The sequence below is a fragment of the Oceanobacillus jeddahensis genome, from assembly GCF_000750635.1.
Lineage (GTDB): Bacteria > Bacillota > Bacilli > Bacillales > Amphibacillaceae > Oceanobacillus > Oceanobacillus jeddahense.
Window position 1 is genome coordinate 288,357 of record NZ_CCDM010000004.1, and the last position, 57,671, is coordinate 346,027.

Genomic DNA, 57,671 nt, shown 5'->3' on the forward strand with positions numbered 1-57,671 from the left:
TATTTCGCAAACTATTTATATACACATTTAAGGAATTTGTTTGACCGCGATGACCTTCTACTCCCCAGACATGATTAATGATTTGCTCCCTTGATAAACGAATATTCATGTTATCGTACAAATAAAAGAATATCTTATTTTCGGTCTCACTTAATGGTATTTTCGTTCTTGTTACACTGTCTAAAATGACATGTGCCCGTTTATCAACTATGAGCTCATCTAAATAAACAAAATCTCCATACCTGTCCTTCAATAGATTTTTTAGTCTTGCAATAAGCTCTAAAGGTTCAAAGGGTTTAGGGATAAAATCATCACCTAATTCTAATCCTTTAATTTTATCATCAAGCTGGCTATGCGCCGTAAGAAAAACAACAGGCTTGTTAGGATAAATCGTTTTAATCCGTTTACAAACCTCATACCCACTATCAAATGGGATCTCAATGTCCAACAAAAAAATATCGATATTATCAAAATCGGAATAATTAAATCGATTATCTGTTTTCACCGTTACCTTATTAAAAAAATCACTCAAGAATAGGTTTAAAAAATGTGATATATCTGGATCATCTTCAAGCACAAAGATGTTTAATCTTTTAAGTGTATCTTCCATAAACTCGTTCCTTCTCTCTTTACAATTTCTTTTTATAAATTAACCTCAGATTGATCGTTAGCATCGTAGCGTTTATGAGAATTAGCAGACCTATACCTGTAATAGTTGCAGCTAACCCTCCTTCATAATAGTATCCATTATCAATAACTAATAGTCCGAGTCTATACCCAAATGCTGTAGGAATCAAAAAGGAAAAAGGTGCAGCCATTAGAATCATTGATAATAAAGAAACACCTATCCCAATCGATATACTTGCTACGATATTTTTTGTTAATTGGATAATAGCAGCAAACACGAATGTAATGGTTGTAACCACTATTACATGAAGAATGATATAAGATGCTGTTAAGCGAAGAATATTCGCTATGTTCCCATCTACAATAAAATAAAAAACAGACAAAACAATTAATTGCATCAAACAAATAGCTGACATAATGATTGTAGAGATAAACAGTTTTGAAAAAAGCAATTGAAAACGTGGAATAGGATACGTTATCCAATCTAAATACATTTTATTCTTAAATTCCATATAAAAGGTAAAAGAGATTAATACGCTGGAAATAATCGGCAGCATCATAAAATATTGATTGTAATAAGTGAAGTAAAAGCCGCTTTCTAAGCTAATATCTTTATTATTTATAGCAAAATTGGCGAAATTCATTAGTAAGGGAATCAGGCTGAGTATGACAATGACTAAGATTACCTTTTCACTCTTCAGTTTAATCCATTCATTTTTCATTAACTTAAACATAGCTTTTCATCTCCATCAAATCTGAAGACATCAACTTAATATATAAGTTTTCCAATGTTAGTTTTTCTACATCACGAAATACAAAATCATTCATAGCCTTCAGCTTATTGAAATGGCTTTCGCTTATAATGAAGTATGTCTCTTTTTTATTATCTTTCAATAAAGTAATATCTTTTTTAATATTTAGGTTATCAGGCATTTGTTGGACATTGCCAAAGAAATAGATATCTTCGGAATTATCCATTTCTAAGATTTTTTTACCGTCTCGCATAAATAAGAAAGTATCCGTAACCAACGAAACTTCATTTAAATTATGGCTGGAAATTACAATGGTTCTTTGTTTGCTTTTTAAGTTCTGGTCGATGAGATTTCGCATATCCTTCATGCCCATCGGGTCTAACCCATTAGTAGGCTCATCCAACAGTAACAATTTTGGATTTCCCATCAGCGCTTTTGCTACACCTAACCGCTGCTTCATTCCCATAGATAATGCTCTAAATTTTTTATGTTTCGCATCAGGTAAGCCGACTACGCTTAATAAATGATTTACGATGGAATCGCTGTACGCTATATCTGCGTACGAGGCATGCAGCTTCAGGTTTTCTGCACACGTTAAATTTGGGTAAGAGGCAGGATATTCGATTAACTTACCAATTGGCACATGGTTATCCTCTTTGCTGACTTCTCCCTTGTATTCTATTGTATTTAATAAAACTTTGAATAACGTGGTTTTTCCTGCTCCGTTAGGACCTAATAGGCCATATACTTTACCTCTTTTTAATTCCATATGGATGCCGGCTAAGATATTACTTTTACCCACTTTGAAACTAATATTTTTTAACGTAATCATCTTTTTCCTCCTCAATGGTTGTAGACAATTAAAAATGAAATTACACTAAAGATATAAACAACAAATAATAATATAGCTGGCTTGAAATTACTTCCTTTAAATCCGTTTTTAAAAATTTCTACTATAAATAATGAAACAGATAGCAGAAATGAAACAATTGCCAACATGATAAGCACTTTTTCCATACTTCCAACTCCTTGATTGATATTGTTGTTTATACTGTAATACATGATTATTAAAATAATATTAATTTTTTAATATCCATTTCATTTGTGACAATTTTGTAACCTTCGCACTTATAAGAAATACTATTTTGCACTCGATCGTAATTTTTCCTTCATTGTTATAGACATGGATAGCTTCATATTATATTTTTCTTTCCATCCACCATTCAAAATTTCCGCTTTCCTAACTGGAAATAGTATAATGGAATAAAAAGTTAGGAGCAGTATGTGATGATTAAAGAGAATGATAAGTTTGTTAGTGAAGAACAATTAAAAAAGTATGCAGAGCTTGCTGTACGGATGGGAGTAAATGTACAAAAGAACCAATTAGTGGTTATACATAGCGATATAGAATATGTTACGTTTGCACGTCTAATCCAAACAGCAGCCTATGATGCGGGAGCTTCCAATGTAGTTATGGATTGGACAGATGAACAGTCTACCAAAGAATTTTATTTACATGCGGCAGATGAAGCTATTGATCACTATCCCGACTGGGAGAATGTCCGTTTTAAGGAGTGGGACGATGCGGGGGCGGCTCACATCCATATTATTTCTGAAAAACCAGATTTTTTTAAAGAGGTTGCTCCAGAACGAATAAGCCGTTTTCAAAAGGCTTATCGTACCAAGTTGAAGGCTCATTATGCAAAAACCAGATCTTACGAGGTACGCTGGTGTTTACTGGTTGTCCCAAATGTTGTATGGGCAACCAAAGTATTTCCCCACCTAAGGAAAGAAGAAGCACTACAAGCATTATGGCAATTCATCTTACAAGGAGCCCGGGCAGATGGAAAAAATCCGATAAAAGACTGGGAAAATCATGACAGTGCCTTCGAGTCACGGAAAAAGTTTCTAAACAATAGTCAGTTTAAAGCCCTGCATTTTACAAATAGCCGTGGAACAGATTTATTCGTAGGCATGCCTGAAAATCATCTCTATCTCGGTGGAGGTGTTAAAGATAAAATGGGGATACCATTCTTTCCGAACATTCCCACGGAAGAAATATTTTCCGCTCCTCATAAATATAAAGTAAATGGAAAACTAGTAGCCACAAAACTGCTTATCTATGGAGGTAGTATCATCGATGATTTTTATTTAACCTTTAAAGATGGGCGAATTACGGACTATTATGCTGCCACGGGGCAAGAAGCATTGCAAAATCTTATCGAAACCGATGAAGGTGCCAGTTATCTAGGTGAAATTGCCTTAGTATCTAACAATTCTCCTCTTGCTCAGGCAGATACACTCTTTTACAACACTTTGTTTGATGAAAATACGGCCTGCCATATTGGAATCGGGAACGCTTCTCATTCTACCCTTCAAAATGGCAGCAGTCTGTCGGAGGAAGCGTTGCAAGAAGCAGGCCATAATACGTCACTTCTGTTAGTCAATGTGACTTTTGGTACCGAGGATATGAAAGTTGTGGGTATGAAAGAAAATGGTAATGACGTGCTGCTTATGGAGGTTGGGGAGTTTCAATTTTAATTTGATTGCCCCTTAAAAACAGAAGAAACTGATGATGGCTTATACTTAGTTCTTTTAAAATTAAACCTTTATAGCAGCAATGACATTAACTTAATATCGAAGAACAACTTAAGAAGATGATATACTCTATTTTTCGAACTGAGATATATGTTGGATAATAGGCTGGATATTAGTAAATGTTGTTATATAAGTTCTAGTAGGAGAATGGCTAATCACCATATTGTTGAATAACTCACTTAGCATGTATTCCGATGAATTGGAATACATGCTACTAGTCCATTTTAATAAGAACTCTCCTCATCCAGTTCTTAATAGGTATTTTAGAATCTTTCCAGGTGTAGCCCTACTTTTGTCATCTTTAACCAATCCTTTACTTGTTTAGCATAGATTTCATTAATAAATTTATTCGTAGATGTCAAACTCCTGCTATAACTTGTACCTGTTGGTTATCATTTTCTAATCCTTTAGCTATAATAGCTCCAAGAATCTAGAAACAAAAAAAGATATACTGTCGTATTTAAATCACATATCGTTTTAGAAATCTTCTAAGAAAGTTACATGCCCGTCCCAGGAAAAATGCAGGCTACGGGAATTTTCCAATAGCCTGTATATGAAAGATTTCCTCAACTAACTTAATTGCATCGTTGTAATACAAGTAAAATCATCCTCAAATGTGCTGATTTCTGATGTCACTTCTTTTCCATCCTGTTTAATTTCAACCGTATATGTTTCATTTCTAGGAAGCCATAGGTCAATAAAGCCGTTTTCCTCTGTCTGCATAGGTTCATCTATAACAACGTCTCCTTCTGCAGTTTCAATATAGACATCGAACGTTTCCTGAACCATTTCTCCCTGACACCCTGTTAAACTATGAATTTCACAAGGGTGTGTCTGCTGTTCAAACGGAGCAATCGAAACAAAAAATTCATCTTCTGGTAAATCATAAACCGCTTCTTCATTACCTTCATCGTCTGTAACAATTAGCTGTTCAGAAGTAATGGATGCATTTTCTTCATTGATATTCGCCGTACTATAATAGTGGACTAATTCTTTCATATCGTCCGTTTCATTTAGTACATTTTCTTTCTGGTTTTTATCCTCTTCATTGCAGGCTACTAATAAAACCAGCAATCCGAACAAGACAAGACTTATTTTTTTCTTCATGAAATTCACACTCCAAATAGGATTTCTTGTCTTGTATTATACTGAACTGCGGCAGCATTTCCTATATTCTCATGATAACTGACACAATATAGTTAACTTTATAAGAAATGGAGAAACTTTAATGAACAAAAAAGCTCAAACAGTGGACGAAATTGATTTTAAAGATAGACTTTTTCACAATCTCATCCGTTTTATTATTGATAACGATATTCATTCCCTCAAAAAGATGTCACCATGTTCAGAAAGTATGAAACATTTTATTTTTATAGCCCAGTTAAATTACCAATAGCTTTACCTTCCTTATTCTTATTTCATCCTATTTTCTGCAAAGTCCACGATTACCTTTTGAAACGCTGCAGAATTTTCAACATACGGATGATGGCCACTTTTTAACATTTGCACATCCATTTCCCTGAATTTAAAAGACTGATAATGTGCTGGTCCAACAGCATAATCATCTTTTCCTGAAATAACCAATACAGGTTTATCAATCTCCTTAGACAAAAGTGTAAAATCCTGAAAATATTCAGCAGATGAAAATACGAATCTCTGAAAGGCCGGGTCACTGTCTAAACCTTCCCTATCGATCGCATCCATCTCTTTCTTTTTATCTATATCAACAAATTGCAATTTAAAGTAGGCCTCTTGCTCTATTAATTTTGATAAAATACCGTAGTATGCCTCCATAAATTCTGGCAAACTGTCTGTATTTATATCTGTCCACTCTAACCCTAATATTTCAGACCCTACTTGCATTTGTTGTGTAAATGAAGCAAACATATTCAGGGTAGCATTAGCCAAAATTATCCCGGTTACTCTATTTGGAAACTGTACTGCATAATTTACTGCAGGTATCCCCCCAAAAGAATGTCCCATGATCAGCCATTCTTCAATTTCTAAATGGTTTCTCAGCTCTTCTATATCGTTTATTAATCGATTTAAAGAATATGATTCTTCCTCACTATGCTCCGATCTTCCGCAGCCACGCTGATCAAGATAAATCATTTGCAATTTATCTTTAAGAGGTCCGCTCATAAAGTGTTGAAAAGATTTACTCCAATAACCTGGTCCACCATGTAGGTAAAGGCAAGGGATTTTACCAGTACCGCTTACTTCATAATAGATTCTTAACCCATCACTTGTTTTAAAATACATAGATAGCCTCCCGTATCATACATCGCAGTAGTTTCATAAAAGTCACTTATTGTTTTCTATATACAAAAACACTAAAACAAATACTTATAATTAAATAATATATGCCCAGAATAGATAAAAAATCTGTTAATACGTCCCATATACTATTACTTTGGATAATAAATCTCCATAAGAAAAAACTAATAATAAAAATGACAGGGAATATTAAGAAGTATCCTAAAAAGTATAATCTTTCTTTTTTCACCATAATCCTCCTCAGTTGATGCTATACAATATAAGTTTAGCTGAATAATAAGACAAGAATGCAGCTAAACCAACTTATATTGAAAACGAAATAAAAATTATAAATTTCACACATCCCTCCTTCAAAATACTTCAAATAGTTCACGTGGTTTTTTAAGCAGATTACTTTTCTAAAATCTTCATTTTAAATACTATTCAATTCTATATTAACATCATTTAATGTAATTGAATCCTGTTCGCTTATAAGTCACAACCACGTCAAAACCATTATTTTCAGAATTAAAGAAATTTATTTAAAATCCGATATAAAATAGAGAGAATATATACGATGGAAAGGGTGAATAACTTGCTTAAAATTACTCATGTTCAACAACCAATCAACAATTCTATCAAGACCGTTACCGATAAAAATATTCCAGATAACAACAAGTCTAACACCCCCGCAGCAACTGTAACAATAAGTGATCAATCTCAAAATAAATATATTCAATCGCTAAAGCTAAATAAAACAAATCAAGATGATATCCTGGGAATGCAATTCAAAAAATTCTATGAAGAATATAACAGTGCTGAAGCGATCGAACAAAGACGACTTGATCAATTAGAAAAAGAGCAATCCTACAATCGATTAGAGGATGAATTTAACCTAAAAGCTGTCCAATATGATTTTCCAGAAAACACTCGCCAGCATACCATTAAAGGGGCATTGGAAGGTAAAGTTGTCAACGCATCTATTTATGCTGCTGAATTGGGTTCAGCTATTCGCAGCTCCATTTCAATGCCTGATAAAAGTGCTGAAGAACGTGCTGCGTATCGGGAAATGGCACTAAAACAAGCAGAATACATTACTGAACATTATTTTGATGACGAACAAGAAGCTAAATCCTTCATGGATGAGATAAATAGATATTATGAAAACGATGTGTTGCGAGAAAAGGGATATGTTGCTATTGATAATAGTGGCATCGAACCGTTCAAAAAATATAGCAGCCCAATTTCAAATAATAATGAGGTCAGCTTTTATACACTCGCCAAGAACTATATGGAGGAAGACGATTTAGAGCAGTTTATTAATGGAAAAGGAGCTCCTGCAGAATCAGCAAAATTCCTGGATCAACTCCAAATGAATAAAGAAAAGTATAGTGAAGCGATCAGAAACGAATTTAAATTAAACGAACAGCAAATGGAAGAGCGAATTGCAGGAACAAAATCAATGCTTGAAACTTTTGCATGGGAAAATGGACGAGTTGCTGAAACTATGGCAGAACAACCTGATTATTTGGCTGAAATATTAAAGTGGAATGAAAGTATGTTGAATTTAATTAATTAGGCTATTAACTTGAAAATGCTTAGAAGTTTTAAATTTTAAGAGGTTCCAAAAATTAATTTTGGAGCCCCTTTTTTATTTGCAAGTTAGATGAATTTAATAATTCCAATCTCCTATCCGCCAAGCGTTTTGAAACATATAATAGAAGTAGCTTCAATCTTGTATAATGGTAATAATTACAAAACCATAACTAAGCTGAGGCATTACTTCTTATAGCCATGATACGACAACTTCTAAGAACTATTTGACATAGAATCTCATTCAAAAGGGAGTTTCTTCCCCACAAAAGTTTAAATAATCCTACTCCATGCTCTTCAGTGATTCAATCATATCAATTTTCTTCATCTTTCTTTTGAGCAGCAGGTTAGATAGGACAGTTAATACAAATGTCAGTAAGATTGTAATCCCGATTGTAATTAAATTTAGGTTTTCAGGAATCTGTTGATTCGAACTGGATAATGCTTGAACAACGAAACTATACGCAAGACCACTAATTGGTAAAGCAATAAGGACTGCAAGCAACGTCAAAATAATATTTTCAACAAAAATAATTCGGTTGATCTTATTCTTTTGATACCCCAACACTTTCAATGTAGCAAGTTCACGTGTTCGCTCGTAAATGTTAATGGAGGAGATGGTGTACATCGCTCCAAAAGATAATACAACCGCACAAAGAATGAATATAATAAACACTGGATTATTTTGTTCCATCATATTATCAATGGATTGTTCCATATCTCGCTTATCAGAAACCCTGTCAACAGCAGGATCCTGTTCAAAATCATTTTGAACACCGTCTATATCTGCACCATCATTCATTCGAACCAATAAGGAAGATGGATTGTAATCAACACCAAAACTGCTGAGATACTTCGGTGTAGTATAAAAAGACGGATTTGTATACTGTGTCGATATGTTGGCTACGTTCATATCGATTTCTTGTCCTTGATATTCAGGACCAATTAACTTCATTGTTATCGTGTCTCCTTCTGATATGTCATATATATCAGCAAAAGACTTTGGCACCATAACGCCTGTATCCTCTAATGCAATCTTGTTATGCTGATCATCGAAGAATTGAATTAAATTATTTTCTTTTTCCGTTATAATCAAGGATGCATTATTCTCATTCGTGAAGCCTGCAAACTCGACCGGAATAGTATCCGATACAAAATAATTATCAACATTTGGCGGCAAGTTTACCGTTTCAGGAGATATTTCTTCTTTATAATCCACTTTAATATCGTATTGATAAACCTTATTAACCTGGGAAGCAATTGTTTGCATGGAACTCTCAAAACCAAAAGCTGTCATTAATAGAATGACACAAACAATGACGCCAATAGAACTAGCGAAGGCTTTCTTTTTGTTCAGAAAGATATTTCGCAGAATCAATTTATTTCCATAGGACAATCTTTTCCATAGTCCAGGAATTCTTTCCACTAAAATCTTCTTCATTTTCCTTGGAGGTTTTGGCCTTAATGCCTGCGCTGTTCGTTCTTTTAATATACTTCTTCCACTTAGATAGCAGGCAATGATCCCGAAAACAACCGAAACAATAATTGATGGAAAAATTGTATAAAATGAGACGGATAAATTAAAATTCGGCAAGGAGTAGGTTTGTTCTATTACGGAATGAAGCACATTAACAAGTGTAAAGGCCGTTATTAACCAACCTGCAATCGAACCGATGACACCTGCCAAAATGGGATAACCCATATAATGCAGTAAAATCTTACTGTCTTTCATTCCCAAAGCTTTCATCATTCCAATTTGACTTCTTTGGGAGTCGATGAGTCTAGACATACTAAGAAAAATGATAACAGCAGCTACCATAAACAAGATGAGTGGAGCAACTGTACTCATCAGTCTGTTGTTATTAATCGTTACATTTATTGCAGAATAACTGACCGCTCTTTCTTTATTTACCAGGTACAGGTAAGGAAGCCCTTCTGAATAATCCTCAATGGCATTGCCGATTTGATTCGTATCATACCCTTCTTTAGCATCGACCATTACTTCATTATAATAAAATCCACCTGCCATTTCTTCTATCCGATCTTCATGAATATAAGCTACACCATACGTATGATGATCTGGAAGAACAAGAGATGGGTCCTCAATATTAAATGCATGCTCCACATTCTCTCCAAAACCGCTAATTTCAAAATCAAAACTTCCTTCATCTGTTTCAATGGTAATCCGATCACCAACCGTATAATCATGTGCTTCTCCATAGCGGGAATCCAGCAGAATATCTTCTGCACTGGTTGGAATGGTGCCACTTGTTACAGCAATGGTGTTGATCTGATTATCCTGTGGAATGCTGTGTACTTTCAAAGACGCTCGATATCCATCAACATACTGACTCGCATCAAACGTATACCTGCCTTCCAAATGATTGATCCCCTCAATAGCTTTCATTGGAGATATTTCACTTTCCGTAATTTCACTATAATGGACATTGAAATCTGCTAAATTATGTTCCTCAAAATAATTTTCGGTATAGTTGTTAAGATCACTGCTTATGGTAATCAACCCGGCGTAAAAAAACGCCCCCACCGCAATAACTAACATGATTGCTAAAAACTGCCCCTTAGACTCTTTTATATCCCTTCGTAATTTTAAACTTAATTTCTTCACTACCAATCAATCCCCTCTATGCTTTGCGTTACTTCATTGGTAGTTACTTCCTCTATTCTTCCACTTTTCACTTTTATAACCCGATCAGCAATTGGGGCAATGGCTGCATTATGTGTAATGATGACAATACATTTTTGGGTTTCTTTATTTACATCTTGTAAAAGTTTCAATACAGATTTACTTGTTTGATAGTCCAGCGCACCAGTTGGTTCATCGCAAAGTAAAAGGAAAGGATTTTTTGCAACGGCTCTGGCTATGGCGACTCTTTGCTGTTCCCCACCGGAAAGCTGTGAGGGAAAATTATCTTTACGTTCATCAAGTCCAACGTTGTTTAGTATTTCACGTGCATCTAAATGGTCTTCGCACACTTCAGAAGCAAATTCCACATTTTCAAACGCGGTGAGGTTAGGAATTAAATTATAGAATTGGAATACAAAACCTACATCTTCTGCACGAAATGCTGTTAATTCTTTTTCATCATATTGAGTAATGTTATTTCCATTAATCAACACATTACCTGAGGTAGCGATGTCCATTCCACCCAGGATGTTTAAAATAGTACTTTTACCAGCACCACTTGCCCCCAGAATGACAACCAATTCTCCCTCAAGGATTGAAAAATCCACACCATCTAAGGCGTTTATGTTCACCTCACCCATTTTGTATTCTTTCGTTACATTTTCAAACTCTATTAATTTCTTTCTCAACATAACCCACTCCTAAAAAATGAAGATATTAGTAAAAGAGTACCAATGCCTTCATTTTAAACCTGTGGGTTACCCCCAGCTCAAGATCCTTTTAATTATTTTATAGGCGCATACATTTCTAGAAATACACGTTCCAGTCCTTCTTCATAAGTAGTCAATAGTATGTTAATATAAGCCTTACCTATTAATTCATATCCATTTTCTTGCGCTATTTTTAAAAGACGTTCTCCTACTTCATGATCAATATTCTTTTCTCCATTAACAAATCTACCATCCTCTATCACGGTATAAATACACTTTGGATAGGAAAGGACTTCCCCTTTAGGAGTTTTATCATTATCTTCTATTTTTCTTACAACGATAAATCTTTCCTCTTTTATCCCTTCGTCATCAAAATGTATGACACGCCTAGCGCTTGTTAAAGTAACAGCTTTTTTTAAACTCTCCGTACTATTTCTGATAATTTCATATTCTTCATAAGCAGCATATTCCGTTATTTCTCCTTTTATCTCTAACGGTTCCATCTCTTTAACTGTAAATTCACCTAAATGTTGTTTGATTTTACAATAGTCCTTCTTCACGGAATTGATTTTCTTTAAAAGACGTTTTTTATATGCAACTTCCTCTATTATTTTCGCTTCTTGCTCCGCTAATAAATGCTCTAAATCGATTATACTTGTACATTGCTTTATCTCTTGAATTTTCCTAATCTCTATATCTAGCTCTCTATAAAAGTTCGTCGTAATGATATCATGAATATCATAGGCATTATATTTTCTATAACCATTTTCATGATCATGCTTTGGCTTGACTAGCTCCTTTTCTTCGTAATACTTTAATGTATCTCTGGAAACCCCTAAAAAATTAGCTACTTGACCAATGGTATACATTATTTCTCCCCATTTCTATTACAAAATAAAAATATTCTTTTTTTCAATTCCTTTAACTTGTGTTCTTATTTAATTTTTCATACTTATATGTTATTCTTGCTTCGCATAAAAGGATGATAATGCGTTTAATACGCAGAGGTTTGGCAGCTGTTTTTTCATCCTACTTAATGTTTTTTACATATTATTCAAAGTTTAATAGCGGATCCGTTTTATCTCGATTTTCCACCAACCATTGCTTGCCCGCCGGCATTTGTTTGTTACCTGTTGTTGCTATTTGTTTTCGGAACACTATGTAGAAATAGTTATTAAGGTATACGAAGAGTAATTAAAATCCTTCGTAAAATATGTTTGGAAGAGCCAGGCTATTTAATGAAACACAGAATAATAATAAATGAAAATATAACAGTATAAGCAGGTGACATCATGAAGATATGCAGGAACATTATTTTAATATTAGGATGGATTATTCTTGCTATTAGTTTTTTTACTCCCTTTGTTGTTAGTCTTTTTTTTCTAATTGGAGTAAACATAGGATATCTATTTTTACTAAGTATGATTTGTTTTATTATCAGCATTATATTGACCGTACAAAGAAGGAATAATTTTATTATGGTTATTTCCATTATAGGTATGTTTCTATCTATGATATGTTTGCTTTTTGTTTTATGGATTTGGATTTCACAAGTATTCACACCATTATTCTAGAGGGAATTCACAGGCTATCATTCACTTATTATAAAGGATATAAGTAGTAACTATTTATAATGAATATAAAATATATAAATCAATTGAAGAAATTAGTTGATAAACCTTTGCGCTACTAGATATAAAAACTAGTTCTAAAAACTGTAAATAAATGCATTTAATAGCCCTAACAGAGCATCTTTTCCCTCTTAGGGCTATTTTTCATAGCATCATCTTATTATTTGTTACATCCTTTTTAATCAATATACATTTTATCAAAATCTAAAGATAAACTGAACTAGAAAATTTAATACTTATTCTTCATACCCTTCTACTATTTCCGTATCAAACCCCATTGTATTCCAAGCAGCAATACCACCGGCAAGTTCTCTAACTTCAAACCCTTCACTGATTAAAAACACTGCTGCTTTTGCTGCTGTATTACACCAAACATCCCAACAGTATAACACCAATATTTTGTCTTTTGGAGTTTCAGATAATCTGTTTTCTAACTCCCCTTGAGGAATCTCTGCTGCTCCCTCAATTTTTTCCCTTTTCAAATGAGGTGGTCCATTACGTACATCTATTAAATAATACTTTTCTGGTGTTTTTTTAACCTCTTGTAAATAATCCATTGGACTAAAGGTTGCATTAATCTTTTCTTCAAAAAATTCAGTTGCATTTGTTGCCATTTATATTTCCTCCTCTTTTTCATAAAGAACAGAAGTACCTTCATGTATTTTATTTAGAATTCCTTTTAAAGACTCTTTTTCCTCCTTACTCAACTTATCCATTAAGGCGCTTGTTCTGTAATAGTGATCGGGTAACATTTGGACTAATCTTTTTGTTCCGTTATCCGTGAGTGTTATCGTAAGTTTCCTTCGATCAACTAAACTATGCTTTCTTTTTATCCATTCTTGCTTTTCCAAACCATCTAGAATTCCTGTAATCGTCCCCCTTGTTAGACCTGCGCTATTTGCTAATTCTGATGGAAATAGTTCGTGGTTTGGAGCACGATAAAGTAACATAAGAATATTAAATTTATTTAATGATAATCCATACTTAGAATAATAAACTTGATAAGCATCTGACACCGATCGTGAAACGGAAAGAAAACTCAAACATAATTCTACTGACAAAACATCTGCTTCAGGAAATTGTTCTGCATATTGGCTCAAAACTTTATTACTAGGTAGATCTTGCAAATTGAAATCTGTCATAATTAGTATCCCTTCAATAGTTTGTAACCATATAATAAGTCTCCAAACAATAGAAGTCAAATACCTTTATAATGTACAGATTTTAAGAGATTCTCAATTAAACCTTAGCTAGAAAATTTGTAAGTATACACCCTTTCTTAACCTTGATAAAATGTATTATCCAATTGTTTTATCAAATTACTCTCCTATTACCTCATCAAAATTATTCATACTCCTATTCCACCTGCCCCTCAAAATACATTTATAGTTTGGTTGCATATAGTTTGAACTCAAACTATATGCAAGAGTATAATATAAGTAAGTATTAATAGTCAATTTAAAATACTGATATTTATTTAATAAAACGAAACTTCATTCAGTGGGAGTTTTCAACTCACAACGCTTTACGATGGGGCGAGTAATCGCAGTCCCAGTCCCAGGACGTCGCGAACTTAGTCTGCTTCTTTTCTCCCACTGAACTAGCCTGAGTGACTCAGAAAGTTAGCGATCGTTATCTCCCACCTAAATAAATGTATTCTCCCTCTTTATTTGGTAGCAGGAGTTAACGGGCGCTTCCCGTAATAAAATCTGAATATGATGAAGGCGATTTTCATTAATAGAAAATTAACTTTTGTTTAAATATGATAAAAGTGCCTAAGAGGGTGTTTAATAGATTATTTATGTTTATGTTCTTTTTTCACAAATATGAGGTTACTTATTAAACGAATTGGTTTTCGAGTATAACAAGACTATTAAATTTCTAAAAAGACAGGAGACTTTGATTATGAACTATAAAGTTAAGGGTTATTTGTATCCTTGTCCTCCTTTTGATTTCTTTAAAAGTATTGCTTTTCTACAGTCTTTTAAACCCACAAAAGGGGAACAAACCTATAAAGGGCAACGTATTACAAAAGCTGTTGAACTATCTACCATTAGTGTTGTTTTCTCAGTTTATTCCATGGGGTCAATTGAAAATCCAAAATTACATTACGAATTATATTCAGATCAACCAATCAATAATTCTAGCCGCCTAGAAGCAGAAGATAGAATATCCTTCTTTTTGAGTCTGGATGACAATTTAAAGGATTTTTATAAATTTAGTAAAAATGATAAGATTTTTCTACCAATTGTTAAAGAATTATATGGTTATCATCAAGTGAAATTTTTAACCCCTTTTGAAAATGCCTGTTGGGCAGTTCTTTCAACTAGAAATCCAATGGGTTATGCTATCAATCTGAAAAAACAGCTAATGCAATCTTATGGAGATAAAATTTGCTTAACTGATAATAACTATTATACATTTCCTTCCCCCAATAAATTCATTGGTATAGAAGAAAATGATTTAAATAATATCATCAAAAATCCGAGAAAATCTAATTATCTTTGGAATGTTATACAAGCTTTTAATAAATTTAATGAAAAGGAGTTACGCTCTAAATCTTACCAGGAGGTATATAAGAAATTAATTGGTATAAAAGGAATTGGAGAGTGGTCCGCATCCTTTATTCTCCTAAGAGGATTAGGAAAAATGGAAAAATTACCTCTTAATGAAAAAGTCTTAAATAAAACTTTACAAAATTTATATTCCAATAATAAATCAGAAGTGAATATAAAAACAATTTCAAATCAGTACGGAAGGTTTGTCGGATATTGGGCGCATTATATTAGGGCAGCTGCAAATATCGACCATTCTATAAATAGATAATTATGTTAATTAGTATTGAACAGTACATTCTTGTTAATATAATTTTTAGTTTTAGCTGTGATATATTTAAAATCAACCATGAACATACTTATAAAACGAAACTTCATTCAGTGGGGGTTTTCGACGCACAACGCATACAAATCGCTGCGTTTCGTATTATACGAAGCACAGCGTTTTGTTACAAAGAGAATACGAATATGACGCCAAAACAGATGTCACTTTTAACTCTATTAACTTGAGATTAATCAGGTTTATAATAACATCTCCATCTCTGAATCTTTATCAACAAACCCCATTTTTTTGTAAAGATGATAACCGTCCTCAGAAGCGTGTAACCATATTCGCCCCACACCTATATTTTTGCAGTGAGAAATACATTCTTCTAATAATGTACGGACTATACCAAATCCTCTATATTTGGGTTTAGTATACATATTCATTACATATGCTTCTATTCCACTTATGTTCTCGCCTTGGGGTGGTCTATCAAAAAATACTAACCCACTTATAGCAACAATCGTTCCTTTATCTTCTGCTAGCCAAGCAGTAAACATACCGTTAGACAGCTTCTCCTTGAAGTAAATTTGGTTTGCATTAAATACGTTAGACTTATTTTCTTCATTTACATCCCCAGCTACTGTCAGAAGTTCCATTCTTAATTCCGTAATCGCATCCGCATCACTTAACGAGGCTTTTCTAATCGTCCAGCTCATTTTATTTCCCCTTTATTCTTTATTATATCACTTTTAAAAACCCGGTAAGTTAGTAATGTTGGTAAGGAGGTATATTAATCAACACTTTAAATTTAATGTTACTAATCATCGCTAAAGCTACAGTTTCTATCAAACCTTGTCATACACAATTTTTTCTCTGGTTATAAAATTTAGTCTATTAAAATAGCGTAAGATTCTTTTTACTAGGTTTTAGAAAAGCTCACCTTTTTATAGCAAAAACCTTGTTTTTCTTTCTTTCGTATAAAAAGGGGGCAGTTGCACAATCAGCTACCTGATAGCACAACTGCCCCTTCCTTATAAAATATTTGATAAAAGCTTATTCATTTGGTTCTAAATCTTCAATCGAATCAATATCCATATATTCAGGAACAACAAAACCATTTTGTAGACCATCCAAGTTAGGACCTAAGTCCACAAATTCACCCTCGTAACGATCATACAAATGTCCCTGTGTTATTGGTAATGCTGGAGCAACTGTTGCATCAACACTATTGCCGGCAATACTTTCAAACAAAATGGCAGGATCGACTTCTGTTACTGTAACATCATAACCATAATCGCTGAATACTTGCTCGATAACAGCTGCGGATGCTTGCTCTGCCTCCCAAGGCATGGAAGCAATTTCGATTTTTTCGCCATCTACTTCTTCAATATTTTCAGTCCACTCAGCAACTTTATCCTGATTTTCTTCCACCCAGTTGGCAGCAGCAGTTTCAACATCAGAATCTTCTGCTTCATACATTACCTGTTCCACATCTTCTAACTCCCAGTTAAACTTATCGAGGAGTTCATAAGCGTCTGGCATATCTTCTTCTAAGTCTATGCGTGTAATTGTATGGGCAGATTCGCTCTCTCCCATCGTACCTTCTGGATCATCTAACATTTTTAAATCATATTGGAGAAATTTATGGTGGGGTATCCAGCCCGTAACAATAATTGGCTCTTCATTACTTATTGCATCAGCCAATTGGGCAAGCATTCCTACTGTGGAACTTTCTTCAAGTTCCCAGCCATCCAGATTATCATACGTATCAAGCGTATTATTTGCAGTTTCTGTAACGCCTGCTCCAGGCTCAATACCTGTGATCGTGTAGTCCACTTCTTCACTATAATTCGTATCTCCTTCACCTTCTGCTGAATCTCCTTCTGTTGAACCATCATTACATGCAGCAAGGAGAATAATAGAAAATATCCCCACTGCTAACAATGACTTTAATGCGTTCACAAAACACAACACCTTTCTGACATTTTCATTTGATCCTACATTTTCAATAAGCTAATGGATAACCATGCACTTTTGGGTCTTCATATCCATCTTCATGATTCTATAAAGTATGGATATGGATAACCAATCTTTTCATTTTATCAGTAACAAAACTTTTAAAATGACTGCTGAACCGACTTCTATCATTTCAACGACATTTTTCAAAACAGATCAATATCTCTAATCGTACAATCGGCATCTGCTTAGACCCTGGCGAATCTTATTCTTTAGATTTCATCACCACCGTCCAGCGAGTAACATAAGTATTAAGATTCCCCGTTGCATGAAACTGCTTTAAAATTTCAGAAAATTATAGAACCACAACCAAAATATTCCATTAAGTATCCATTCGCTTACTCGCTTATTATTCAACCTAACACAAAGTATACATATAAGCAAAACGCCCTCAAATAGCTTTTTACAATTATTCAGACCGTTTTAAATAATTGGGAGAGGTCACTTCTCTTACAAAAATGATTGCATCATAGTGATCTTGTGGATAAATAACCATTGGGGATAGACCTGAAAATCCCGATTCTAATAAGCGCCATTTTCTTTTAAGCCACATTTTTTTATCCGGCATTTGATTTTTTTCATCTAGCGGTAGAAATAAGTTTGATTCAGATGATTCATTAAGTAATGACTCTAAATGATAATGATTTCTTTTCTTAGTGTTTATCTCGAATTCAACCCGTAATGGCGTTGCAAATTTGCCGGCTCCCGCATAGAAACCAATTGAATAAAAGTCTTTAGGATAATTCTTTTGCAACCAATAACCAACTGATTTAATTCCTAATAACTTTACGCCTTTTCCATATATGAAAATTATGAGCCCATACAATGATCTTCTCATCTTTATAGTAATGGTTCATCAGCCATTCTAAGTTTTGATACATATTAAACCCTCTTTGAATCCCTGAGGATAGGTAACCTTTTAAATTGACTTGTAACCATTGCAGCCTATTTTGCATTCCCCTTTTGATTACTAGGAGCATCCTTTGTATTTCTGGATTCGTGTTGTTTTCCTGTTTGATATTTATCATTTTCAATACGGATTCATATTCTTGAATAACTATCTTCATTCTTCTTTTTAAAGATTTTGTCATCTTCACCAACATTTCAGTGTTCAATTCAAAATAATGTTCTTCAACCGCTTTCATAGTTTCGTATAACTCATTTTCTATATAATTTTTTATCCAACCTAACATATATTCAGATGTTAATGGATAAGTAGGCTGCGGATCCATTCCGCTAAGTATTAAAGACTTTGCCCATTCCTCGGAAAACAATGGCTTCATCTCTTCATTATGGTAGATATCTAATAAGGTATTTTGAATTTGTTTTTCAGGGGAGTAATCGCTTAAAAATGGTTTGCACAACGTTGCTTCCAGAAGACCGCTTTCAAGCACGACAACGTTAAACCCATGATATTGATGCAAATAACGGATTAAGTCCGTTTTAGTTGTGAAATAGTCCGCTATTCCATGTGAATTTTCACCAAGAAGTATCATTCGCTTATCTTTAATAAAACGATCCATAAATGAAAAGTCACGATTTGTTGTTATTTCAGAAGCAGTACTTTTAATTTGTACTTTCCAACGATTTTTTGTATTTTCTCTGATAAAGTTCATAATTTTTTCTCCCTGTTTCAAAATTATCGCATGGTTAGTTACATTAGAAATTTATTAAATGTTATTGAACTATTGAAAAGGTAACTCCACTATAGATTCTAAAGATCAAGAAAATATTGAAATTAGATGTTACGCTATTTTGCTAAGCGGTAATCATTTTATGTTTCTATAAAGTTAAAAACACCAATATCAGAGATAAAATACAGATACTTTATGACCCGATTAATCCAAATTAATGATATCCTTTATTGATTTCCTATCATACCTATCGCATTTTTTCGCTTAAAATACCTTTTTCTTCCATATTTTGCAGTAAAAATATTACCCCTACCATTCCATCCATATCATCATAACGAGAAACAATCGGGCTCTTTCTATTGGTATATCTTCTCTCAGACGGTGGAAGCCAGCAATCAAAGCCTGTTCCTTGAATATATGGTCCAGTAAAGTTTACATATTGTTTGGATACTATATCGACTATCTCATTTATTGGCATCCTTTTTACCTGTTTAGGGTAATCTCCTTCCTTACTAAGCCTAGTCCAAAAATTACTAAATCCTTCATCATATAAATATAAACACTTATTTGTCAGATATAATGTGCCACAAGCATCACAATCAAGAGCGTTATATCTAGGGTTTATTTCGTACCAAGCAACATCCTCTTTCACAAAAAGACAATATTCATTTTCGTCAAGCATGAAATTTTCTCCTCCACCTAAATAAATATCTACATTCAAAGGTTGAATATAAAATCCCCCATTTACAGAATCATACTTAATGTCTGAATCCGTATCTAAATTAATTTTCGAAAATACATCTTTATTGTTTTCTTGCACTTGGGGATGACCACAATTTTTACAATACATATAACTAGATTTCACTTTTTCTCCACAATTTGAGCAATAAATTTAAATCACCTCATCACTATTTTATTAATCGCAGTTCATCCACTATATAAAACAAATAAGTAGGGAGAAAATATTATCATTCCTAATGGTTCTCTTGTTAAACTATTTCAAAACGTTCTTGCATATTCCATAAATTATTTTTATGAAATCTTCTAGACCAACAATTAAGAAACTGCATTCATAAACAACTTATATTCTTGTATAAATAGCTCTGCTTCTTCTAAAAATGGATAATGATTGCTTTTTTCAAAAATAACTAATTTTGAGTTAGGTATGTCCTCATCCATTTCAATAGAATAGACCACTGGACACTGTACATCGTATCTACCACAAATAATTAAAGTAGGGATTGATATAAACTTCAACTTTTTTGTAACATCATATACCTGCACTTCTCGACTGAAATAATTCATTCGAGTTGCAGCTATTCCCTTGCTAATATTTCGAGAAAAAAGTGCATCATATTTGTCAGGTTCAAATAAAGATAATTTGGTTCGTTCAGCTATTAGCTTCTTTCTTTTTTCTGAGGTTAGATCGGGGTGTTTTAAGGATTCAATTAATTCTTGCATTTTATTAAAATAAGGATGTTCAGGATGATAAATACAATCTTTTGAAAATGTCATATATTCTCTTGCAGCAGCTCCAACAATCACATTATATTTTAAAGAATTTGAAAAGTATATTCCATAAATGATACCTAACATACCTCCCGTTGAATGCCCAGCAAATCCCCATGTATCAAAATCCAATTCTTTTCGAATAGCCTCTAAATCGAATATTGTCTCTAAAAAACTTAGGTGGTATGGTTCTGTAGCTTTTTCTGAGTTACCTGCTTCTTTTAAATTTATCAAAAATACTTTATTGGTTTTTGTAAATGTCTCTGCAAAGTAATCTCCTGTTTGATTAAATTCTGAATAAAGATGGGTAACACAAAGTGGTAGACCTTCTCCCTTTACAAATATTTCGAATGTTCCACGTGATGTTTTTAGTAATTTCTTTTCCCAAATCTCCATTTAAACTCTTCCTTTATTTAAAGTAATTGCTTGAATAAATGATGCTTTTCAATACCAATTCCATTCCATATTAACACAATTCACGAAATTTTATGAATTAAACTAAAAAAATCAACCATACCCCCACATTCATTAATAGTTATGCTTATTTTAACTATATCGGGATATTTTCAAGTATATTTGGCATAAAACTGTTTAACCAACTAGGATTTTAGAACATCTTTTACTTGTTCAAAGTGATGAAAGTCATGCTCAGCAAGTCCGCCTAAATAATCTAATAAACTTAACCTGGTTTGTCCAATAGTTAATTCATTTTTCCAATGATGTTCTGGTATAATATCAATTGCTTTTAAAAGATTGCTTCTTCCTAATATAAATTTATCTATAATTATTTTCTTTTCAGTCTTTCTAGCTTTTAAAGCAGCTTTTGCATTTATAATAGCTGCCTCGGGACTCTTTGGGAGTTTATCATCTGTAAATAGATAAGGAATCCGTTTGTATAATACAAATTCATCCCAAGGAATTAAATGACTAATCACTTCTGCCACAGTCCATTTATTTTCTGCTATGGGTGTTCTCCATTCATCTTCAGTTAAATCTTTTAAAGCTTGTACAAATTCGATAACGCACCTATGATGTTCTAATATTTCTTTTTTACCCTCCATTATTCATCCACCTACCTAATAATTAAATCCTCCGAAACAAGCTTCACAAACTGATCCATCGTTGATTTATAATTCGCTTCCCCGATCATTTCCTTTTGTAAAGACAAAATAACCAAAGAGCGAATCATGCTGACGATAATATCCGGTTCTAATTGTTTCATAACCCCATCTGCTTGCCACTTTTCAATATAGGGAACTAAAAAGTCGATGTCCCCTTGATGATTACTTTCTAATTTTTTATGAGGCAGTTTGCGCAGCAGCTGTTCCATCGTTGATTTATCAAACAGTTGTTTGATAATTGGACTTTCGTCTAAGAATTGTAAAGCTTGCTGTAAAAAATGACGGAAGGTTTCCCTTGTTACCTTTTCTGTCAGCAGTATCTTATGAAGCAATTCCTCGCGAATATATTGTTCTTCCTGTTCCAGGATTTCAAAATATAGTTCTTCTTTCGATTCATAAAAAAGATAAAAGCTTCCTTGTGCGATATTAACCTGCTTCGTTAAATCACTAATACTTGTCTTTTTTAAGCCTAGGTCTCCAAATAGCTGCCTTCCATGTTCTAACAACTTACTGCGAATATATTCTTTTTCTTGCTCGTTAAATTTTCCCGCCAAGATTCCCCGCTCCTTTATAGTGCGTGTTCAAAAAGGCCGATAAATAGGACCAAGAAGTTCAAGGCGACGTGTTTTTTTCGAACGGAGCGTATGCTTTATAATACGTGAGTATCGGAAAAAACACGTCAACGCAGAAATTCGCCGTGTCATTTTTATTGGACTTTTTGAACATCCTCTTATACACTTCATGCTTACCTTTTTCTTTAATATAAACTACCAATCCCAGGAAAGAAATCAATATACCGCATATCCATATCATAAAACAAATCTATCGTGCATTATTTATTTTACAATAAATATCGGATAATATGATCAAACAGTTTTGAATGGGATAGCTTTTCCATAACTGCACTTCTCCCTACACTACTATTTTTAAAATCCAGCTCAATTTTACTGCAGGATTAAGTAGCTTTGCGGTTAAATTTTTTAAATAACACATATAAATATATCCCCTGCACACAAAAGCCAATCCATACGTAAATATTATGAAGCAATGCGATTTCATCATTTTTCATGAATGCTTCCGAAATCCAAAATGTTGGAAAAACACCTAACAAAAACAGCCAATTTGACTCCACAAAGTATGTTAGAGCAGGAATAACTACAATGATTCCTACTGCTTTTCCAATAGCCAGTCCTTCCACTTTATTATTTGCAAAGCTTGCTAGAAACAATGCAATTAACGGCGTAAGCAATGCTGCCTGCAAAACTATAGGCAATAGGCTCATCGCGAAATCAACAAGACCCGTATACATCATAACAAAAATTGTTAAAATGATACTGGTTACCATAGGAACTAATAAACGATACAACAAATAGATAGACTTTGACACTGGTGTGACAGCGATATAGGACAAAATATGATCGTCCATTTCTTCTAAAATCATTAAACCTGCCATGACCCCAAGCATAAATGGTGGTAATAAGATGACAAAGCTCATGATAAAAGGGAAATGCTGTTCTATAGAAAACGCGTACATTGCCTGGAGGTCTTCTGAAAAGGAAGAAATAGAATATTTGACGAATAACGCTAAAGCAACAGGTGCTAACATAGCCCCAAACAACATGGAATCACGTGTGATATTTTTTATATCTCCCACAAAAAAAGCGATAAACGTTCTCATTTTTTATCACTTCCAATGTGTAAGATGATGGATTTATAAAAAGAATGCTTCGCAAAAATATACGCGATCCCAATCCAAATAACAAGCATACCTACAGCATATATCATCTCCCAAACCGATATATCTATCATTCCACCTTCTATCAAAATAAGTGTTGCATAGGAAGGGATGAAATAAAACAGCCATGTATGAAAAATGTTTAGATAATCTAATAAAGGCAGAAAAAATATAATGGAATAGAGAGAAGAAATCATAAAGTACTTATTAAGTGTCTTCGCTCGAACAGCCAACGTCAATCCGAAAAGTGTAAAAAAGATAGCGCTTAAAAATGCCCCCAATAAAATGGTGCCTATATTTATTTTAAATCCAGTCGTTAAAATGATAATACTAAGACAGACTACCACGGTTAGCAAAGTCAGTGAACCCACTTTGCTTATGATATACTCTTCCATACGAAAGGGAGTTACAAATAGACTATCAAACGTATTTTGGGACTTTTCTAAGAGAATGATTCCTCCTATAAAATAGAATCCAAGGACAACAGGGTCTGTAAATATTACTAAAATACTTGCTGTAGCAGATCCTGATTCTGGCATCATATGAAGTAAAAAAATATAAAAAATGGTGAGTAGGAGATAAGCATGAACGATACGATACCGATAGAGAGAAAGCATATCAAACTTCAAAGCAGATAAAAGTCTCATGTAATTGTCCTCCCTGTCACTTTTATGAATATATCCTGCAGTTTGGCCTCTTGTGTGTGCATTCTTTCGATATCTTTGAACTTGATCATATTTACGAAATCTGTATTATCTCCCAGTCCTTCCATCGAAAAAATAACTGACTTCATTTGATTATTTTCCCTGTATTCAACCTGCAGTTTTTTCTGACCATAGCGCAATTTCAAATCACGAGGGGAATCAATGATATTAATTTGACCGTCAACGACAAAAGCAACCCGATCACAAATTTCTTCAGCAACATTCATATTATGGGTAGTTAAAAAAATGGTTTTTCCTTCCGCTTTCTTCTTTAATATAATATCTTTTATCTTTTCCATATTGACTGGATCAAGTCCTGATGTAGGTTCATCGAGGAAGATCAGTTCTGGTTTATTCAATAGGGAACGCACGAAGTTCAACCTCATTTTCATGCCCTTTGAATAATTGGAGACTCTTGTTTGAGCATCCTGTTCCAGCCCAACCATTTCCAACAGCTGTTTCGGATCCTCTTTTGCTCCGGTGTAGAAAGAACTAAAAAAATTCAAATTTTCTATTGCAGTAAATTTATTGTATAAATTCGGTAATTCAAATGACACGCCAATTTTCTCGTAGTAATCCTTTCTAACATTCCTAATTTCTTTTCCCATCACCTTTACACTTCCTGAATATCCCTTAAGAATTCCAATTAATATTTTTTGCGCCGTACTTTTCCCTGCACCTGAGGGACCTAGAAAACCAAATACTTCCCCTTCTTCTATTTTAAAACACATTCCTTTAATGGTTTCATCCTTGTTTGCCGGGTAAGTAAAATATAACTGGTTTACATGGATCATGCCTTCCTTCCTTTCTCAAATGAGTAGAATGTTAATTAGATATAATTGCATTTTATTGATTCTATGAATTTATTTATTTTATATTCATAAGAATACAGTATATTATTTATCATGTAAACCTGAAATATGTATACAATCATCTAAATATTCCGTAGATACTTGTCTGTATTATATTTAGGAGTGTAAAAATATGCATCAAACAAATAAAAAGGATGCTTCACAAGACATCCTTTTTATTTATGATAATTACATGTAAAAGTATCAGAAAATAAATGAAATAACTACAAAAGAATTATTTAATTTCATTTCCTGTTATTCCTGATCTTCTCCTCTCTTTTTAATAATCTTCCTAATTTATGAGCCTCTTTCAAAGCAGTTTCATCTTTCAGTATATCTAAGGGTTTATTTCCTTCACCTATTAAATAACCCTTATACGTTGACCCAATGAAATCACAGATATAAGCAAATTGTTGGACCAAAGGCATTCCTTTAACCAACGGATTATCTCCTCCAACCGCAATGATATAAGCCTGTTTACGACGCATTTGTTTCTTAAACATTGGATAATTTTCATCTCTAACCGTCTGTGACCAACGATCAATGAATCTTTTCATCAGACTGCTCATTCCAAACCAATAGATAGGCGTTGCAAAAATTAAAACCTCACAATCAATGATTTGGTCAATTATTTGATTATACGCATCTTCTACTGGTGAGAATCCATTTCTTTCATGTCTTTGATCAGAAATATCGTTAAACTGGTATTTTTTTAAATCAATTTTTGTTACTTCCGGTAAGTCTTTAATGACTTCTTCTGTTAGTCGTTCTGTATTCCCGTTATACCTTGTGCTTCCGTATATAACGCCAATTTTCATTTAAAGCCCCTCCTATTGATAATTCTTCTTATCTTTCTTTTTTGAAATAACGTAATGCAGTGTTAAACCGCATAGCATTAATGCTCCCATACAAATAAAACCTATACTTGGAGAAAAAATATCGATTAATAATCCAAGAACACTTGCAAATACAGCCTGCAGAAACAGTGCAATTCCCATCCATACAGACATCGCTCTGCCCATTAAGGCTTTTGGAACAATTTCCATAAGCAAGGTGTTCATCATAATTCTGATAGAAGAATTTGAAAAACCAATGATGAAACTCCCCAGGAAAATAATGAAAATCATGGTATTCAAGGATAAGCCTAGTAAAGTAATAATCGATAAAATAAAGATTATTTGAACAGCTCTGGTTTTCGTAACCTTCTTCGCAAATGGGGCTGCAAGAAATCCAGAAAGCAAACCACCGAATCCATAAGCCATATCAGAAAATCCAAAGACCACCGAATCCGCATTCAATGTTTCACTAACATACTCTGGTAAAACAACGTTAAAAACCATCGTCGCTACTAAAGGGATGGCTGCTACTACCCCTAGCAGAAAAGTCAGTCTATGAGAGTATAAGTATTGAATCCCTTTTTTAAAAGATAAAAGATAACCTTCATCTTTATCTAACAAACTTGACTCATATTTAACAAACATCATAAATAAACTACAAATGACAAACATCAAGGAATTAATCAGCAGGATGGCTTCAAAGCCGGCAAACCGATAAATAAAACCAGAAGCAGCACCTGCCATAAACATTCCAACTTGTAAACTAATTTCGACCAACGAATTACCTTTCGACAATTGCTCTCCCGTTAGTAATTCTTGAATAAGACTTCGGGATGCCGACATATAAATACTCCACCCGATGCCATTAACAATGGAAAATATATAAATATATCCGATCGTAAATCCATCCAATAGGAAAGCAACTGTAAGTATTCCAATGGCAACTGCCCTTAGGATAAAGGTTATTTGGATAACGACTTTTCGATTAAATTTATCTGTCAGAATACCTGTCAACGGGGAAACAAGAAAGCCAGCTATGACATTCAGTGCTAACATCACACCAACTGCTCCAGATGAGCCTGTTTCATCTAATAAGTACCAGTTCGCTCCGATTGTACTCATTCCTACGCCAAATCCTGACATGATATCTGCAAGAAAGAAGAATAAAAAATTTCTATTTTTTAAAATGGACATTACATCGCCTCGCTTTTTTTATTGTTATTATTCTGCGTATCCTATTACGTAAAACGATTTCTCAAAGACTTTTCGCGGCTTTCTCTTTCATCTCACTATGAAACGAGGCTTTGTTACTCAAAATAATGCTTTAGCATGTGGTTTGGCATGTTATGTAATTAGACTCCAACATATAATAACTCCCCCAATTATTGGTTTCTTCACTTTTTTGTGAGCAAGGTTATTGTATGATAGTATATTTGTATAAACCAGATTAAAAATCCGATAGTTTCCATCGGAAATATCGATTGGAGCGAAAATAAATGGATATAAAGCAGCTTTCTACATTTCAGGTTGCAAGTGAAACGCTAAATTTTACCAAAAGCGCTGAAATCTTAAACTATGCGCAGTCTAGTGTGACTTCTCAAATCAAAAGTTTAGAGACAGAATTAGGGGTCAATTTATTTGATAGACTAGGAAATAAACTCGTACTCACGACATCTGGAGAAAAATTTAAAAGGTATAGTGATACGATCATTTCTCAATACCATTCAGCTATGGAAGAAATCAATTTTGATAAACATATGAAAAGCACCATCACCGTTGGAGCAACGGAAAGTCAATGTACTTATAAGCTGCCTGATGTACTGAAAGAATTAAAAATGTTGTTCCCTAATATAGGAGTAGTTGTTAAACCGCTTCATCGATTTTCTGATATTCAGTCCCAATTATATTCAGGTGAAATAGATTTTGCGTTTATGCTTGGAGAAGAAGGAGAAAGAAACGGGGGCAATTTGGAGATTTCAAAACTATCTACTGAAAAATTGGTGTTAGTAGCTTCGCCAGAGAATTCTATTTCACAAATGAATAACGCCAAGATACAAGATTTAACCGAAGAGACTATCATACTCACCGAAAAAGGTTGTTCTTACAGGAATTTATTAGAGAACATTCTCCAGAATAAAAATATAAACTTCGATGCAACGTTTGAAATTACAAACATAGAAACATTAAAAAATTGCGTAAAAACAAACCTTGGTATTGCTCTATTACCTTATGGAGTCGTAAAAAAAGAAATGGAAACTGGGGAATTAAAAAGGATTCAGCTAGCGGAAGAAAAGGATCGTGAAATATACCATTTTATCTCCTGGCATAAAGATAAAAAGCTCACTCCTATACTTAATTCATTTATTTCGGTAAGTGAACGTATTTTCTAAGGGGGATGATTTTAACTTTATCGCTTTAATCATTAGAAAACCTACGGATTCGCTAATGAACAAGCGAATCCGTAGGTTTTCTAATACCTTCCTATCATTTTTAATACTTCTCGGAAAAAATTTAATCTCTCTCTCAAGAAAGGCAAGGTCTTTAAATTACTTTAAAAGAGAATGAAGATGATATTTTAAAGTCTCCATCATTTCTTCATGTGTAAACTGCTCTGGATTTAATAAATGATGCATCGCCATTCCATCAACAATTGCGTGGAGCCTGTTAACTTCCATTTCAAGATCTAGTCCTTCTTTTGCTATATCCAATAATTGCAATGCATGAACTACATTTTTTAATCCTTCATGCATGTCACCATAGACTTTATCACTTAGCTCCCGAAGTGTTTTATCGACCAGAACTTTTGCTGAAAAAGCTAACCATACCTCCATTTCTATTTTTCGTTCTTCATCGACAGGCAATACTTCACTGACAGCCTCTGTTACAAGTTCTAACGGATCCCTGTCTTTTGAAAATTTCCTTGCCTTTGCTCTTTGCATAACTCGATCTGCTACGAGTTCCATAGAAAAGTGCAGTAATTCTGACTGTGATGCAAAATAATATCTTACTGCACCAACCGAGAGTCCGGAAGACTGTGCAATTCTTCTTACGGTTGCTTGTTCAATCCCCTCTTCCACGATGACTTTCCATGTCGTTTCTGCGATTTGAATTTTACGTTTTTGATGATCAACTTGTTTTGGCATATTTTTATTTTAGCACAATTGTATTAAATAAACAATCATGCTATATTTAATTTAATACAGTTGTGCTAAATAAATGCAAAGGATGTGTTCCATTTGATTGGTTGGTTAATTATAGCTTGTGAAGTTGGATTTTGGGTGTTTGTTTTAGCTGGATTATGTTCCAGGTATATATGGAAAAAGAAGAGATTGGGTGCCTTTCTGTTGATTTGTACTCCTATTGTAGATCTTATCTTACTTATTGTAACGGTCATTGATTTAAAAAACGGTGCTGTTGCTACTACGATACATGGAATAGCTGCAGTTTATATTGGTGTAAGTATTGCTTTTGGCCATCGGATGATTCAATGGGCAGATGGACATTTTAATTATCGATTTGGAAACGGTGATAAGCCGGTAAAAATAAAGTACGGAAAAGAGCATGCGAGAAAAGAACGTGAAGGATGGTACCGGCATTTGCTCTCCTTGTTCATCGGTGGCGGGATATTAATAAGTATCACTCTTTATATTAACAATGATGCTCAGACTGAATCATTAATGCATATCATGCTGCTCTGGTCTCTCATTGTCGTCATCGATTTTATAATAAGTTTCAGCTACACACTTTTCCCCAAAAAGCAAAAAGCATGATGTATTCACAGTTGAAAAGCACTGGTGGCAGAAAAGAAACGAAAATCTCACAGCTTCTGATAATTTAAATTGGGAGGATTTTAAATGGACGTCCATACATTGATTTGGTCTTTTTTAATCATTTTCATGCTTCATAACTTTGAAGAAATTATTATAATAGAAAGATGGTTTTCTAAAAAGTATCCGGAAGTTCGTGAACGCATACCTCCTTTTGCCATCCATGAATTAGAGAAACACAAAAAAATGACAGCTATTCAGTTTTCCATCGTCGTATACATTCTTTCTATCGTTGCATCTGCTTTGATAGTAGTGACTGTTATCACAGAGCAATACTTTTTATTCTTTGGTTTAAATATAATTTTTGCGTTAAATATTTTTACGCATCCGCTTCAGTCATTATTGCTAAAATGTTATGTTCCAGGGTTATGGACGACATTATTATTGATTATTCCATATAATATTATCGTCCATATAGCGTTTTATCAGCATGGACTTTTGAACTTGGCTATCAGCATGAAAGCACTGTTCGTTATCATACTATTTATTCCAGTGTTTATTGTAAGTCATATGATTGGGGAAAAATTGGCTTTTCGATTAGAAAGTTAATTCTTCACAGTGAACTAACCTCATCAATTATCACCCTTACTAGTTATTTGAAGAGGGAACCTTTTTGAAAGTATATTACAACAAAAAGGTAACTGCATTCTTTGATATACAAGAAGTCAGTTACCTTTTGGTTATCATTTTTTCATCAGAAACTCGTTCCCGGCAATACCTGGTGTAGTCATCTCTTTTGGATCCAGAATCGTATCCAGTTCCTCCTCTGAAAGCAGGTCGTGTGCCTTGCAGATTTCTTTGATAGTCAGCCCTGTTTCAATTGCCTGCTTTACTACCTTGGCAGCTGTTTCATATCCCAAATGTGGATTCAATGCGGTGATAATGCCATAACTTTCTTCTACATACTCACGGCACCTCTCTACATTTGCTTCTATATCGCTTACTGCATAGCTTGTAAATACATCTAAGCCATTATCCATTATTTTAAGAGACTGCAGCAAATTAAAAATAATAACAGGCCCCATCACGTTTAATTCAAATTGCCCGGCTTCAGATGCCATACAAATCGACTGATCATTGCCAGCAACTTGAAAAGCAACCTGGTTGACCACTTCAATCATAACTGGATTTATTTTTCCAGGCATAATGGAAGAGCCTGGCTGTTTTGCAGGAAGAATAATTTCCTGAAAACCTGTCATTGGTCCGGATACCATTAAGCGCAAATCATTACAAATTTTAGACATATTCATTGCCAACACTTTCAAAGCTGCTGATAGTGCTGTATAAGCATCTGTATTTTGTGTACCATCCACTAGATTTTTCGCTGAATGGAGCTTTACACCAAGCTGTTTGGATAGTTGTGTTACTGCCTTTTCCATATACTCCGGTTTGGCATTAAGACCTGTCCCGACAGCTGTTGCACCAATATTGACCGTCAGCATTGCCTCCGCTGCCTGCGTAATTCTATTAATATCCCTGCCAACCACTTCAGAATAAGCGCTGAATTCCTGACCTAACAGGATCGGTACAGCATCCTGAAGGTGGGTTCGTCCCATTTTTAGCACATTCTGAAATTCTGCTTCTTTCTTCACCAGTTCTTTTTCCAATCGTTTCAAGGTCTCGATCAATTCCTGAGCCATGCGATAGGAAGCTATTTTTAAAGCAGTTGGTATCGTATCATTCGTGGACTGGGACATGTTGACATGCGTATTAGGCGAACAGAAATTATAATCTCCTTTTTCTTTTCCCAATATTTCCAAAGCACGATTGGCCAAAACCTCGTTCATATTCATATTAATGGAGGTTCCTGCTCCTCCCTGAATCGAATCGACGACGAACTGATCCAATAGTTTTCCTTCCATCACTTCTTCGGCAGCGCTTACAATTGCTTCCCCAATAGTTTCCGACAACATTCCTGTGTGCACATTAGCCAGTGCCGCTGCCTTTTTCACCTCGGCAAGCGCGAGAATCAGCTCTTTATGAACGGGAATTTCCGTGATAGGAAAATTTTCAAGAGCACGTACCGTTTGAACGCCATAATAGGCATCCTGAGAAATCGTTTTTTGCCCTAAAGCGTCTTTTTCAGTTCTAAATCCTGTTTTTTTCATTATATACACTTCCTGTACAAATACTAATCTATCCACTTCATTATACTACCAAAAGGAAATAATTCCTACCCACCCTCTGTGTTTCTGTTCATTACGTATGTCCTGCTTTATTTCTTGTATATAATAGTTTACATTTAATTTTCACAAGTATTTTGATACAATGGCACCACTAACAGGGATTGAGAAATTCTACCACCTGCGATCATGTGAAAAGAGAGGAAGTTTGTATTGGTTGGCTTATTAGAAAACATATCCCAATTATCTGGAGCAGTCTTATTGTTTTGTGCCATTTATTATTATTTTCATTTTAAGAAAATCAAAAAGGAAAGAAAATTAACGTACATTGAACTAGCCATCTATATCCTGACTCAAATAGCGATTGTTCTATGGGCGGCTAGTAACATACTTCTGTTCTTAGACAGAATTTAAATTTATTAAAAAGCGATCCTGATTCTGATATATCATGATCGCTTTTGCAGATTAACGAAATGAAATGCTGTACTTTTGCATTTTTAAACAAGTTCTATAAGCACTTTCTCTATTTCCTCATGGAAGCCAGGCTCTTTCCAAATAGTAACAGCTTTTTTCTCCTGATACTTTTTGATTAAAGATTGAATCACAGTATATCCAATAATGTAAGCTAAACGTGTATACCCAAAATGCGAGCCCCCGTTTATGGAAAACCATTCTTGAAAGACTTCATGCTGTGTACATTTTTTTACATCTTCTAAAAAAGCAGTGATAATCTCACTTCTGTTTTCTTCCGCAAAATCCAACCATTCTTCCCCATTATCATCGTATGAAAAGTAAACTGCTTTTTCGGCAGCTGTTACCTGTTCAGAAAAATACGTTGCACAGCCTTCCTGTAACAACGTTGTGTACGGATGCAGCCATTGAAGCTTAGACCAGTCCATCCCCTCCTGATCGGATAACCTGTTATGAAGAGAATGTCCAAATTCATGGGCAATAATGACGTTTAAATGCTTCTCATCTGAAGACAGCTTTTCTAAACAGAAAGTCACTTCAGGATTAATTTGACGATGCGTAAAAGCATTCGATCCATATACCCCAACAATAATATGCACATCTTTAGTAAATTCCACTTTATACTTTTGACTATAAGCCATCACAACTTGCTGAATCAGGTTCTCCATTTTCTCACTTGATTCCCGGATCTCACCCATTTGGGAAGGGTATTTTTTTATGGCTTTTTTTATTTTTTCATCTGTATTTTTACAATGGTACAGAAAATATTCTTTGAAATGTGATTCGAACCTTTCATGATAATGATTTAAATACTCTACTGACGGCCGGTAATGTTCTAAAAAATATGGAACCGTGTTATAAATTTTCATATTTATTGTCCCTCCGCTTTATGGCATCTCATTTCATTAATATAATCTAGTAATATTCCGCATGTACCATTTTTACCTTTTTGACGGATGAGTTCTTTATCTTCTAAAAAAAGTTCTAAATCCATTAGTTACTCAGACCCTTTTTCATATATAAATGAAACACTCTGCTTGCCTATGTAACTCCCTTCAAAGAAAACGTTTTCATATTTTCGTTAAATAAACTCATTCATAAATTATTTTATACGTTTTCTTTTTGAACGAGATGGCAAAATATTTATGACATCAATCATATTACCTTCTTTGAAAAAACACCATTCAAACACATCTTCTTCTTGTTCCGAAAAGAAGGCTTGGATTGGATCCAACCACCTGTTAAATTCCTCAGTAAAATAAACCAAAAATTTTTGGTTATCTTCTTTGGTCATATCGCTGCTCCTTTAGTTCTTTTGCGGTATACCTTTTCATCTCCGGATTATCAAGAAAACGCTGAAGAGAATCCTTTAATTCCGGATACAAATCAATTTCCTGTTTCAAATTATCATGGTTCTCAACTGGAAAATCCAAATGATGCACTTCAAGGGAGAAAAGTTTTCCATCAGCCATAAACATAGCCTCATTTTTATCATCCAATGCATTTGCCAGTTCTTTTTTATATTTTTACTTAATGGATTCATTTTACTCACCTCAAAAGATTCTATTACTTTATATAACAAAGCTTAAGGTTGGTCTAAACATCACTACATCGTAATGCTTCATGACTCTGCAAAAACTGACTCAATACAGTAAAAGCGCACTTTTATTCAATTAGTGCGCTTTTCTTAGTAGTACCCGCCTCTTACAACGTAGTAATAATTGGTCCCTCTTTTGTCAGAATAATCGTATGTTCATATTGAGCCACAAAGCTTTCATCCGTTAGAAAAGTCCAGCCGTCATCGGATTGGTAAACTTCTTCTTCCAATGTAGAAATAAAAGGTTCAAAGGCAATCACCATACCATCCTTTAAAATTTCATCATCCCAGCGGGAGTAGTAATTGAAAATATGATCCGGTGCTTCATGGATGGAACGTCCAACACCATGTCCCGTAAGATTTTTGATAACCGTTAAATTATGCTGTTTGGCAACATTATGTACGGCTTTTCCAAATGCACTTTTTTTCGAACCAGGTTTTGCTTTTTTCAGTCCAGCATCGAATGCTTCTTTCACCACATCACATAGTTTCTGTAAAACCTCTTCTCCCTCTCCGACTACAATTGAAACTCCAGTATCTGCAAAATAACCGTTTTTCGAGCCTGAAACATCGATATTCACAAGGTCTCCTTCTTGAATCGTCCGCTTCCCCGGAATCCCATGCGCTACTTCTTCATTTACGCTGATACAGGTATATCCAGGGAAATCGTATTCTCCTTTTGGTGCAGATTGAGCTCCTGCTTTTTCAAACATCTCCCCTGCAATTTCATCAAGCTCCTTCGTCGTGATTCCAGGTTTAGCACGCTGGACTAATTCATTTCGAATCGCTCCACAAATTTTACCAATTTCTTTTAATCCATTAAAATCTTCTTCTGTCTTCGCAATCATCCCGTATCCTCACTTCTTAAAGTATTTTATGATCCGTATTCCTTTTGATTCTAGTTTGAACAATATGGCTTTTCTCCAACAAAAGATTCGTTGAAAGAATAGGTAGCAGTTAACTAAACAGTGTTCTCTAATCCTATATTTTTTATATCCTTTTCTTTAAACCATTTTAACATTATATTATCACGAAAAAGCTTTTCATTGGTCTACAAAGCCTTTTTTGACTACTGCGTGAAATAACCTGGTTACTTTGTATAATAAACCAGGTTCATTACAAACTAACAAAAAAGAGGTGAACAAGCATGAAATGGATGCAGGCATTTATGTTGGTCACTATTTTATCATTTCTTGTATTTCCCGCCAGCGGAATGGCAACGTCACTTGAAAACTTGCCATCATCAGAAGCATCTGATCAGTGGGAAGTAAATATTGATACGCCTAAGAATAATGATTTTGAAACAAAACCCGATATTTACAATATTTTTAGTATGGATATTAAATACACCGGTGATAAAGACATTAAATTAGACAGGGTGGAAGCTTATAGAGACGATCCAAGTTCTTCCTATGATTTTGAATTATTTACGGTGAACGATGATCTGGAATTTGAAAAGAATAAGGAACAACCAGTTTTTAGTCACCAGAATTTTCCTCTGTCTATTCAATCAACGGAATTAAAAGTTATTGTAACCTGGTCCGATAAAGACGATTCTTCCCGTAAGTACAAAGAAGAATTTATTTTCAAACAATAACAAAAAACATAAATTCGTACATTTAATAAAACGAAACTTCATTCAGTGGGAGTTTTTCGACGCACAGGATGTGCTAGTGCAGACGTTGCGACAGGACGTCGCGAACTTAGTCTGCTTCCTTAATTCTCCCACTGAATTAGCCTAAGTGATTCAGGGAGTTAGCCCCCGTTATCTCCCGCCTAAATAAATTTATTTTCGCTCTTTATTTTGTGGCGGGAGTTTTACGGGCGGTTCTCCATGATAAAATGAGCTGAATTCCCCTTTTAAACATCATAATTACTCCCTCCATCGCAAATAAAAGAATTTTATCATTTCTTTTTCTACGACAGAGGGAGTACATAAATCCTTTACATTTAGTATTTTTTCCCTTCCCCTAATTATACACCTGTACTGTTGGATCCTCTTATCATTTTTTACTACAGCTATCCAGCTATATCATCTTTATTCACCGAAAATTTAACCAGAAAAGGATTCACCCATGATGTTGGTAATCTTTTAATCTGAAAAATATATCCCATCAACCTGCATCTCTAATTCAAAAGATAACAAGCTTAGATGAATTTTACGAATTATCCATTTATTAGATTCATTATATCTATCAATACTATATATCAATGCCACTATATATATCATTGATATATAGTGTTGAATAATATATACTTAAAGCAGGAGGTGACATGAATGGATAATGATAAATGGCAATTACAATTTAAAAAAGGCGTTATCGAGTTAATTATTATGTTGTTAATTAACCAAAAACCGCTATATGGTTACGAATTAACAGCTACATTAAAAAATACAACTTATTTAAGCCTCGCTGATGGAGCTATCTATCCTATTCTGAAAAGATTAGAAAAAAATCAATGGTCATACTCTTATTGGGATGCTCCTGAAAATGGACCCCGGAGAAAATATTATACATTAACCGAAGAAGGAAAAAACGTTTTGGAAAACCGCTTGAAGGTATTTAATGATTCAGCTGAAATAATAAATTCTTTTAAAGGAGTTGAATAACTTGTCTGCCACCATACATGATTATTTAAAGGAACTATCCAAAAATCTAAGTGATCTTCCTAAAGAAGAAAAAGAAGCAATTCTTGAAGAAATTGAAATGCATTTAAATGAAAAATTAATGGAGCTGGAAAAAGAAGGCTATCATGAAAACGAAGCAACGAGTAAAATGCTTCGTGAGTTTAAAACACCTTATTCCCTTTCTCAGGATTATTTACAGGAGTATGATTATAAAGACCAGAGGAAAATCCCCAATGCCCCGTTTTTCCTGCTGAATCTAGGAATGATGGGGCTTGCAATGTTAGTTTTACCGATTCTTGATGCCCGCTTTGATTCATCGTCCTTAGCCCGGATTTCTTTAGGAGTCCCTATGTTATTATGTGGCATCATTACGTTATTTTTCATAAAAAGAAAAGATTACCATATTTCCAAATTTATCAAAGCAGCACCTTATTTTTTATTATCCTTATTTTTTCCTGTCTCGCTGCTTTTTTTCTGGATAGCTGCCAATCAAAATGATGGAATCGTTATGTTCTCGCTCTATTATATGCTTATTTACTGGCTATTACTTGTGGTTTATTATGTCATCATGAGGATAGGGTCACGAAATCTGTGAATTATTTTTTGAATACTAAGTTTATGTGAATGAAAAGATAAATCGTTACAGGTATATTCTCATAACGGTTTATTTCTTTTTCTTATTATTTATAAGTATTACATTTAATCAATGCTTTCTAAATTAAACTACAAGGTAACATTCAACTTTACTCTTCTATCACATTGATGACAGGACAAATAGTGACCATTTATTCTGTCTACAGATGTTTCCAATCATTCTTTTTTTGATAATAGCGATTAAAATATGGAATCTTAACGCAACTACATAACACCATTACTTCTAACAAAAACAATCACCTATTCCATAATCAAATACGCATCAATTACTTTTTTGACATCTTCCGGATTGCCTGTATCTACCTCTACCAGTTCTACTTCTTCCAGAATTTTTTGATATGTGTTCTGCAATGCTTCCTCGCCCGCATTATTTCCCCATCGTGGAGGAATATTATATACATTAATTGTGCCATCCCCATTACTGCTGTAAGTTATAACACCAGGCTGTCTGCCACCGTCTAATACAGTAACATCCTCCGGGTATTCAGCACTTTCCTCATGCCCTTCATTCATTGGTTCCCCTGCAGAGATATGGCGCAAATATAAATTTTCATTTGCTGGTTCTTCCAATTCACTAAGCTGCAACCATATACGGGCGTATTCTATTTCTTCGGCTGTGTAATCATTTAGTATACTGTCTTCTTCCGTTTCAGAAGCACTTTCTTCTGTATTGTCAGAAGTATCCTCATCACGAATAATCAATGCTTCATCAATCAATTCCTTGATGTCTTCCGAATTTCCTTTATCCACTTCTACCATTTCTTGTTCATCTATAATTTTTTGATATTCATTTTGCAACGCTTCCTCATCCGCATGGTTTTCCCATCGTGCTGGAACATTATATACATTGATTGTGCCATCTCCATTACTACTGTAAGTTACCATACCATCTATTAACCTGCCGCCTCGTAATTCTATTACATCTTCCGGGTATTCAGCGCTTTGGTCATCATCTGGATTTATAGGATCACCTGCCGAGATATGCCGCACATTAAGTTCATTTAGTTCATCTAATTGAAGTTCCCCAAGCTGTAACCATACACGAGCATATTCTATTTCTTCAGTTGAGTAACCAGCTAGTATGCTGTCTTCTTTAGTTTCAGATTGACTTTCTTCCGTATTTTCAGAAGTATTATCATCTTCATTGTCATCTTCTTTCTTTTGATTAGCAGCTTCATCTTGCTCTGCGTCATCTGAATCAATATCTTCCTCCTCATCTCTATCGGAATTTTCCGGTTCTAAAGCAGAATCATTATCCGGCGTTTCTTCTTCTGATTCATCACTCGAATTGTTTGTGCATGCTGTAAGTAAAAGAAGAAATAACAATATAGAAACGATACTGCAGAAATATTTATTTCTCTTCATCTGAATCTTCCTCCCTTATCTCTAATCATATAATTCCTTTCTTTTTTATTGCTTAAACGCGCTGAAGATAAACGCCTAAAATTAATACAATATTTCTCACAGTCTTCCTATGTCTAATTTCCTTTTTGTTTTATCATTACTTCCTATGGCCATCTTTCTTTTTTATTTCATTTCATTGTGTTAATGAAATTTCCATATACGTCTTAAGACTTATGGAGCACTGTTACTTTTGATAACGGTTTAGAAGCAATTGCCACGCACTTTCTTATGTGCTAGTGTAAAAAAGAATAAACATAGAATTTGGAAATATTTATTATTTAATTCAAAAAAGCAGGTGACCACATGGAGAACATTTCAATTCTGATCGCTGATGATGAAAAAGAAATTAGGGACTTACTAAAAAAATATTTAGAAAGAGAACAATATCAAGTAGATTTAGCCGTAAACGGACAAGAAGCGCTTCAATTATTTCATAACAAAACTTATCATCTTGTCATTTTAGATCTGATGATGCCTAAATTGGATGGAGTAGAAGTATGTAGGAAACTCAGAACAACGACAACTGTCCCTATCATGATGCTTACCGCGAAAGATCAGGAAGTAGATAAACTTTTAGGTTTAGGAATTGGTGCAGATGATTATATTACGAAACCATTCAGTATCCATGAAGTGATCGCCAGAGTCAAAGCTCTGATACGGAGATCTTTTATAAGGGAGAATGAAGATAGTTTCCTTGAAAAGACATTGATTACCTTTAAAGGGCTGACGATTAACCTTAAAAATTATACATTAACCATTGCCGATAAAGAAATTCCGCTAACAGCTAAAGAATTTGAACTTCTTAAATTTTTGGCTTCCCATCCTGAACAAGTTTTTACGAAAACACAATTATTTCATAACGTCTGGGGAAGTAACTACATAGAAGATGATAATACTGTAATGGTGCATATCCGAAAGCTCAGAAAGAAAATAGAAGCGGATCCCTCTAATCCTAAATTTATTCAAACCGTTTGGGGAATAGGTTATAAATTTGTTGGTGAATCAAATGAAAATTGATAAGGTTATTTTTCTGATTATACTCCAATTTGTCCTCTTGACGTGGATATTTTTAGTAGACATTGGTAACCATCCAGGAGACATATCAAAGTGGGCTTTATATGTTATATTCATTCTCCTATCTACTACTTTTTTTATGTGGAGACTTCGTTATCTTACACAATTAAAACAATTGGATATTGAGATTAGGCGCGCTATTAACGGAGACGTAAAAACAAGGCTGTTGACTAATCACGATAAGGAATTAAATGAATTTGTTTTTTCTATCAACGAGTTAGTAGAGCAGCTGGAAAAGGTGCAAGTTCAATCCATCAAATCAGAAAAAGCAAGAAAAGGGATCCTCTCAGGAATTTCTCATGATATCCGCACGCCCCTAACGTCTATTATCGGTTATGTTGACGCTCTAAAAGATGATGTCGCTGCTTCAGAAGCAGAAAAGAAAGCATATATTGAAATTATATCTAAAAAAGCAAATGGTCTAAAACAACTATTAGATGAACTCTTCCATATGGCAAAAATCGATGCAGATGAAATCATATTAAAGGAAGAACAGTTGGATTTTGCGGAAATTACGAGAGAATCCTTCATTGAATTCCTGCCTGATTTAAAAAAAGAGCATATGGACTTAAAAACGGTTATTCCAGAAGAAAAGTGTATCGTTACAGCAGATCGGCTTAGTCTGAAACGAATCATAGACAATTTAATTAGAAACGCTTTACATTATGGTAGAGAAGGGAAATTAATAGGTGTAGAACTTACAGAGACCCAAACTGATTATCAACTTCTAATATGGGATCAAGGACCTGGAATTGCTGAAGAGGACGTGATCCATGTATTTGAAAAAATGTACCGCGGAGACCAGTCCAGAAACCATCGATATGGTGGAAGCGGTCTCGGCCTATCTATTGCGAAAGCTTTAGTAGAAAAACATCACGGTAAGATTTGGGTTGAAAGTATCCCATGGGAAAGAACCGTTTTTGGCTTTTCCATTCCTAAAAACAATTCATCAATTTTTAATTAAGAAACAATTAAGAAATCGTTAAGTCCGTTTTAAAATCTACCCTCTATAATGTAACCATAAACTTCATTGAAAGCAGGTGTTTAAAATAAGTGAAATCATTAAAACCACAAATTTAACCAAAGTTTATGGACAGCAAAAATCGGTAGATCATCTGAATATAACGGTCAATCAGGGTGAGATTTACGGTTTTCTCGGTCGAAATGGCGCTGGCAAAACAACGACGATTCGAATGTTGTTAGGGCTGATCAAACCAACTTCCGGCGACATTGAACTATTTGGTGAGAACCTATTTAAGAATCAAAAAGGAGTTCTAAGAAGAATCGGATCGATGGTGGAAGTCCCGGGATTTTATGAGAATCTTACGGCAAGAGAAAACCTTTTAATTAACGCAAAAATCATTGGTGTTCATAAGAAAAATGCAATCGACGAAGCTTTAGAAATTGTTGATTTGCATCATGAAACCAAAAAACTTGTCGGCAAATATTCTTTAGGAATGAAGCAGCGATTAGGCATTGCCAGAGCACTGCTTCATTATCCAGAATTGTTAATTTTAGACGAGCCTACTAACGGTTTAGACCCAATCGGAATTAAGGAAATGCGAAACCTTATTCAATCACTGGCTAAAGAAAGAAATATAACCATTTTTGTCTCCAGTCATATATTATCGGAAATGGAACAACTGGCAGACCATATGGGAATTATTCATGAAGGAAAGCTCTTAGAAGAAGTCGCTTTTGAAAGTCTTAGGAAACGAAATCGTAAATATATAGAGTTTCAAGTTTCAAATGATAATAAAGCAGCTATGCTTTTGGAAAGCCAGTTTGGGATTATGGATTACGAAGTTCATGATAAAGGAAATATTCGTGTATATTCACATCTTGGGAACCAAGGCAAGCTTAACAAAGTTTTTGTTGAAAATAATATTGAAGTATTAAAAATAAACATAAGTGAGGACAATCTGGAAGATTACTTTACAAAGTTAGTCGGAGGTGGAGCAATTGGCTAATTTATTATTCACAGAATTTTTAAAGCTCAAGCGCTCCAGCATGTTTCTTATAAGTTTACTTGGAGCAGCTGTCGCCCCTTTTGTGGTAGTTATTGCTACATTTATCAACGAACCGTCTACTCCTTTTGGTGATCTTTTTTATAACGTCAATCTGTATACGGTTCTTATCATAGGAGTTCCTTTATATGGCGTGGTGACAACATACCTTTTCAACCGGGAATATACGGAAAATACATTGAAAAATTTATTAACAATTCCAGTATCACGAATAGGTTTTATTATCAGTAAAACGCTACTATTGTTTATGTGGATTATGATGTTATCGATCATAGCCTGGGCGCTGACGTTATCTTTGGGATTATTAACACAGTTTGATGGTTTAACTAGCTCCTTATTGCTAGATTCGTTGATACAATTTACTACAGGAGGAATATTATTATTTATCCTTTCCTCCCCCATTATTCTGGTAACATTGGTAACAAGGAATTATGTACCAACCATTATTTTTACGGTGGTGATCACGCTGGTGAATGTTATGGCAGGGAATTCAGAGCATCGAGGGTTATTTCCATGGGCAGCGGCAGGAGATATTTCCAATCATACACTTCCTCCAACTTATCCACCGGAATATTCGTATATTATTATTGCAGCTACGGCGCTTGTAAGTTTTATTACAATGATTGTTTACTTCAAAAAGGCGGATATTCATTAATAGTAGTGATTGATTGATCATGATTTTCGAATAACGAATTTAGAAGTTAACCATTTTTCATCTGTACCATATTAAAAAAGGGGAGTATTTTCGCACTCAGCTTCATGACGAAAACCCTCCTCTTTCAAATAAATCTTTTATTTACAACGGTGCAGGTGTATTTATTTGCTCATCAAAATTTATCTTTAACAGCTGTCCTGCGTGCACTAAACCAGAACCAAATCCGTACATCAGCACCTTGTCACCATTTTGGACTTTTCCTTCCCGAATTCCAAGATCCAGTGCCAAAGGAATGGTTGCTGCAGAAGTATTTCCAAATTTTTCAAGACTATAAAGTGTTTTTTCGATTGGATGTCCTATTTTTTCACAAATCGGTTCGATCAATCTTAAATTGGCACTATGCGGGATAAACCAATCCACTTCGTCCATGCTGGTTTCTGTTTTCTCTAATAGCTGTCTGATACTATTCGGGACTCTTCTTACTACCCATTTAAAGACTTCTCTTCCATTTTGAACAAGGTATTGTGTATCAATCAGCTCTACGTCATTCACCTTGTTGGCTAAGCTCGTCTGGTAGACATGCTGTGCGCCGCTTCCATCACTGCCAACATGAAATCCAATAAAATCTGCAGACTCTTCTTGTTCTTCTACCAACACTGCACTGGCAGCATCACCGAATAAAATACAGGTGCTTCTATCCGTATAATCCGTTACCTTTGAAAGGGTTTCTGCCCCAATCACAAGTATCTTTTTATGAAGTCCTGAACGAATTAAACTGTTCGCCATATGCAATCCATATACAAATCCTGCACATGCTGCACCTAAATCAACTGCGCCTGCTTGCTTGATCTTCAGCCGGTTCTGTATAATGCTCGCAACGGACGGATAAGGAAAATCCGGTGTGCTTGTTGCGACAATAATCATATCGACATCTTCCACTGTTTTATGATATCTCTGTATTAAATCTTCCACAGCAGCTACACATAGATCACTCGTAAATTCATCAGAACGCGTTATTCGGCGTTCATGAATTCCTGTTCGCTGAACAATCCACTCATTCGTTGTTTCAACCATTTCTTCCAAATCAAAATTGGTTAATTTTTTCTCTGGTACATAGCTGCCAATTGCAGTCATCCTTGCTCCTATCATCAAATCCCTCCTATATGATTAGAAGTTAGTGTTATTACTTGGTGCTAATTATAGCATAAAAAATAACTGACTGCTTTCGAAAATACATTTGTTTTGCTCATATTTTAATATTAATTTCATAAAAAATATAACTTCTATAAAAATTTTATTCTGGAGAATCGCCTGTAAAATTTCCGTCTTAACTTAAAAAGTGAAAATAAATTTATTTAGGCGGGAGATTTACGGATACTAACCCCCTGAATCACTCAGGCTAATTCAATGGAGAAATAAGGGAAACAGAATAAGTTAGCGGCGTCCCGGTTCCCCGCTCCCTCGGAAACATTTACTCTTTGAAAAATTCTTGCTGAATGAGGTTTCACCTTATCGCTCTTTCAAGTTGCCACTGATAATATGACTTTTTCAATTTTGTATTTTGATTAAATAAAGTGAATGCCTGCGTTTAAAAACCCTATCCCATTACTTTCTTTTATCTATTTGCTTATTCTCCTTGTTAAAATCTTTTTCTAACTACTAAAATCTGTAACCATTTATTATAGTAAAGACCAGAATTTCGAATAATATTTAGAATCTATACATCCTTATAAGCTATATAGTTATTGTCATTAAAATCTTTATACTCTACTCTTCCTACCTTTCCTGACGATGAATAATGGAATATAAGTTGCTCATTAACCATTTCTGTTAAATAAGTTATTTTTAATGCATTATGACTGACTGGCAAAAGTTTAAATTTATATAAAACCCCGTACATTTTAGGAACTGTTAAATAGACTTCACCATTTTTTATAGTGACATCTAACATTTTATTCTCATCATTTTCAATAATATACTTCCCGGTAATAAGTTCTGTTTTTGTAAAGTTGATTGGTTGAATAGAAAGGGGCAGAGATACATGTTCATCTAAAATTACCTTTGCCATCTCTTGCATTAAATGTGTTACGGGTGTCACGTTCATATTGCTTAGAAAGATTATCGTAATTTGTTCATCTACGAATCTGAAAAAATTACTGCAAAAACCACTGATATCTCCAAAATGATGCATACATTTTCTGTCCAGTATTTTCGATACCACCCACCCTGATGCATATGAACCAAAATTGGGAGTAAACAGTTTTTCCATTAGTTCTTCGCTAAGGAGCTTAGACGATTTTAATGCCTGATCCCAAAGATATAAATCCTCTGTTGTAGAATATAAACCATAGGCTCCTAATGGAAATGATAAATCTGCGTGTGCTGCATGAATTGGTTTTTCCCAGAATGAATAGCCTGAAGCTAAGCCTGCCACTATTTCTATTCCGTCATCACAGCCTGTATTATTCATACCTAAAGGAAGACATATTTTTGCTTGTATGTACTCTGCAAATGACATACCTGAAACTTTCTCTAAAATTGCTGTCAATAATGTGTATCCCGAGCTTGAATATTCAAATTTTGTCCCTGGCTCGAAGTTTAATTCAAGATGCTTGAATGAATCAATCAATTGATTTAAACTCATCGGAAGTCTCATTGTTTTAGACCAAAAATTAGGGGAACTTGTGTAATTGGGTATTCCTGTCGTATTTGTTAAACATTGATAGATAGTAATTTTTTCACCTCCTGGAAAATCAGGAAGGTACTTCTCTATACAATCATCTATACTCAACTTCCCTTCTTCATGTAATTGAAATATCCCCATGGATGTAAAAGCTTTCGTAAGTGAGCCGATACGAAATTTAGTTGTAGGTTGATTAAGTACAGAATGCTCCCAATTTGCCATACCAAAACCTTTGTTTATAAGAATATTTCCGTTAGAAGCTATTAGAATAGAACCATTTAGATACTCATTTTCTTCATACCTTTCTATCCATCTATCTATCCGCTCTTCTACTCTCATTTAATTCTCCCTCATTCCTTAACCAAATCTAATTTAAAACCGAATTCGCTTCAATCCCACCGTAAACGTTGTGTTTTCAAAGGGCACACTGTCTAACGAAATCGTCCCTTCCATCTGCTCTATGAACCGCTTCGTAATCGTTAATCCCAACCCACTTCCCTGATATTGGTTGTTCCTTGAATCTTCCAATGTATACATACGTTCAAAGACACGATCTCTATGTAATTCACTAATCCCTTTTCCTTTATCTGTTACCTCCACATACACTGTATTTTCCGTAACACGAATTCGGAACCTTAGCATTTTCCCATCAGCACCATATTGAATCGCATTTGAAATTAAATTATGCAGAACACTTTCCAGCGCTTCTTCATTTCCCCAGACATAAACCGCTTCATCGGGTATATCAATGGACACATCGAATGCTTTATGGATCAGGATTTCGTTATACTCCAATATTATCTTTCTACTTAACTCACATAGCTCTATTCTGGAACAGCTTATTTTTTTATCTCCTGACTCCAGCTTAACAAGGTCAAAAAAACGGTTGATCAGCACCAGCACCTCTTCTGTTTTTAAATGAATGGTCTGTAAAAATTGCTCTCGCTTGTCTTCTGCTAGATTTTTATCATAATGGATCATCTCTGTGTATCCTAAAATAACGGTTAGTGGCGTTTTTAAATCATGTGAAATATTGGATAGCATTTTCCGCATCGAATGTTCTATATTTTTATAATTTGCAATCGTTTTCTGGTTCTCATCTATAAGACGATTAATTTGTACTAACAAGGATTGGATATACTTATCATCCGTCTGAAGCAATATTCTTTCACGAGTCTCTATATCTATAATGGAGCGGAGTTTATCTCTTATATAGATCATTTCTTTTTGCTTATTTCTATGTAACCTAAAAAAATACACGTTCACACTTGCGGAAAAGATAAATAAAATTAGCACCAAATAAATCATATTACAGCTCTCCCAGCTTATAACCGATTCCCCAAAGTGTTTTGATGTATACCGGCTGCGATGGATCATCCTCGATTTTTTCTCTTAACCTTCGCATATGTACATTAATCACATTCTCATCGCCTTGATAAGCATCGTGCCAAATCGCTTGATAAAGCTGTGCTTTCGTATAAACACGGGAAGGATGAGTAATAAAGACTTTTAAAATATTGAATTCCTTCGCGGTAAGATTTAATTCTTTTCCTCTCTTTTTTACTGAAAAATTATCCATATCAATTCGTAATTCTCCCAGCGCAACGATATCATTCTTATTCTTCTCCACTTCTTTAGGTGCACTTGTGTCCATATAATGCTGCTCTCTTCGCAGCATTGCTTTAATACGGGCGATCAATTCCAGCATGGAAAACGGCTTTGAAATATAATCATCTGCCCCAAATCCAAGCCCAAGCGCTTTATCGACATCTTCCCCTTTAGCAGACAACATAAGAATAGGAACCATACTTTTAGAGCGAATGGCTTTTAAACATTCAATGCCATCTATTTTCGGAAGCATCCAATCTAGCAATATCACATCATAGCTATGCTGGCTCAACTTTTCCAGCGCTTCTTCCCCATCAAAAGCAGCAGTAACTGTAAAACCTTCCTTCGTCAAACCTTCATCAATCATATTACTTATAAATGAATCATCTTCCACCACTAATATTTTATGACGCAATCGTAATCCCCTCCTTTAAACCATCAACCGTTTATGTATCTGAATCATTGAAAAGAATGAGCTACAGTATACACTGAACTCATTCTTTCCATTTTTATTCGTTAATCCGTTATATGAATAACACCTTGATTACTAGTTAAATCCATCCTATTTTCCCCTTCACCAATCATACCTTTTTTCATTTTTTCAGTATCTTCCTCTGTCTGTAGACCCTCTAAGTTTAAAGTAACATCTGAAGAATCACTCTCGGCCATCACTGTTAAGGAAATTGGCTTGTTTTTATAAGAAACGCTGATGTCTCCAGCATCTGTATCAATAGATAGACTATTCCCTTCTTCTATCTCTTTCATAATGACTTCCCCATCATTAGAAGTAATATTTAAATCTTGAAAAGAGCTATCCACCATACTTAACATACCAGCATCCGTACTAAATTCCCCTGTATCAGCAGTCACATTTTCTATTTTTCCATCCCCTGAACCATTTTGAATCTGGATATCAAGCATAGAGATTTCATTTATTTCTATATTACCACTTTTATTGATTAATTCCATATCATTTATTGCCGATTCGGGAACATGAATCGTGATCGTACCATTTTTGCCAAACGTAAATCCTCCCATAAAACTACCTTCTGTTTGACTCTCTTGTTTTACAATTAACGTCGCTTCATCCTGTTGGACAGTAACAGGATCATTATCTTCGTCTTGTTTCCCTTCCATAGAAACAGTTACTTCATTGGAATCACTTTTCTTAAATATCACATCCCACGAATCATTGTATACTTTAATCCTTTTCACGTTGTCTGTTGAGTAGGATTGGTCCATTTCAAAATTTTCACTGCAAGCTGCAGTAAAACATAAACAGATAGTACATATAAACAAAACGATCTTTTTCATCGGTTATCCTCCTTGTAAATTACTTACCTGTAAAAGATACATATTCTCAGATCTACACAACATCTAGTTTGTTAATTTTACGGAAGGACAAATAACCAATAAAAAGGCCAAATAGGCAAAGAATCCCTGGGATAATAATAATTTCACTTAAGCTTACTTGACTTCCACCATCCGAAACCGTCGCATTAATGAGCACACCAATGATTACCGCCCAAGTAATCGTTGTAGCAGTTGATTTCTTTCGCATACCAAAAAACAAGGGAATCAAGCTCACACCTGCTGCCATCAGTGCCTGAATTAATACGGATGGTGCTGTAGCAAGCATTTCTCCTGCTTGAACAGGCTCTTCAAATAAAAATAAATGGGGACTAATCCAATAAACGAGTAAATTAATAATCAGTGTTGAAATAATAATACTCAGAAAACAAAATAAAAGTACAATTAACAATTTTGCTTGAATCAATTTTTTTCGTTGTAGTGGATACGCAAATAATAATAAAATGGTTTTATTTTTATATTCATCAATAACTAAACGGGATAAAACCACTGCAGAAAAAGTGATAAACACCACTTTAATAAATATATTTGCCAAAGACATAAAAGCAGGATAATCAGGAAACATTGGTTCTACCTCATTCCTGGATCCCCAAGCCATCAGAGCTACGGATATAAAAATAATAAATGTCCAAATCAGTGCTCCTTTGATATATTGCGATATATGGTGTTTTGTAAATTCCAATTTCATCAATTTCAACATAATACTTCCTCCGTTATTATCATAATGTTGGTCCTCTATAAAAGTTATAAATGTACTTCTTCTCCGTTCATGGAGCTCAAAAAGTATTCTTCCAGTGAACTATGTCTTTTATTTATACTTTCAATGCCAACATCATTCATCACAAGCTTTTTAGAGAGATCTTGCTGCGTTAAAGCAGGATCGTAAATGCGAATTGTTTGTTCTCCAATCATTTTAAAATTATGTATTCCTAAATGCTGTTCTATCACGAACATTGCTTTTTTGGCGTCTTGAACTTTCACCTCAATATAAGCCGTTTGTTTCCCGTTTATATCTTTCATCGATACTTCCTTAATTAGCTTACCACTTTGTATCATACCGATTGTATCTGACATTTGCTCCATTTCCGCCAGAATATGGCTAGAAATCAATAACGTCATTCCGTATTCGCGGCTGAGCACTTTAAAAAGATCTCTTAATTCTTTAATACCAATCGGGTCCAAACCATTAATCGGTTCGTCCAAAATTAACAATTCCGGTTTAGTAGAAATAGCTCTGGCAATCCCTAGTCTCTGTTTCATTCCCAGTGATAATTCTTTTACTTTTTTCTTCTCAATATTTGTTAATTTCACCAGTTCCAACGCACGATCTATCGACTCTTTATCATAGTATCCCATGTATTCACAATGATAATATAGATTTTCTTTCGCAGTTAAATGATCATAAAAAATCGGATATTCAATAATATTTCCCATCCGTTTTAAGAATTCGAATGAAGTTTCTGTTATTTTTTCACCAAATAATTCAACCTCTCCACTTGTTGGTTTGATTAAGTTCGTTATCATTTTCATCGTCGTTGTTTTTCCAGAACCATTTGGTCCCAGGAAGCCGTAAATCTCTCCTTGTTTCACGTGCATATTCACATTAGAAACAACTTCTTCCCCTTTAAATGTTTTACTGAGTTGATTTGTTTTTATTATGTATGACATTGCTCTTCTCCTCCTTCCCCTCTTATACTATGGAACTGAATTAACTTTTCTCTTACTTAAATCTTACTTTTTTATTAAGTTCTTTTTATCTTTTAAAATATTGCATTCGAATTCGTAGGCCTGGCCCTAACGTATTCGTTTAAATGGATTTTATAGGAAATTAAAAATCGATTTACTCTAAAACAGCGTCAAGGATATCCTTGACGCTGTTCCAAATTTTATTTTGCCCACTTTAAATCAATAAGCAGACTCCTTGATAGTACCAACAGCAAACTTTAAATTCCCAACCATAAACCTGCTGTTAAAAAGCAAAGAAAAGAAGCAGATACACATATTTGTGCAGATTCAAATCCCTTCTGTACAAGCCGTTTTTCATTCTAGCTTGATATATATTTAGCTAGATTCCTGAACTTCACGTTTTTCTCCATCACGCTGCCTGTGACTTTCCTCTTCAGCAGGGGAATTGCCATTCTTAATAAAAAAGCTGAGCACAACCCCGATAAGTGAAAGTACTGTAATGACCATAAAGGCTACATTGACACCATGAATCATTGGATAGGCTATATCCGGATTAAGTTCCGCAGAAGTTTCCGTTGTCGTCATTACCGTAATAACGATAGCCGTTCCAATGGATGCGGAAACCTGGCGCATCGTATTCGTCACCGCTGTACCATGTGAAATCAACTCTCTAGGGAGCTGATTTAAACCTGCAGTTGTTACAGGCATCATGACCATCGATAGACCGAACATCCGAATGGCGTACAAAATCATGATCATCACCATCGATGTCGAAGGTCCCAAATTGGCTAGGGCAAAAGTGGAAACGGTAATAATGATAAGCCCAGTAACCGCTAACCACCTTGCACCGAAACGATCAAATATACGACCCGTAATCGGGGACATCATCCCATTCACTAAAGCACCAGGGAGAAGCGCAATTCCTGCTTCCATTGCTGTAAACCCTCGTGCGTTTTGCATATAAAGCGGAATTAATGTCTCTGCACCAATCAGTCCCATAAATGCGATCATGGGTATAATCGTTGATAAGGTGAAGATCGGATTTTTAAATACCCTGAATTCCAGCATAGGTTTCTTCATACGTAATTGCCTGATAATGAAGCATGCTAAGGATACTGCGCCAACAAGCAGTGTAGTGATCGTGATGATACTTCCCCATCCATTGTTGCCCGCGCTTGTAAATCCATATAAAAATCCGCCAAAACCAAAAGTAGATAAAATAATGGATAGCATATCCAATTTCGGATATGTCAATTCCGTAACGTTTTTCATCACTTTAGCAGCAACCAAAATAACGATAATTGCAATAGGCAGTATAATTAAAAATATAGCACGCCAAGAAAATGTAGTAATAACCCATCCTGACAAAGCCGGGCCAATCGCTGGAGCAAAGGAAATCACAAGACCTACCAGCCCCATTGCTACCCCGCGGTTTCTGACAGGAAAAAGTAATAAAAATACGGTTTGCATTAGCGGCATGATCACGCCCGCTCCACTAGATTGAATGGTTCTTCCTAAGAGTAACATACCAAAGTTCGGAGCCATGGCAGAAAATGCTGTCCCGACAGCAAACACCGTCATCGCAGTAATGAATAACTGTCTTGTTGTGAATCGCTCCATTAAAAACGCGGTGACAGGTATCATCACGCCATTGACGAGCATAAAAACAGTTGTCAGCCACTGCCCGGTATTAGCAGTCACATTCATTTCTTCCATGATTGGCGGGATCGCTGTAATCATTGTTGTCTGGTTTAAAATGGAAATGAACCCACCTGTAAGAAGTACAATAATGATGGGTGTTTTATTAAATGATTGCACTTTCTTATGAACACCCTCCTTCATATAACAAATTACAATAGTGATCATGTTACATGAATGATTTGATTTTGTCGATGATTGTGCTTTTCGTCACATTTTCCAGATAAAACAAAAAGACCTATCTTCCTCAAAAATAGGCAGCCTTTTTGTTTTTAGACTTTTAAAACGTACATCTCAGACGTCAGAGTATACTTATTTTCAAATTCGATTTGAGTATTAACTGATTGTTATCTCTCCTTCTAAAAGATGAGGTAGTTCTTCTTTTCCTGAAAGCCATTCACTAAATGATAGTTCGTAAGGTTCACAATTTCCACCAACTCCAACCACTACATGCAAGTCTTTTGGGCAATACATCACTGTATGCAAAGTCCCAAAATATTCTTCGTAATCCTTGAAAAATAATGGCGAGTCTTCATTGTTAAAAATATGATACGCAGAAATCAGAGTTAAATCTTCTTTTTCTAGTGTTGCCAAATAGTTTTTGCGATCCAAGGACCGATTAATGAACACTCTATTTTTCTTCTTTAATTGCTCCGATTCAAAATGATTCGTGCAAATAAGCTTGGAGTTTTTATGAACAATCTGTTGTTCAGGTGCTGCCTCCACAATAGCATTATTTCCCTCTTTATCCATAATGGAAAAGTTAAAACAATACTGATGAGGAATTTGTTTAATGAACGATACAGCTTCATTTGTGTCGGCGCATTGTTCCAAAACCAGTCGACAAATCATTGTTGCCAAAAAACCTTTTTGAGCAGCCGCTTCATTTACCAAATGCAGACCAATAACAAGCCCCTTCTCATTCATGCCGTCCAGCCTTCCTGTAATGTGCTGACTGAATCCGATGCTGGCATACCCTTGATCCGGTTTGGATAGAACTAATCTGGCGTCATATAATTTATCATTGAAATCATAATTTCGCACATAAAAAGAATTGCCTGCGAATGTTGTACAACCCATAGAAGGCATCTGTATATCATATCCTCCAAACAGCTGCATGGCAGTATTTATATCGACTTCCATTCCAACTGCCAGCCCCTCTATCTCTTCCCTGAGTATTGGTGACACTCGCTCTAGTTGTTTCTTCGCTTCTGTCATATCTTTATTCACCTGTATTTCTATTAGATGCTTCCAGTTTATATTTAATTTCAGGGCAACACCCTGTTTCATCCCCATTTCATACGCATTCCCTGTCAGTTCAACGATTTCTGCCTGCAGCTTTCTTCTCAGATTCATTGATTTCCTCCTATATGTGTAACAGGTATAATGATATCTGCTGCATCCATCTGTCCCCCACGATACCATTCCAGGATAGATCCAGCAGGAGTCCAGTTGTTAACCATACAATATTGCATTAATTTACGATATGCGGCTTCAATTTTAGAAAAATCCCCATTAAAAGTAAGACCAATACAGAAGCATTTCCTCATTGTTTCCGAAAAAGCTTCCGGAATAGGTATTGTGCCTATTTTTTTTGAAATACCAAAGCCAATTTCTGCTTTTACTTGTTTCTTCGTTCCGGATATATATCGCAAATACGTGTTTTTAATCGGAATTTGAACCTGTTCTATCTGTTTACGCCTAAAAATAAATTCCTTGCTAAATTGTCCGGCAGTAGATTCTGCTTCAAACCAAATCACTTTCTCAGCAGGTTTTTCAAACATATAAATCTCCGCTTCATCAGAATCACTTTCTAAATAACGGAGACTGACTTCCAGCTGCTTCTGATTTTCTTTTATCGTTTGAATCCATTTCTCCTTCATTCGCTTCTGCTTATCTTTATCTGCTTTTAAGTAAAGTTGAATATCATGAATCGGAACCTTTGCTGTCCGCAGGCTTGCAATCATTTTAGCAAGCGAAATTTGATCTTCCGAATACATGCGATAGTTACTATCCTCCTGCCTCGCTGATTTCAAAAGACCTTTTTCTTCATAAAAGCGTAGGGTACTTTTAGGAATACCTGTCTTCATCGAAAATGCCTGTATCGTCATCAAGATGTTCTCCTCCCGTCACCTTTCTTAAGTATAAGGATAAACCTTAAAGTAACTTGAATGTCAAGGCATTTTGAATAGAATAATTCAGTACATCAACTTCATAAAATCTAAAAACAGCAAAAAACACTGAATCTACTATATCCCAGTGTTTTTCTTAATAAGATCTTTTATTTTGCGTTCAATGTTTTTTAAACGGAATCATTTTCTGTTTCAAAAAGCTCATTCCTCATCCAGTTAAAATAACTTTACGAAATCACTCGGCTGTTCTAATACATAATCCGCTTCTTCAAACCCTTTTTGCGTTTTACTCCCCCATAATGCAAGCGCAAACGCTACTCCTGCACTTTTGGCACATTGCAAATCATAGATCGAATCTCCAATGTAGATAGCTTTTTCTTTTTCCACAGCTAACTGATTGATGCAAGCTAACAATGGATCAGGGTGCGGCTTATGTTTTTCTGTATGCGATGCTGTGATAATCTCAGAAAAATAGTCATTCAAACCATATGGTTCAAATTCATTTATCATTTGCTCATTTGTTTTGGAGGTGACGATTCCCATCTTAATGTTTTTGTTTGCCAATTGCTTCATAACTACATCCATTTGTTCAAATACCTTTATATCCTTAACGAAAGAAAGTATATTTTCTTCCCAAGCAGCTTGTATGCTTTCAACATCTTGTATTTGTAATCTGTTTAAAGTCTCTCTCCCGGGTATACCCAAACTAAAAAATAACGCTTCTTTCTTATACTCCAGACCCAGCTCTTCCTTCAGCGTTTTCTGCAGCGCATGTAATATTGGTTCCTCGGTGTCTAATATGGTTCCATCTACGTCAAAAATAGCTGTGGTAAACATGTACAATTCCTCCTAAATATCCGTTTTTATGATAATCGTATTTCAAACCGAATCTCTTTCGATAATACGATAAGGTGTTTCTATTTTTTCGTTCGATTTCTTTATCATTAAACTGCAAGCCTGTTCACCGATTTTGGTAAGCTGGTGGTCTACCGTCGTCAATCTCAAACCAATACCAACAGGCTGATTTTCCTGACCGATAATCGCTAAATCACCTGGAACACGCAATTGTTCAGCTTTTGCTTGCAAATATATTCCGCTGGCTACTTCATCGCCATTTGCATAAATTGCCGTCGGTCTTTCCGATAATTGTAAAAACTGATGTGCCGCTTCATATCCATCTTCTAAACATTGACAATTTGAAATATGATAACCGGATGGAATATCACCAAAAATTTCATGATACGCATTGATGATTTTCTTCGTACTATTGCTTTCCATCCGGGCTGTTGTAAAAGCAACCGCAAGATGTCCCTTATTTTTAAGTAATTGAAAGGCATCCAGGAAAGAAGCATATCGTTCTGTGTAAGAGCAGCCAATTTCATAATGCGGTGCGTACTCACAAGATATAATTGATCCAAAATCGGTATAAGGGACAATCGTCTCCCAATCATTCGCTCTTGATGTAATAATGATACCGTCAAATAGCTTACTTTTTAATTTCTCCAAATAGGCCAATTCTTTTTCTTTATCATATTGAGAAGGAAGCATTGTTATTAAAAAATCATTTTCCAGAGCTATATTCAGGATACCATTTACTAATTGATCAAATGCCGGGTTATTGTTATATGGAAGGATAACTCCAATTGTTCTTGTTTCCCCACGAATTAAATCAACCGCATTTTTATTGGGGGCGTATTTCATTTCCTCCATTACTTTTAAAACAGCCTCTCTCTTTTCACTGGAGACGTACTTGTAATTGTTAAGAACTCTGGAAACCGTAGAGACAGAGACTCCTGCTAATTTTGCAATATCTTTAATATTTGCCATAACTAAACTCCTATAGGTACGAAAATTTTGAAAGAAGCGGGTAAAACGAGAAAAAATCTCCCTTGTATATCCATTTTATCTTAATACGATACGTTCCAACAATAAAAGCTGAAGACAATGGTGCTATTTCAACCCTTTCTTCTGAAAACCAAAATGATTTCTCCACATTTATTAATTTATTACTAATGAGATATAATCGTTTATTCGTTAAAATTAAATCACCGAAATAAATGTTTTGGACCCCGTCAAACGTTTCAAATAATCCTTCTAAACAAGAAGCTATCTTTTCATCCGGTTCCAGCTTTATTTTTTTAGTCATTTTCTTCCCCTTCCCCTCGTTTGATCTCTAGTTATTTTTAATGTAATGTATGAAATGGATTTCAGGTCAAGAGGGAAAGTTACTATTCTTTAAAAGTACATAAAATTAATTACAATCGTTTTTTTGCATCAAAAACACCTCTAAGTTCTGAATTCAATCTAACTTTAGAGGTGTTTATCGCCTATTCAACATATTTTAATGTACCCCATAAGTATAAACTATTTTCCACGAACCTTTTTCCACTTTCTAATTTTTGTCCGAAATGACTTAAAGGGGGCAACTGTATTAATATGAATCCATTTCCAGATTGGCCAGCTGGAAGGGGTTGTCATTGCCCATTGTCTTCCACCTTGTTCAAATAGTTCTTTATCGTCATAGCTCTCTACTAATTGAATGATCCGGTCAACATCTCGATGAAATAACTCAATTAGTATTCCAAGCGAAACATCAGCATATTTATCATAGAAGCTTTGATACAGGCAGCCAAGATTATTCCATTTATAATCAGGTGTTGGCGTCATAACTTCTTTGCCATCTTGGTTATCCTGCTGCCAGGATAAAATTAAATTCACCCATCCCAGTTGTTAGACAATCATCTGAGCCGGTGTTCTGTCTACTTCTTCTACAGAAACATCTTTATCCGCAGAATTCACCGAATCAAATTCACTGATAAACAGATTTGCTCTCTTTCTAATCTCATTAATCAGAGCTTGTTTGTTTTCGTACCCCTGCATGTCATACCGCCCTCCCATATGAAATTAAAGGAACCTTTTCCCTCCAGTGTTGATAACGATTGGACTTTTTGAATATCATTTATAATCAATCTATCCCCATCATACAGGAATAAAAGGAACATTATTAGCAATTCGTGATTGCATCTTTTCCAAATGCTTTCTAACTCCCGGACTTATTTTTCTGCCTTTAAAGGTATTCACAAAAAATAAAAATGAATATAATAGTCTATAATCCAAAAAAGATGGAATTAGATTCATTTGATCCTCAGATAATACCGTTTCTTCGGAATAACCTTCAAAAAATAAAGTTGTAAATTTGTGATAGATTTGATGCTGTTCTAAGCTGCTTCGGTGTCTATTGTTTTCCATAAAATGAAACACTGGAATAACAGCATCATATACATACCAGCTTTTTCGCACATCGCCAAAATCTAAAACATACATAGCTTTATCAGCAATTATCATATTTTCATTATGTAAATCATGGTGTACGATACCATAGTTATTTTTGTCCTTTGAAAGATTGGAAAACTGCTCCATATATTTTTCCCACTTCTCTTCAATCACCCTCCCTTGACCTTTAGCAAAATCTGACGCCTGAATATCGTGATCCCACTCTAAATAATTCTGCCTCATTTCGTGATTATTTAACTTGGTTATTTCATGCATCTTGCCAAGCTGTTTTCCCCATACCTTAATGAAATGTTTATTTTTTAAATCTGGAGTCAATACCTTTCCATCAACGTAAGAATACGCCATTACATAGAAACTCTTCTCTTCCCCTTTAATCAATTCTATGAACTCACCGCTTTTTGAAGGTATAAGTCCAGGAGTTTTTATTCCGTTTTGAAGCATGATATTGATTATTTCTTGTTCATTTAATAAATTGGTTTTCTTATATACTTCAGTATCCAGTATTTTTATAACCATATTCTGATCCCGGAAGAGAAATACATTATTATCGAAGCCTCCCAATAATTCAGGAGACTTTATTATTCCTGAGTACAATGATTTTATTTGCTCTAACAATATTGGATCCACCTTCCCTTTTCCCTCCTTTCTTTAAAAATAACTTGATTCTAAAATAGAAGAAAATTGCCTTCTATTTTTCA

59 protein-coding genes and 1 pseudogene (1 of these 60 only partly in view) are annotated in these 57,671 nt (G+C 34.7%); 14 read left to right on the top strand and 46 right to left on the bottom strand.

The features are described from left to right. The 4 genes in view from BN986_RS18065 to BN986_RS27140 are tightly spaced (at most 19 nt apart) and all read right to left on the bottom strand, a layout consistent with a single transcriptional unit that may run on beyond the window. Nucleotides 1-610, bottom strand: partial view of a response regulator transcription factor gene (locus BN986_RS18065; protein WP_052400898.1) — the 5' portion only. 74 nt of this gene lie to the left of the window's left edge; 610 of the gene's 684 nt are visible here — the first part of the coding sequence; its start codon is at nt 608-610; the stop codon falls past the left edge of the window. A 19-nt stretch (nt 611-629) separates the two neighbouring features. Next, nucleotides 630-1,361 carry an ABC transporter permease gene (locus tag BN986_RS18070; RefSeq protein WP_040982722.1) on the bottom strand — a complete coding sequence of 244 codons (732 nt, stop codon included), beginning with the start codon at nt 1,359-1,361 and terminating at the stop codon, nt 630-632. After that, the gene (locus tag BN986_RS18075) at nt 1,354-2,211 is read right to left on the bottom strand and encodes an ABC transporter ATP-binding protein (protein ID WP_040982723.1); all 858 of its coding nucleotides are present in this window, start codon (nt 2,209-2,211) and stop codon (nt 1,354-1,356) included. Before BN986_RS18075 ends, BN986_RS18070 begins: the two co-directional genes overlap by 8 nt. Nucleotides 2,212-2,222: 11 nt before the next feature. Beyond that, nucleotides 2,223-2,441, bottom strand: a complete 219-nt coding sequence (locus tag BN986_RS27140) for a hypothetical protein (protein WP_148417161.1) — start codon at nt 2,439-2,441, stop codon at nt 2,223-2,225. Nucleotides 2,442-2,666: 225 nt separating this feature from the next. On the opposite strand from BN986_RS27140, the gene BN986_RS18080 reads away from it, so the two are divergent. Next, the gene (locus BN986_RS18080; protein WP_040982725.1) at nt 2,667-3,920 is read left to right on the top strand and encodes an aminopeptidase; all 1,254 of its coding nucleotides are present in this window, start codon (nt 2,667-2,669) and stop codon (nt 3,918-3,920) included. A 627-nt stretch (nt 3,921-4,547) separates the two neighbouring features. On the opposite strand, the gene BN986_RS18085 is transcribed toward BN986_RS18080, so the two are convergent. Together BN986_RS18085 and BN986_RS18090 are read right to left on the bottom strand one after the other, a co-directional pair. Further along, nucleotides 4,548-5,084 carry a CueP family metal-binding protein gene (locus BN986_RS18085; protein ID WP_040982727.1) on the bottom strand — a complete coding sequence of 179 codons (537 nt, stop codon included), beginning with the start codon at nt 5,082-5,084 and terminating at the stop codon, nt 4,548-4,550. A gap of 306 nt (nt 5,085-5,390) precedes the next feature. After that, nucleotides 5,391-6,239, bottom strand: a complete 849-nt coding sequence (locus tag BN986_RS18090; RefSeq protein WP_040982729.1) for an alpha/beta fold hydrolase — start codon at nt 6,237-6,239, stop codon at nt 5,391-5,393. A 571-nt stretch (nt 6,240-6,810) separates the two neighbouring features. Here BN986_RS18090 and BN986_RS18095 point away from each other — a divergent pair. Further along, on the top strand, nt 6,811-7,812 hold the full coding sequence (locus BN986_RS18095; RefSeq protein ID WP_040982730.1) for a hypothetical protein: 1,002 nt from the start codon (nt 6,811-6,813) through the stop codon (nt 7,810-7,812). 297 nt (nt 7,813-8,109) lie between these two features. Here the strand turns inward: BN986_RS18095 and BN986_RS18100 are convergent, their stop codons facing one another. The 5 genes from BN986_RS18100 to BN986_RS18125 form a co-directional block, all read right to left on the bottom strand. Continuing rightward, a complete protein-coding gene (locus tag BN986_RS18100; RefSeq protein ID WP_040982732.1) occupies nt 8,110-10,452 on the bottom strand; it encodes an ABC transporter permease in 2,343 nt (780 codons plus the stop codon). Beyond that, entirely contained in the window at nt 10,452-11,111 is a 660-nt protein-coding gene (locus BN986_RS18105; protein ID WP_244445043.1) for an ABC transporter ATP-binding protein, read from the bottom strand. Before BN986_RS18105 ends, BN986_RS18100 begins: the two co-directional genes overlap by 1 nt. 143 nt (nt 11,112-11,254) lie before the next feature. Further along, on the bottom strand, nt 11,255-12,049 hold the full coding sequence (locus BN986_RS18110; RefSeq protein ID WP_040982736.1) for a MerR family transcriptional regulator: 795 nt from the start codon (nt 12,047-12,049) through the stop codon (nt 11,255-11,257). 998 nt (nt 12,050-13,047) lie between these two features. Next, entirely contained in the window at nt 13,048-13,425 is a 378-nt protein-coding gene (locus BN986_RS18120) for a rhodanese-like domain-containing protein (RefSeq protein ID WP_040982740.1), read from the bottom strand. Then, nucleotides 13,426-13,953 (bottom strand): MarR family winged helix-turn-helix transcriptional regulator, encoded by a 528-nt coding sequence (locus BN986_RS18125; protein ID WP_040982742.1) that lies wholly within the window; start codon nt 13,951-13,953, stop codon nt 13,426-13,428. A gap of 763 nt (nt 13,954-14,716) precedes the next feature. Here BN986_RS18125 and BN986_RS18130 point away from each other — a divergent pair. Continuing rightward, nucleotides 14,717-15,637: a DNA-3-methyladenine glycosylase family protein gene (locus BN986_RS18130; RefSeq protein WP_040982744.1), complete on the top strand. Its 921-nt coding sequence runs from the start codon at nt 14,717-14,719 to the stop codon at nt 15,635-15,637. Between the two features lie 251 nt (nt 15,638-15,888). Here the strand turns inward: BN986_RS18130 and BN986_RS18135 are convergent, their stop codons facing one another. The 13 genes from BN986_RS18135 to BN986_RS18190 form a co-directional block, all read right to left on the bottom strand. Continuing rightward, nucleotides 15,889-16,350, bottom strand: coding sequence for a GNAT family N-acetyltransferase (locus BN986_RS18135; RefSeq protein ID WP_040982746.1), 462 nt, complete (start codon nt 16,348-16,350; stop codon nt 15,889-15,891). Between the two features lie 337 nt (nt 16,351-16,687). Further along, nucleotides 16,688-17,596 (bottom strand): glycine betaine ABC transporter substrate-binding protein, encoded by a 909-nt coding sequence (locus tag BN986_RS18140; protein ID WP_040982748.1) that lies wholly within the window; start codon nt 17,594-17,596, stop codon nt 16,688-16,690. 463 nt (nt 17,597-18,059) lie between these two features. Beyond that, entirely contained in the window at nt 18,060-18,488 is a 429-nt protein-coding gene (locus tag BN986_RS27920) for an erythromycin esterase family protein (protein WP_081922257.1), read from the bottom strand. Then, nucleotides 18,421-19,266, bottom strand: a complete 846-nt coding sequence (locus BN986_RS27925) for an erythromycin esterase family protein (RefSeq protein WP_052400902.1) — start codon at nt 19,264-19,266, stop codon at nt 18,421-18,423. Before BN986_RS27925 ends, BN986_RS27920 begins: the two co-directional genes overlap by 68 nt. A 265-nt stretch (nt 19,267-19,531) precedes the next feature. Beyond that, complete coding sequence (locus BN986_RS18150) at nt 19,532-20,149, bottom strand: hypothetical protein (RefSeq protein WP_040982750.1); 618 nt, start codon at nt 20,147-20,149, stop codon at nt 19,532-19,534. Between the two features lie 191 nt (nt 20,150-20,340). Continuing rightward, on the bottom strand, nt 20,341-21,189 hold the full coding sequence (locus BN986_RS18155) for an alpha/beta fold hydrolase (protein ID WP_052400904.1): 849 nt from the start codon (nt 21,187-21,189) through the stop codon (nt 20,341-20,343). Between the two features lie 203 nt (nt 21,190-21,392). After that, entirely contained in the window at nt 21,393-21,854 is a 462-nt protein-coding gene (locus BN986_RS18160) for a DinB family protein (protein WP_052400906.1), read from the bottom strand. 11 nt (nt 21,855-21,865) lie between these two features. Next, nucleotides 21,866-22,468 (bottom strand): TetR/AcrR family transcriptional regulator, encoded by a 603-nt coding sequence (locus BN986_RS18165; RefSeq protein WP_040982754.1) that lies wholly within the window; start codon nt 22,466-22,468, stop codon nt 21,866-21,868. Between the two features lie 401 nt (nt 22,469-22,869). Next, the gene (locus BN986_RS18170) at nt 22,870-23,592 is read right to left on the bottom strand and encodes a hypothetical protein (protein WP_040982756.1); all 723 of its coding nucleotides are present in this window, start codon (nt 23,590-23,592) and stop codon (nt 22,870-22,872) included. Continuing rightward, the gene (locus BN986_RS18175; RefSeq protein ID WP_040982759.1) at nt 23,589-24,296 is read right to left on the bottom strand and encodes a fluoroquinolone export ABC transporter permease subunit; all 708 of its coding nucleotides are present in this window, start codon (nt 24,294-24,296) and stop codon (nt 23,589-23,591) included. Before BN986_RS18175 ends, BN986_RS18170 begins: the two co-directional genes overlap by 4 nt. Further along, nucleotides 24,293-25,147, bottom strand: a complete 855-nt coding sequence (locus tag BN986_RS18180) for an ABC transporter ATP-binding protein (protein WP_040982761.1) — start codon at nt 25,145-25,147, stop codon at nt 24,293-24,295. The genes BN986_RS18175 and BN986_RS18180 overlap by 4 nt, the downstream gene beginning before the upstream one ends. 302 nt (nt 25,148-25,449) lie before the next feature. Further along, on the bottom strand, nt 25,450-26,022 hold the full coding sequence (locus BN986_RS18185) for a flavodoxin family protein (protein ID WP_040982763.1): 573 nt from the start codon (nt 26,020-26,022) through the stop codon (nt 25,450-25,452). A gap of 12 nt (nt 26,023-26,034) precedes the next feature. Further along, nucleotides 26,035-27,234, bottom strand: a complete 1,200-nt coding sequence (locus BN986_RS18190) for an MFS transporter (protein ID WP_040982765.1) — start codon at nt 27,232-27,234, stop codon at nt 26,035-26,037. Between the two features lie 302 nt (nt 27,235-27,536). On the opposite strand from BN986_RS18190, the gene BN986_RS18195 reads away from it, so the two are divergent. After that, on the top strand, nt 27,537-28,430 hold the full coding sequence (locus BN986_RS18195) for a LysR family transcriptional regulator (protein ID WP_040982767.1): 894 nt from the start codon (nt 27,537-27,539) through the stop codon (nt 28,428-28,430). Between the two features lie 156 nt (nt 28,431-28,586). Here BN986_RS18195 and BN986_RS18200 read toward each other — a convergent pair whose 3' ends face one another. Next, a complete protein-coding gene (locus BN986_RS18200) occupies nt 28,587-29,183 on the bottom strand; it encodes a TetR/AcrR family transcriptional regulator (RefSeq protein WP_040982769.1) in 597 nt (198 codons plus the stop codon). A 93-nt stretch (nt 29,184-29,276) separates the two neighbouring features. Here BN986_RS18200 and BN986_RS18205 point away from each other — a divergent pair, with 93 nt between their 5' ends. Continuing rightward, on the top strand, nt 29,277-29,810 hold the full coding sequence (locus tag BN986_RS18205) for a 2TM domain-containing protein (protein ID WP_040982771.1): 534 nt from the start codon (nt 29,277-29,279) through the stop codon (nt 29,808-29,810). Between the two features lie 84 nt (nt 29,811-29,894). Further along, entirely contained in the window at nt 29,895-30,416 is a 522-nt protein-coding gene (locus tag BN986_RS18210) for an HXXEE domain-containing protein (protein ID WP_040982773.1), read from the top strand. Between the two features lie 134 nt (nt 30,417-30,550). Here BN986_RS18210 and BN986_RS18215 read toward each other — a convergent pair whose 3' ends face one another. Continuing rightward, nucleotides 30,551-31,975: an aspartate ammonia-lyase gene (locus BN986_RS18215; RefSeq protein WP_040982775.1), complete on the bottom strand. Its 1,425-nt coding sequence runs from the start codon at nt 31,973-31,975 to the stop codon at nt 30,551-30,553. A 228-nt stretch (nt 31,976-32,203) separates the two neighbouring features. Here BN986_RS18215 and BN986_RS18220 point away from each other — a divergent pair, with 228 nt between their 5' ends. Next, on the top strand, nt 32,204-32,404 hold the full coding sequence (locus tag BN986_RS18220; protein WP_040982776.1) for a hypothetical protein: 201 nt from the start codon (nt 32,204-32,206) through the stop codon (nt 32,402-32,404). A gap of 83 nt (nt 32,405-32,487) precedes the next feature. Here the strand turns inward: BN986_RS18220 and BN986_RS18225 are convergent, their stop codons facing one another. The 4 genes from BN986_RS18225 to map all read right to left on the bottom strand — a co-directional run bounded on the left by BN986_RS18225 (nt 32,488) and on the right by map (nt 34,906). Next, on the bottom strand, nt 32,488-33,330 hold the full coding sequence (locus tag BN986_RS18225; RefSeq protein ID WP_040982778.1) for a DUF5700 domain-containing putative Zn-dependent protease: 843 nt from the start codon (nt 33,328-33,330) through the stop codon (nt 32,488-32,490). 233 nt (nt 33,331-33,563) lie between these two features. After that, complete coding sequence (locus BN986_RS18230; RefSeq protein ID WP_040982780.1) at nt 33,564-33,755, bottom strand: hypothetical protein; 192 nt, start codon at nt 33,753-33,755, stop codon at nt 33,564-33,566. Further along, nucleotides 33,739-33,933, bottom strand: a complete 195-nt coding sequence (locus BN986_RS18235) for a hypothetical protein (protein WP_040982782.1) — start codon at nt 33,931-33,933, stop codon at nt 33,739-33,741. The genes BN986_RS18230 and BN986_RS18235 overlap by 17 nt, the downstream gene beginning before the upstream one ends. A 232-nt stretch (nt 33,934-34,165) precedes the next feature. Continuing rightward, entirely contained in the window at nt 34,166-34,906 is a 741-nt protein-coding gene (gene map, locus BN986_RS18240; protein WP_040982784.1) for a type I methionyl aminopeptidase, read from the bottom strand. A 299-nt stretch (nt 34,907-35,205) separates the two neighbouring features. Between map and BN986_RS18245 the strand changes: the two genes are divergently transcribed. The 3 genes from BN986_RS18245 to BN986_RS18255 all read left to right on the top strand — a co-directional run bounded on the left by BN986_RS18245 (nt 35,206) and on the right by BN986_RS18255 (nt 37,282). Further along, nucleotides 35,206-35,655, top strand: coding sequence for a hypothetical protein (locus BN986_RS18245; RefSeq protein WP_040982786.1), 450 nt, complete (start codon nt 35,206-35,208; stop codon nt 35,653-35,655). Between the two features lie 681 nt (nt 35,656-36,336). Next, nucleotides 36,337-36,669 carry a PadR family transcriptional regulator gene (locus tag BN986_RS18250; RefSeq protein ID WP_040982788.1) on the top strand — a complete coding sequence of 111 codons (333 nt, stop codon included), beginning with the start codon at nt 36,337-36,339 and terminating at the stop codon, nt 36,667-36,669. A gap of 1 nt (nt 36,670) precedes the next feature. Then, nucleotides 36,671-37,282, top strand: coding sequence for an HAAS signaling domain-containing protein (locus BN986_RS18255; RefSeq protein ID WP_040982790.1), 612 nt, complete (start codon nt 36,671-36,673; stop codon nt 37,280-37,282). Between the two features lie 299 nt (nt 37,283-37,581). On the opposite strand, the gene BN986_RS27435 is transcribed toward BN986_RS18255, so the two are convergent. After that, complete coding sequence (locus BN986_RS27435) at nt 37,582-38,706, bottom strand: hypothetical protein (protein WP_052400908.1); 1,125 nt, start codon at nt 38,704-38,706, stop codon at nt 37,582-37,584. A 342-nt stretch (nt 38,707-39,048) separates the two neighbouring features. Between BN986_RS27435 and BN986_RS18270 the strand changes: the two genes are divergently transcribed. The 4 genes from BN986_RS18270 (at nt 39,049) to BN986_RS18285 (ending at nt 42,501) form a co-directional block, all read left to right on the top strand. Next, complete coding sequence (locus BN986_RS18270) at nt 39,049-39,762, top strand: response regulator transcription factor (RefSeq protein WP_040982792.1); 714 nt, start codon at nt 39,049-39,051, stop codon at nt 39,760-39,762. Then, the gene (locus BN986_RS18275; protein ID WP_040982794.1) at nt 39,752-40,783 is read left to right on the top strand and encodes a sensor histidine kinase; all 1,032 of its coding nucleotides are present in this window, start codon (nt 39,752-39,754) and stop codon (nt 40,781-40,783) included. Before BN986_RS18270 ends, BN986_RS18275 begins: the two co-directional genes overlap by 11 nt. Nucleotides 40,784-40,868: 85 nt before the next feature. After that, nucleotides 40,869-41,789 (top strand): ABC transporter ATP-binding protein, encoded by a 921-nt coding sequence (locus BN986_RS18280; RefSeq protein ID WP_187378587.1) that lies wholly within the window; start codon nt 40,869-40,871, stop codon nt 41,787-41,789. Further along, nucleotides 41,782-42,501: an ABC transporter permease gene (locus tag BN986_RS18285; protein WP_040982798.1), complete on the top strand. Its 720-nt coding sequence runs from the start codon at nt 41,782-41,784 to the stop codon at nt 42,499-42,501. Before BN986_RS18280 ends, BN986_RS18285 begins: the two co-directional genes overlap by 8 nt. Nucleotides 42,502-42,642: 141 nt before the next feature. Here the strand turns inward: BN986_RS18285 and BN986_RS18290 are convergent, their stop codons facing one another. From BN986_RS18290 to BN986_RS18360, 15 genes and pseudogenes are all read right to left on the bottom strand, one after another. Then, nucleotides 42,643-43,650 (bottom strand): ketoacyl-ACP synthase III, encoded by a 1,008-nt coding sequence (locus tag BN986_RS18290; RefSeq protein WP_040982800.1) that lies wholly within the window; start codon nt 43,648-43,650, stop codon nt 42,643-42,645. A 568-nt stretch (nt 43,651-44,218) separates the two neighbouring features. Then, nucleotides 44,219-45,523: a serine hydrolase domain-containing protein gene (locus tag BN986_RS18295; RefSeq protein WP_040982802.1), complete on the bottom strand. Its 1,305-nt coding sequence runs from the start codon at nt 45,521-45,523 to the stop codon at nt 44,219-44,221. Between the two features lie 33 nt (nt 45,524-45,556). Then, a complete protein-coding gene (locus BN986_RS18300) occupies nt 45,557-46,492 on the bottom strand; it encodes a sensor histidine kinase (RefSeq protein ID WP_040982804.1) in 936 nt (311 codons plus the stop codon). Between the two features lies 1 nt (nt 46,493). Beyond that, on the bottom strand, nt 46,494-47,207 hold the full coding sequence (locus BN986_RS18305) for a response regulator transcription factor (protein WP_040982806.1): 714 nt from the start codon (nt 47,205-47,207) through the stop codon (nt 46,494-46,496). A 101-nt stretch (nt 47,208-47,308) separates the two neighbouring features. Beyond that, nucleotides 47,309-48,106 (bottom strand): DUF4097 family beta strand repeat-containing protein, encoded by a 798-nt coding sequence (locus tag BN986_RS18310; protein ID WP_040982808.1) that lies wholly within the window; start codon nt 48,104-48,106, stop codon nt 47,309-47,311. Nucleotides 48,107-48,158: 52 nt separating this feature from the next. After that, on the bottom strand, nt 48,159-48,863 hold the full coding sequence (locus tag BN986_RS18315; RefSeq protein WP_040982810.1) for an ABC transporter permease: 705 nt from the start codon (nt 48,861-48,863) through the stop codon (nt 48,159-48,161). A gap of 44 nt (nt 48,864-48,907) precedes the next feature. Beyond that, nucleotides 48,908-49,831 carry an ABC transporter ATP-binding protein gene (locus tag BN986_RS18320; protein WP_040982812.1) on the bottom strand — a complete coding sequence of 308 codons (924 nt, stop codon included), beginning with the start codon at nt 49,829-49,831 and terminating at the stop codon, nt 48,908-48,910. Nucleotides 49,832-50,224: 393 nt separating this feature from the next. Then, nucleotides 50,225-51,715, bottom strand: a complete 1,491-nt coding sequence (locus tag BN986_RS18325; protein WP_276325035.1) for an MDR family MFS transporter — start codon at nt 51,713-51,715, stop codon at nt 50,225-50,227. A gap of 168 nt (nt 51,716-51,883) precedes the next feature. Beyond that, on the bottom strand, nt 51,884-52,903 hold the full coding sequence (locus BN986_RS18330; protein ID WP_040982814.1) for an acyl-CoA--6-aminopenicillanic acid acyltransferase: 1,020 nt from the start codon (nt 52,901-52,903) through the stop codon (nt 51,884-51,886). After that, entirely contained in the window at nt 52,900-53,658 is a 759-nt protein-coding gene (locus BN986_RS18335; protein WP_040982816.1) for a MerR family transcriptional regulator, read from the bottom strand. Before BN986_RS18335 ends, BN986_RS18330 begins: the two co-directional genes overlap by 4 nt. Before the next feature lie 237 nt (nt 53,659-53,895). After that, nucleotides 53,896-54,516 (bottom strand): HAD family hydrolase, encoded by a 621-nt coding sequence (locus BN986_RS18340; RefSeq protein WP_040982817.1) that lies wholly within the window; start codon nt 54,514-54,516, stop codon nt 53,896-53,898. Nucleotides 54,517-54,558: 42 nt separating this feature from the next. After that, nucleotides 54,559-55,506 (bottom strand): LacI family DNA-binding transcriptional regulator, encoded by a 948-nt coding sequence (locus BN986_RS18345; RefSeq protein ID WP_040982819.1) that lies wholly within the window; start codon nt 55,504-55,506, stop codon nt 54,559-54,561. A 10-nt stretch (nt 55,507-55,516) separates the two neighbouring features. Further along, on the bottom strand, nt 55,517-55,825 hold the full coding sequence (locus BN986_RS18350; protein ID WP_040982821.1) for a hypothetical protein: 309 nt from the start codon (nt 55,823-55,825) through the stop codon (nt 55,517-55,519). A 218-nt stretch (nt 55,826-56,043) separates the two neighbouring features. Then, a pseudogene (locus tag BN986_RS18355) lies at nt 56,044-56,577 on the bottom strand (ClbS/DfsB family four-helix bundle protein). Between the two features lie 81 nt (nt 56,578-56,658). Next, nucleotides 56,659-57,600 carry a phosphotransferase enzyme family protein gene (locus tag BN986_RS18360; RefSeq protein ID WP_040982823.1) on the bottom strand — a complete coding sequence of 314 codons (942 nt, stop codon included), beginning with the start codon at nt 57,598-57,600 and terminating at the stop codon, nt 56,659-56,661. Nucleotides 57,601-57,671: the final 71 nt, after the last annotated feature.

Coding starts and splice junctions, on each gene's coding strand:
- BN986_RS18070 (WP_040982722.1), bottom strand. CDS start 1,361: ATGTTTAAGTTAATGAAAAATGAATGGATTAAACTGAAGAGTGAAAAG.
- BN986_RS18075 (WP_040982723.1), bottom strand. CDS start 2,211: ATGATTACGTTAAAAAATATTAGTTTCAAAGTGGGTAAAAGTAATATC.
- BN986_RS27140 (WP_148417161.1), bottom strand. CDS start 2,441: ATGTATTACAGTATAAACAACAATATCAATCAAGGAGTTGGAAGTATG.
- BN986_RS18080 (WP_040982725.1), top strand. CDS start 2,667: ATGATTAAAGAGAATGATAAGTTTGTTAGTGAAGAACAATTAAAAAAG.
- BN986_RS18085 (WP_040982727.1), bottom strand. CDS start 5,084: ATGAAGAAAAAAATAAGTCTTGTCTTGTTCGGATTGCTGGTTTTATTA.
- BN986_RS18090 (WP_040982729.1), bottom strand. CDS start 6,239: ATGTATTTTAAAACAAGTGATGGGTTAAGAATCTATTATGAAGTAAGC.
- BN986_RS18095 (WP_040982730.1), top strand. CDS start 6,811: ATGGAAAGGGTGAATAACTTGCTTAAAATTACTCATGTTCAACAACCA.
- BN986_RS18105 (WP_244445043.1), bottom strand. CDS start 11,111: ATGGGTGAGGTGAACATAAACGCCTTAGATGGTGTGGATTTTTCAATC.
- BN986_RS18110 (WP_040982736.1), bottom strand. CDS start 12,049: ATGTATACCATTGGTCAAGTAGCTAATTTTTTAGGGGTTTCCAGAGAT.
- BN986_RS18120 (WP_040982740.1), bottom strand. CDS start 13,425: ATGGCAACAAATGCAACTGAATTTTTTGAAGAAAAGATTAATGCAACC.
- BN986_RS18125 (WP_040982742.1), bottom strand. CDS start 13,953: ATGACAGATTTCAATTTGCAAGATCTACCTAGTAATAAAGTTTTGAGC.
- BN986_RS18130 (WP_040982744.1), top strand. CDS start 14,717: ATGAACTATAAAGTTAAGGGTTATTTGTATCCTTGTCCTCCTTTTGAT.
- BN986_RS18135 (WP_040982746.1), bottom strand. CDS start 16,350: ATGAGCTGGACGATTAGAAAAGCCTCGTTAAGTGATGCGGATGCGATT.
- BN986_RS27920 (WP_081922257.1), bottom strand. CDS start 18,488: ATGAGAAGATCATTGTATGGGCTCATAATTTTCATATATGGAAAAGGC.
- BN986_RS27925 (WP_052400902.1), bottom strand. CDS start 19,266: ATGAACTTTATCAGAGAAAATACAAAAAATCGTTGGAAAGTACAAATT.
- BN986_RS18155 (WP_052400904.1), bottom strand. CDS start 21,189: ATGGAGATTTGGGAAAAGAAATTACTAAAAACATCACGTGGAACATTC.
- BN986_RS18160 (WP_052400906.1), bottom strand. CDS start 21,854: ATGGAGGGTAAAAAAGAAATATTAGAACATCATAGGTGCGTTATCGAA.
- BN986_RS18170 (WP_040982756.1), bottom strand. CDS start 23,592: ATGAGAACGTTTATCGCTTTTTTTGTGGGAGATATAAAAAATATCACA.
- BN986_RS18175 (WP_040982759.1), bottom strand. CDS start 24,296: ATGAGACTTTTATCTGCTTTGAAGTTTGATATGCTTTCTCTCTATCGG.
- BN986_RS18180 (WP_040982761.1), bottom strand. CDS start 25,147: ATGATCCATGTAAACCAGTTATATTTTACTTACCCGGCAAACAAGGAT.
- BN986_RS18185 (WP_040982763.1), bottom strand. CDS start 26,022: ATGAAAATTGGCGTTATATACGGAAGCACAAGGTATAACGGGAATACA.
- BN986_RS18190 (WP_040982765.1), bottom strand. CDS start 27,234: ATGTCCATTTTAAAAAATAGAAATTTTTTATTCTTCTTTCTTGCAGAT.
- BN986_RS18195 (WP_040982767.1), top strand. CDS start 27,537: ATGGATATAAAGCAGCTTTCTACATTTCAGGTTGCAAGTGAAACGCTA.
- BN986_RS18200 (WP_040982769.1), bottom strand. CDS start 29,183: ATGCCAAAACAAGTTGATCATCAAAAACGTAAAATTCAAATCGCAGAA.
- BN986_RS18210 (WP_040982773.1), top strand. CDS start 29,895: ATGGACGTCCATACATTGATTTGGTCTTTTTTAATCATTTTCATGCTT.
- BN986_RS18215 (WP_040982775.1), bottom strand. CDS start 31,975: ATGAAAAAAACAGGATTTAGAACTGAAAAAGACGCTTTAGGGCAAAAA.
- BN986_RS18225 (WP_040982778.1), bottom strand. CDS start 33,330: ATGAAAATTTATAACACGGTTCCATATTTTTTAGAACATTACCGGCCG.
- BN986_RS18230 (WP_040982780.1), bottom strand. CDS start 33,755: ATGACCAAAGAAGATAACCAAAAATTTTTGGTTTATTTTACTGAGGAA.
- BN986_RS18235 (WP_040982782.1), bottom strand. CDS start 33,933: ATGGCTGATGGAAAACTTTTCTCCCTTGAAGTGCATCATTTGGATTTT.
- map (WP_040982784.1), bottom strand. CDS start 34,906: ATGATTGCGAAGACAGAAGAAGATTTTAATGGATTAAAAGAAATTGGT.
- BN986_RS18245 (WP_040982786.1), top strand. CDS start 35,206: ATGAAATGGATGCAGGCATTTATGTTGGTCACTATTTTATCATTTCTT.
- BN986_RS18250 (WP_040982788.1), top strand. CDS start 36,337: ATGGATAATGATAAATGGCAATTACAATTTAAAAAAGGCGTTATCGAG.
- BN986_RS27435 (WP_052400908.1), bottom strand. CDS start 38,706: ATGAAGAGAAATAAATATTTCTGCAGTATCGTTTCTATATTGTTATTT.
- BN986_RS18270 (WP_040982792.1), top strand. CDS start 39,049: ATGGAGAACATTTCAATTCTGATCGCTGATGATGAAAAAGAAATTAGG.
- BN986_RS18275 (WP_040982794.1), top strand. CDS start 39,752: ATGAAAATTGATAAGGTTATTTTTCTGATTATACTCCAATTTGTCCTC.
- BN986_RS18290 (WP_040982800.1), bottom strand. CDS start 43,650: ATGATAGGAGCAAGGATGACTGCAATTGGCAGCTATGTACCAGAGAAA.
- BN986_RS18295 (WP_040982802.1), bottom strand. CDS start 45,523: ATGAGAGTAGAAGAGCGGATAGATAGATGGATAGAAAGGTATGAAGAA.
- BN986_RS18300 (WP_040982804.1), bottom strand. CDS start 46,492: ATGATTTATTTGGTGCTAATTTTATTTATCTTTTCCGCAAGTGTGAAC.
- BN986_RS18310 (WP_040982808.1), bottom strand. CDS start 48,106: ATGAAAAAGATCGTTTTGTTTATATGTACTATCTGTTTATGTTTTACT.
- BN986_RS18315 (WP_040982810.1), bottom strand. CDS start 48,863: ATGTTGAAATTGATGAAATTGGAATTTACAAAACACCATATATCGCAA.
- BN986_RS18320 (WP_040982812.1), bottom strand. CDS start 49,831: ATGTCATACATAATAAAAACAAATCAACTCAGTAAAACATTTAAAGGG.
- BN986_RS18325 (WP_276325035.1), bottom strand. CDS start 51,715: ATGATCACTATTGTAATTTGTTATATGAAGGAGGGTGTTCATAAGAAA.
- BN986_RS18330 (WP_040982814.1), bottom strand. CDS start 52,903: ATGAATCTGAGAAGAAAGCTGCAGGCAGAAATCGTTGAACTGACAGGG.
- BN986_RS18335 (WP_040982816.1), bottom strand. CDS start 53,658: ATGACGATACAGGCATTTTCGATGAAGACAGGTATTCCTAAAAGTACC.
- BN986_RS18340 (WP_040982817.1), bottom strand. CDS start 54,516: ATGTTTACCACAGCTATTTTTGACGTAGATGGAACCATATTAGACACC.
- BN986_RS18345 (WP_040982819.1), bottom strand. CDS start 55,506: ATGGCAAATATTAAAGATATTGCAAAATTAGCAGGAGTCTCTGTCTCT.
- BN986_RS18350 (WP_040982821.1), bottom strand. CDS start 55,825: ATGACTAAAAAAATAAAGCTGGAACCGGATGAAAAGATAGCTTCTTGT.